General features: G+C 37.1%; 41 protein-coding genes and 1 tRNA gene. 23 read left to right on the plus strand and 19 right to left on the minus strand.

All coding sequences use genetic code 11. From position 1 onward, the window contains the following. Positions 1-189: 189 nt before the first annotated feature. The 3 genes from ACLI50_RS22105 to cobT are packed head-to-tail and all read right to left on the minus strand — an operon-like array spanning position 190 to position 2516. A complete protein-coding gene (locus tag ACLI50_RS22105) occupies positions 190-744 on the minus strand; it encodes a histidine phosphatase family protein (protein WP_411414650.1) in 555 nt (184 codons plus the stop codon). Next, entirely contained in the window at positions 729-1511 is a 783-nt protein-coding gene (locus ACLI50_RS22110; protein WP_411414651.1) for an adenosylcobinamide-GDP ribazoletransferase, read from the minus strand. The genes ACLI50_RS22105 and ACLI50_RS22110 overlap by 16 nt, the downstream gene beginning before the upstream one ends. Then, complete coding sequence (gene cobT, locus ACLI50_RS22115) at positions 1512-2516, minus strand: nicotinate-nucleotide--dimethylbenzimidazole phosphoribosyltransferase (RefSeq protein ID WP_411414652.1); 1005 nt, start codon at positions 2514-2516, stop codon at positions 1512-1514. A 443-nt stretch (positions 2517-2959) separates the two neighbouring features. Between cobT and ACLI50_RS22120 the strand changes: the two genes are divergently transcribed. The 4 genes from ACLI50_RS22120 to ACLI50_RS22135 all read left to right on the plus strand — a co-directional run bounded on the left by ACLI50_RS22120 (position 2960) and on the right by ACLI50_RS22135 (position 7778). Then, a complete protein-coding gene (locus tag ACLI50_RS22120) occupies positions 2960-3712 on the plus strand; it encodes a nucleotidyltransferase domain-containing protein (RefSeq protein WP_280212565.1) in 753 nt (250 codons plus the stop codon). Between the two features lie 85 nt (positions 3713-3797). Further along, positions 3798-5813, plus strand: a complete 2016-nt coding sequence (locus ACLI50_RS22125; protein WP_280212567.1) for an AAA family ATPase — start codon at positions 3798-3800, stop codon at positions 5811-5813. A gap of 2 nt (positions 5814-5815) precedes the next feature. Beyond that, on the plus strand, positions 5816-6712 hold the full coding sequence (locus tag ACLI50_RS22130) for an HNH endonuclease (protein ID WP_280212568.1): 897 nt from the start codon (positions 5816-5818) through the stop codon (positions 6710-6712). Position 6713: 1 nt separating this feature from the next. Further along, entirely contained in the window at positions 6714-7778 is a 1065-nt protein-coding gene (locus tag ACLI50_RS22135) for a nucleotidyltransferase domain-containing protein (protein WP_280212571.1), read from the plus strand. 86 nt (positions 7779-7864) lie between these two features. Here ACLI50_RS22135 and ACLI50_RS22140 read toward each other — a convergent pair whose 3' ends face one another. Next, a complete protein-coding gene (locus tag ACLI50_RS22140) occupies positions 7865-8206 on the minus strand; it encodes a TfoX/Sxy family protein (RefSeq protein WP_280212572.1) in 342 nt (113 codons plus the stop codon). Positions 8207-8540: 334 nt separating this feature from the next. Here ACLI50_RS22140 and ACLI50_RS22145 point away from each other — a divergent pair, with 334 nt between their 5' ends. The 6 genes from ACLI50_RS22145 to ACLI50_RS22170 all read left to right on the plus strand — a co-directional run bounded on the left by ACLI50_RS22145 (position 8541) and on the right by ACLI50_RS22170 (position 16553). Further along, positions 8541-9056, plus strand: a complete 516-nt coding sequence (locus ACLI50_RS22145) for a DUF2975 domain-containing protein (protein WP_280212575.1) — start codon at positions 8541-8543, stop codon at positions 9054-9056. A 1-nt stretch (position 9057) separates the two neighbouring features. After that, positions 9058-9261 (plus strand): helix-turn-helix domain-containing protein, encoded by a 204-nt coding sequence (locus tag ACLI50_RS22150; RefSeq protein ID WP_002980904.1) that lies wholly within the window; start codon positions 9058-9060, stop codon positions 9259-9261. A 206-nt stretch (positions 9262-9467) separates the two neighbouring features. Next, positions 9468-10340: an ABC transporter ATP-binding protein gene (locus ACLI50_RS22155; RefSeq protein WP_411414653.1), complete on the plus strand. Its 873-nt coding sequence runs from the start codon at positions 9468-9470 to the stop codon at positions 10338-10340. 2 nt (positions 10341-10342) lie between these two features. Beyond that, positions 10343-13585 (plus strand): ABC transporter permease/M1 family aminopeptidase, encoded by a 3243-nt coding sequence (locus ACLI50_RS22160; RefSeq protein ID WP_411414654.1) that lies wholly within the window; start codon positions 10343-10345, stop codon positions 13583-13585. A gap of 103 nt (positions 13586-13688) precedes the next feature. After that, on the plus strand, positions 13689-14129 hold the full coding sequence (locus tag ACLI50_RS22165; RefSeq protein ID WP_110009198.1) for a MarR family winged helix-turn-helix transcriptional regulator: 441 nt from the start codon (positions 13689-13691) through the stop codon (positions 14127-14129). 6 nt (positions 14130-14135) lie between these two features. Continuing rightward, positions 14136-16553: a TonB-dependent receptor domain-containing protein gene (locus tag ACLI50_RS22170; RefSeq protein WP_411414655.1), complete on the plus strand. Its 2418-nt coding sequence runs from the start codon at positions 14136-14138 to the stop codon at positions 16551-16553. 316 nt (positions 16554-16869) lie between these two features. Here ACLI50_RS22170 and ACLI50_RS22175 read toward each other — a convergent pair whose 3' ends face one another. Beyond that, entirely contained in the window at positions 16870-19125 is a 2256-nt protein-coding gene (locus ACLI50_RS22175; RefSeq protein ID WP_395972816.1) for a polyribonucleotide nucleotidyltransferase, read from the minus strand. Positions 19126-19564: 439 nt separating this feature from the next. On the opposite strand from ACLI50_RS22175, the gene ACLI50_RS22180 reads away from it, so the two are divergent. Together ACLI50_RS22180 and ACLI50_RS22185 are read left to right on the plus strand one after the other, a co-directional pair. Beyond that, positions 19565-20986 carry a sugar MFS transporter gene (locus tag ACLI50_RS22180; RefSeq protein ID WP_062671350.1) on the plus strand — a complete coding sequence of 474 codons (1422 nt, stop codon included), beginning with the start codon at positions 19565-19567 and terminating at the stop codon, positions 20984-20986. Between the two features lie 126 nt (positions 20987-21112). Beyond that, positions 21113-21472: a DUF4260 domain-containing protein gene (locus ACLI50_RS22185; RefSeq protein WP_343643135.1), complete on the plus strand. Its 360-nt coding sequence runs from the start codon at positions 21113-21115 to the stop codon at positions 21470-21472. A 386-nt stretch (positions 21473-21858) separates the two neighbouring features. Here ACLI50_RS22185 and rpsO read toward each other — a convergent pair whose 3' ends face one another. Beyond that, positions 21859-22128, minus strand: a complete 270-nt coding sequence (gene rpsO / locus ACLI50_RS22190; protein WP_034692246.1) for a 30S ribosomal protein S15 — start codon at positions 22126-22128, stop codon at positions 21859-21861. Between the two features lie 173 nt (positions 22129-22301). On the opposite strand from rpsO, the gene ACLI50_RS22195 reads away from it, so the two are divergent. The 7 genes from ACLI50_RS22195 to ACLI50_RS22225 all read left to right on the plus strand — a co-directional run bounded on the left by ACLI50_RS22195 (position 22302) and on the right by ACLI50_RS22225 (position 26787). Then, entirely contained in the window at positions 22302-22850 is a 549-nt protein-coding gene (locus tag ACLI50_RS22195) for a pyruvate decarboxylase (RefSeq protein ID WP_110009193.1), read from the plus strand. A gap of 357 nt (positions 22851-23207) precedes the next feature. Next, positions 23208-23348 (plus strand): bacteriocin-like protein, encoded by a 141-nt coding sequence (locus ACLI50_RS22200; RefSeq protein ID WP_202839631.1) that lies wholly within the window; start codon positions 23208-23210, stop codon positions 23346-23348. A 32-nt stretch (positions 23349-23380) separates the two neighbouring features. After that, positions 23381-23527, plus strand: coding sequence for a bacteriocin-like protein (locus ACLI50_RS22205; protein ID WP_171006356.1), 147 nt, complete (start codon positions 23381-23383; stop codon positions 23525-23527). Between the two features lie 150 nt (positions 23528-23677). Next, the gene (locus ACLI50_RS22210) at positions 23678-23827 is read left to right on the plus strand and encodes a bacteriocin-like protein (protein ID WP_158521347.1); all 150 of its coding nucleotides are present in this window, start codon (positions 23678-23680) and stop codon (positions 23825-23827) included. Between the two features lie 347 nt (positions 23828-24174). Then, a complete protein-coding gene (gene mgtE / locus ACLI50_RS22215) occupies positions 24175-25497 on the plus strand; it encodes a magnesium transporter (RefSeq protein ID WP_202839636.1) in 1323 nt (440 codons plus the stop codon). A gap of 26 nt (positions 25498-25523) precedes the next feature. Beyond that, positions 25524-26264, plus strand: a complete 741-nt coding sequence (locus ACLI50_RS22220) for an ABC transporter substrate-binding protein (RefSeq protein ID WP_411414656.1) — start codon at positions 25524-25526, stop codon at positions 26262-26264. Between the two features lie 55 nt (positions 26265-26319). Next, positions 26320-26787: a cupin domain-containing protein gene (locus ACLI50_RS22225; RefSeq protein WP_411414657.1), complete on the plus strand. Its 468-nt coding sequence runs from the start codon at positions 26320-26322 to the stop codon at positions 26785-26787. 48 nt (positions 26788-26835) lie between these two features. Here the strand turns inward: ACLI50_RS22225 and ACLI50_RS22230 are convergent, their stop codons facing one another. Both ACLI50_RS22230 and ACLI50_RS22235 read right to left on the minus strand, forming a co-directional pair. Then, the gene (locus ACLI50_RS22230; RefSeq protein ID WP_411414658.1) at positions 26836-27285 is read right to left on the minus strand and encodes a GAF domain-containing protein; all 450 of its coding nucleotides are present in this window, start codon (positions 27283-27285) and stop codon (positions 26836-26838) included. Positions 27286-27297: 12 nt separating this feature from the next. Next, on the minus strand, positions 27298-28725 hold the full coding sequence (locus ACLI50_RS22235; protein WP_079240911.1) for a nicotinate-nucleotide adenylyltransferase: 1428 nt from the start codon (positions 28723-28725) through the stop codon (positions 27298-27300). Between the two features lie 54 nt (positions 28726-28779). On the opposite strand from ACLI50_RS22235, the gene ACLI50_RS22240 reads away from it, so the two are divergent. Both ACLI50_RS22240 and ACLI50_RS22245 read left to right on the plus strand, forming a co-directional pair. Next, positions 28780-29547: an MBL fold metallo-hydrolase gene (locus ACLI50_RS22240; protein ID WP_411414659.1), complete on the plus strand. Its 768-nt coding sequence runs from the start codon at positions 28780-28782 to the stop codon at positions 29545-29547. Positions 29548-29639: 92 nt separating this feature from the next. Further along, positions 29640-29719 (plus strand) — tRNA-Leu (locus tag ACLI50_RS22245). A gap of 71 nt (positions 29720-29790) precedes the next feature. On the opposite strand, the gene ACLI50_RS22250 is transcribed toward ACLI50_RS22245, so the two are convergent. The 6 genes from ACLI50_RS22250 to ACLI50_RS22275 form a co-directional block, all read right to left on the minus strand. Beyond that, positions 29791-30474, minus strand: coding sequence for a hypothetical protein (locus ACLI50_RS22250; protein WP_343643892.1), 684 nt, complete (start codon positions 30472-30474; stop codon positions 29791-29793). A 453-nt stretch (positions 30475-30927) separates the two neighbouring features. Next, complete coding sequence (locus ACLI50_RS22255; RefSeq protein WP_202839653.1) at positions 30928-32505, minus strand: Na+/H+ antiporter; 1578 nt, start codon at positions 32503-32505, stop codon at positions 30928-30930. A gap of 83 nt (positions 32506-32588) precedes the next feature. Beyond that, positions 32589-33122, minus strand: a complete 534-nt coding sequence (locus tag ACLI50_RS22260; protein WP_202839654.1) for a dihydrofolate reductase family protein — start codon at positions 33120-33122, stop codon at positions 32589-32591. A gap of 71 nt (positions 33123-33193) precedes the next feature. Next, the gene (locus tag ACLI50_RS22265) at positions 33194-33928 is read right to left on the minus strand and encodes a helix-turn-helix transcriptional regulator (protein ID WP_202839656.1); all 735 of its coding nucleotides are present in this window, start codon (positions 33926-33928) and stop codon (positions 33194-33196) included. Positions 33929-34273: 345 nt separating this feature from the next. Continuing rightward, positions 34274-35593: an aspartate kinase gene (locus tag ACLI50_RS22270; protein ID WP_202839658.1), complete on the minus strand. Its 1320-nt coding sequence runs from the start codon at positions 35591-35593 to the stop codon at positions 34274-34276. A 222-nt stretch (positions 35594-35815) separates the two neighbouring features. Beyond that, a complete protein-coding gene (locus ACLI50_RS22275) occupies positions 35816-36511 on the minus strand; it encodes a VIT1/CCC1 transporter family protein (protein WP_202839660.1) in 696 nt (231 codons plus the stop codon). Between the two features lie 181 nt (positions 36512-36692). Between ACLI50_RS22275 and lgt the strand changes: the two genes are divergently transcribed. Beyond that, positions 36693-37529, plus strand: coding sequence for a prolipoprotein diacylglyceryl transferase (gene lgt, locus ACLI50_RS22280; RefSeq protein WP_202839662.1), 837 nt, complete (start codon positions 36693-36695; stop codon positions 37527-37529). 79 nt (positions 37530-37608) lie between these two features. Here the strand turns inward: lgt and ACLI50_RS22285 are convergent, their stop codons facing one another. Then, positions 37609-38364, minus strand: coding sequence for an SDR family oxidoreductase (locus ACLI50_RS22285; RefSeq protein ID WP_137905888.1), 756 nt, complete (start codon positions 38362-38364; stop codon positions 37609-37611). Between the two features lie 684 nt (positions 38365-39048). Here ACLI50_RS22285 and ACLI50_RS22290 point away from each other — a divergent pair. Beyond that, the gene (locus ACLI50_RS22290) at positions 39049-39477 is read left to right on the plus strand and encodes a cold shock domain-containing protein (protein ID WP_002981005.1); all 429 of its coding nucleotides are present in this window, start codon (positions 39049-39051) and stop codon (positions 39475-39477) included. Positions 39478-39726: 249 nt separating this feature from the next. Here ACLI50_RS22290 and ACLI50_RS22295 read toward each other — a convergent pair whose 3' ends face one another. From ACLI50_RS22295 to ACLI50_RS22310, 4 genes are read right to left on the minus strand one after another with little or no spacing between them, the layout of a single operon-like run. Then, entirely contained in the window at positions 39727-41178 is a 1452-nt protein-coding gene (locus ACLI50_RS22295) for a TolC family protein (RefSeq protein ID WP_411414660.1), read from the minus strand. Further along, entirely contained in the window at positions 41159-44281 is a 3123-nt protein-coding gene (locus ACLI50_RS22300; protein ID WP_110009173.1) for an efflux RND transporter permease subunit, read from the minus strand. The genes ACLI50_RS22295 and ACLI50_RS22300 overlap by 20 nt, the downstream gene beginning before the upstream one ends. A 28-nt stretch (positions 44282-44309) precedes the next feature. Further along, positions 44310-45398, minus strand: a complete 1089-nt coding sequence (locus tag ACLI50_RS22305; protein ID WP_110009172.1) for an efflux RND transporter periplasmic adaptor subunit — start codon at positions 45396-45398, stop codon at positions 44310-44312. 60 nt (positions 45399-45458) lie between these two features. After that, complete coding sequence (locus ACLI50_RS22310; protein WP_330745564.1) at positions 45459-45710, minus strand: hypothetical protein; 252 nt, start codon at positions 45708-45710, stop codon at positions 45459-45461. Positions 45711-46152 lie beyond the last annotated feature (442 nt).

Consider the following 46152-nt stretch of genomic DNA (forward strand, 5'->3'; position numbering starts at 1 on the left):
CAGATAGATTTTGAAGAAAGTAGGGTAAAAATCAAAGACGTTCACCCTACGCAAGCTAACTCAAGGTCGCTTTTATAAATATAAATGTATAAAAAATATTTGGAAGTTAACACAGAATCTAAAGCCGATTGAAAATTATAATCTTTATCAAACGGACTAAAGTCCGTTCCTATTGAATAAAAACGGTAATTATACATTCATCTTTTTCACTGAAAAAACTCCTTCATTCACATGAATGATCACCTTCCTTCCATAATCAATCTGAACAGCAAACATATTCTCCAGTGGAAACTGAAGTACCGCCTGAAGGATCAGACGAATAACTCCGGCATGCGTAACTATAAGTGCTTTTTCCAGATCTTTTCTTTGAATGAATTCATTCCAGAAGCTGAGAACCCGGGTTTGCATTTCAAGGAGATTTTCACCGCCCGAGGCTTTTACACTCACAAAATCCTGATACCACGGATTGATTTCTTCTTCTGAAATATCCGTCCATTTTTTCATTTCCCAGTTCCCGAAATTCATTTCACGAAGTCTTTCATCTGTTTGATAATCAAATTTAAAATAATCAGCCAAAAGACGACAGCGTTGAGAAGGACTTGAAACAATTACGTCGTAATGCTTGTCTATTTCCAACATTTTAAAATCTTCAGTGAAATCTTTACGTAAAGGCATTTCAGCAAAACCATAACACAGGTTTTCCGGATTTTCTACAGCAGTATGCCGGATTACATGAATTTCCATACGATGATTGTTCCTAAATAAAATAAAACTTCACAAACCTGCTGTACTGAACCCAAGCAATCACCTGTATACCCTCCGATATGCTTTTTAAAATACCAGCCCAGATACATTTTCCCCAGATACGCGAGAGCAAAAGCAAAAATCAAACGCCAGTCCTGAACCAGGGCAAATGCAATTAAAACACTGATAAATCCTACCAGCAACGCCGTCTTATCCAACGGTTTATTGGCTAAAGGTTTTGATTTGCTTACATCAATATCAGTGACATACTGGTGAGTATAGATCATCGTTCCTGCAATAAAACGGCTTACCGTATGCCCTAAAATAACAATGAGTAAAACGCCCACCGGATTATTCATTCCTAAGGTCTGAATACTATAAAATTTTAAAGCAAAAAGCAAAATGATCCCTATTGTACCATATGCTCCTACCCGGCTATCCTTCATGATTGTCAGGATTTTTTCTTTTCCATAACCGCCCCCGAAGCTGTCGCACATATCTGTAAAGCCATCTTCATGAAAAGCTCCGGTCAGCAAAACATTGGAAATCATCATTAAAACAATCCCGATTTCAAGATTAAAAAGCAATGTAGAAAGATAAAGAACCAAAGCGTTGATGAAGCCTACGATCAAGCCTACCCAGGCAAAATATTTCTGAGATTTATTCATAATCTCGCTGGAGTACGGAATGGTAAACGGAACCGGAATTCTCGTGAAAAACATGAGTGCCGTTGCAAAGTAAATCAGTTCATTTTTTATAGCTTTCATTTAGTTTTTATTTGATACATCTGCATCTTCGAAACTTGACATTTCATTCAGAAAATTAACGGCACTTTGAATAATCGGATAAGCCAATGCACAGCCTGTTCCTTCACCAAGGCGCAGATTCAGATTGAGAATGGCCTGTTCTCTCATTAATCCCAACAGCTGAGGATGGGCATTTTCATTGCTTACATGGCAGAAGATACAGTTGTTCAATACTTCAGGATTCTTTTTCCAGACCGTGGCTACAGCAACTGTTGCGATAAAACCATCTACCATGATCAGCATATTGTGGTGATAAGCTTCTTCTATGGCTCCAATCATTTGGGCAATTTCCAATCCCCCAAAGGTCTGGGCTATTTCATCCTCAGACATTTCAGAAGGATATTTTTCTATGGCCTGTGTTAAAATACTGATCTTATTGTCAAGCTGATGATCATTCAGTCCCGTTCCACGTCCGATGCAATTGATAATCGGAATGTCAAAGAGCTTGCTCATCATCAAAGAAGAAGCGGAAGTATTGCCGATTCCCATTTCACCGAACCCAATGATATTGCAGCCTTTTTTAGCAATATCATTCACCACTGCTTTTCCATTTTTAAGCGCCTGATGGTATTCTTCAGGAGTCATGGCAGGTTCTTCCAGAATATTACGGCTGGATTTTCTTACTTTTTTATCAATGAGATTCAGTCCTTCCGGGAAATCAAAGTTCACTCCTGCATCTACAATTTTAATGTTGATACCATTCTGTCTGCAAAAAACATTAATGGCAGCACCTCCGCCAAGGAAGTTCATCACCATCTGATAGGTGACCTCCTGTGGATAGGCACTTACTCCTGCAACAGCAATCCCATGATCGGCCGCAAAAACTACCATATGAGGATTCAATAACTGTGGTGAAGTGGTTTTCTGAACCATTCCGATTTTGTGGGCAATATGTTCAAGATGTCCTAATGCGCCTAACGGTTTTGTTTTAAAATCAATTTTATGCTGTAATTCTGATGATAACATGGATGTTTATAGTTACGTTAAATGGAAAAGTGCAATATTAGTAAAATCCAATGAGTCTTTTCTTTTGTCTTGACACAAAAGAAACAAAAGGTCAAACCTTGAAAATTGAGCTAAAAATAAAATGTGTTCTCTAAAAATTCTAAACTCGTGCGAATTCATTATTACTTTTTTGTATCAACATATTCGTCGCACTCAGACAGGAGAATTTTCTTAACGTTCACACAATTTATTTTTTTAACGCCCAATTTTCAAAAGTCAAAAAATTTTAGCCCACAATATTCACTTACTCACCAACCCGAACCCCGCCACTCACAAACTCTCAAACTCTCCCACACTCAAACCCTAAACTCCATCCCCACGAAACCCGCACCTCGAAACTTAAAAAAGCTACGCGAGTACATTGCGCACTTCATCTTTTACTTTGCATCATCAATACAAAAACAATGACACCAAAAATACTTGAAAAAATAAAAGAAATAGAAGCAGCACGGGGCGTGGAAGTCCTTCTTGCTGTAGAATCAGGCAGTAGAGCCTGGGGTTTTGCGTCTCCTGACAGTGATTATGATATACGTTTTATATACCGTCATGAAAAAGACTGGTATCTTTCTCCCTGGGATAAGGATGAAACGATAGAATTTATGACAGAAGATGATCTGGACGGCTCTGGCTGGGATCTGCGAAAGACGTTTCATCTGTTGTTAAAGTCAAACGCGGCTTTGCTGAGCTGGTTTCATTCTCCTATCGTTTATAAAGCGGATGAAAAGTTTGTAGAACTGTTCAAACCTTTGGCTCCTGCATGCTTTTCTCCGGTTGCGGTTTCTTATCATTATCTGAGCATGAGCAAGAAATATCTGGAAGCCTGCAGACATGATGAAGTAAAATTAAAAAGCTATTTTTATTGTTTACGAACCACATTAACAGGAAAATGGATCATAGAAAAAGGAACGGTTCCTCCTGTACTGTTCAATGACCTGCTTGTTTTGACAGATGATGATACCAGACGTAAAATAGAAGATCTTGTCACCTTAAAAGCAACCAAAGGAGAACCTTACTACCATCCGAACGATTGGGAACTGTTTGATTTTCTGGAGAGAACAGTCGCTGAAAATGAAGAAAAATCGAAAGGTTTACCTGGAGGAAAGGCGGATAAAGGTGAGATGGAGAGGGTTTTTAGGGAGATATTAGAGAAATGTTAGGGATTACGGGAAACCGTAGTTCATTTTTTAGAAACTATATTGAAATATTAATATATTAGAAAAAACTAAATAATTCTATAAAACTATGAGACTTGTAGCAATATACTTAAATGACCATTTTTTGTTTTCTGACACAGTACTAAACCTTGGAGGAAAATACATTTATGATGTTAAATATAAACAAGATAATAAATATGAAATAACCAAAGTTCCAAATACAAATCATATTGAAAATTTTTGGGGTAATAATATATCATTAGTCTCTGCAATTGTAGGAGAAAATGGATCAGGAAAAACTAGCCTTTTTAGAAACTTAAATAAAACATTTTCTCCTTATGACAGACAGGATAAAATCTCTAATTCTATTTTTATTTTTGAAAATTTATCAGAAGACAGCTATTGTTATTTCTCTGAAAAATTTGAAATTGATGAGGCTGCTAAAATTAAGAAGAATGAAATTGAAACAATTTATTATTCTCCGGTTATTGATTATGATTTAATTGATATTAACTCACCAATAAGTATGATACAATATTATAGTGAATCAATTTCAACATTTTATATTCAAAATATTCAAAGACATTTATTTTTCCTAAAAAATACTGATTTACTTGAAAGTCTAAAAAAATCATATGATCACTTTCCTTTCTATGAAAAATTAACAATCAAAGCGAATCAATTGTATAGAGATGATTTTGAAAAAGTTTATATACAATCAACAATTGGAAATAGTTTTTACAGAGTTAGAAATAATTTAATGCAATTAGCAAAAAATAATGGTTTTTGTTTTTCTAATGAAAATGAAGTTGAAGAATATTTTAATAGAAACGACAGCTTACAAGAGGAATTAAGAAATGTTTGGAGTAGATATAAAAATTCAAAAGAATCTTCTCATCTGTTACACGATGGAAAAGATTTTAAAAAAAATTTAGAAATAAATATTTTGTCACTATTAGTTATCAATGATACTTTTACGATAAACAACGATAACGGAAGTTATGACTTTAACAAAATCCTGGACGCAGAAAACTTCAAAGAAAAATTACACCATTTTTTCAATAAATACATCATACAGACAAGCCGTTTTTTTTACCAAATTTTACGAAAAGAGAAAGAAGAATTAGGAATTGAAGATTCTGAAACTCTATTAAGAGAACTAATGGATAATCCTAGCTTAAAAGGAGGTAATTTACCGGGTGGATTTAAAATCGAACCTATTAATAGAATAATAAAAAATCATATCCTTATTTTTAGGAGTATACTTGATTTTTACAATCAAATAAATCAACTTATAAATGAAGAATCTACTACAGAAATTGAAGGTGGACTTGAAATAGATATTACAAAGTTAGATTTAGAATCTTTCAATAAATTTATTAAAACATATGAATTTTTAAAAGATGAATTAACGGATTCATTACCTACTAAGAGTAGAGACATATTAGAAATTAAACCCACAAAAAAACTGTCGACAGGAGAAAAAGCTCTATTAGATTTATATTCTTCTATCTATGATTATTTGAAAAGATTTGGAGATCATCAATATAATGAAAATTGTATCTTTTTATTAGATGAAGCTGATTTAGGATTTCATCCAGAATGGAAAAAAAAATATATTAACGCTCTCATAACTACTTTACCTATTTTAATTAGTTCTGTAAAAGATAAAATTAAAAATTTACAGATTGTTTTTGCAACACATGACCCTTTAACTCTGTCAGATATTCCAAATAGAAATGTTGCTTACTTAAAAAGAGGAATTAAAACAGAAGTTTTATCAGAAAATCAAAAACCTACAAAATCTTTTGGCGCAAACATTACAGATTTATTATCTGATAGTTTCTTTATTAAAGATGGTTTAATGGGAGATTTCGCAAAAGAAAAAATCGAAGAGGTTATTAAATATTTAAATGGTAATACAAGTCTAATAACGGACAATGTTGAAGCAAAAAAAATAATTAACATTATTGACGAACCAATTCTTAAATACAAATTAGAAGATATGTATTTTGAGAAATTTCCTGAAGAATATAACAAAGAAAAGGAGATTGAGGAATTAATAAAAAAAGCACAAGAATTAGGATTAAATATTCAAAAATAATCATGTTAAACATAAATCCAACAAAAGAAGCAATTGATTTCCATAATGAAAAAGTTAGTAAGCTATTCAAGGAAACCATTAAAAAGGGATATATATTACGAGAAAAAACTCAAAAAAATCTTGCCTCAGAATTTCTGTCCTTTTTAGATAGATATAAGGATGAACTGATAAGTGCTAAGCCGGAAAGATTACTTGAAATAAATAAGGAATTCGAAAAGAAGGGGCTATCCAGTCATCAATTAAAGCTAATAAAAAGTTTTTTTATTCAAACTGGTTATAATAATTTCCCAAATAAAGAATTTTTAAATTTATTAGAAATTGATACCTGTGTATATTGTAATCGAAACTATACATTAGATTTTGATAAACTTAATAATGCACGAGCCGAGCTTGATCATTGGTTCCCAAAAGAAGATTATCCGATTCTTGCATTGAGTTTTTATAATCTAATTCCAAGTTGTCATTCATGTAATCACATTAAACATAATAATGCTCCAGATGGAGGTTGGGACAATGCATTACAAAACATTAATCATCCATATTTAGATGATAAAACTTCTATATTTTCTTTTAGCTATTTTTTTAGTTCTATTAATCAACCAAAGGCAATCATAAAATCAACTAGTGAAAAAGCAAAAAAAACCATTGAATTTAATAAAATCGATAAGATTTATGAAACTCAATCTACTAGAGAGCTCAAAGACTTATTAGATTTACGTTATAAATATTCTCAAAATTATTTAGATAATTTGTTAAACAAAACATTCACAGAAGAATTCTCAATGTCTAAAGAAGAGGCATATAGAATGGTTTTCGGCATAGAAGCTAAAGAAGAAAATTACCATAAAAGACCTTTTTCAAAATTTAAAAAAGATATTCTTGATGAATTATTAAAGTAGTATGACCATCCAAGACCTAAAAAACAAAAACCTCCTCCTCTTCGAAGCCATTTCCGGAAGTAGAGCTTTTGGGCTGGCGACGGAGAATTCTGATACGGATATCCGCGGGATATATTATTTGCCGAAGGAAGATTTTTTTGGACTGAACTATATTCCGCAGATTTCCAATGAAACAAATGATATCACCTATTATGAAATCGGGAGGTTTGTAGAACTGCTTCAGAAAAACAATCCTAATATTCTGGAAATTCTGGCAAGTCCTGAGGATTGTATTCTGTATAAACATCCGCTGATGGATCTGCTGAAAACGCAGGATTTCCTATCCAAACTATGCAAAGACACTTTTGCAGGCTATGCCGTTTCCCAGATTAAAAAGGCAAAAGGTCTCAATAAAAAGATTGTCAATCCGATTGATAAAGAAAAAAAATCGATCCTGGATTTCTGTTTTATTTTGGATGGACAAGGTTCTGTCCCATTGAAAAGATGGCTGGATGAGGATGGTCTCTCACAGGAAAATTGCGGATTGATAAACATTGATCATACCAAGGGAATGTTCGCTTTATTTTATGATGAATCGGGAACATTGGGATATAAAGGAGTTATTCAGAATGAAGAAGCGAATCAGGTTTCTGTATCCTCTGTTCCTAAAGAGGAAAAACCGGTTGCTTACCTGTTTTGTAATCTGGATGCGTATTCTGTGTATTGCAAAGATTACAGGGAATACTGGAAATGGGTGGCTGAGCGCAATGAAGAACGTTACAATGTTAATCAGACTCACGGACAGAATTACGACAGCAAGAATATGATGCACACCATACGACTTCTGCAGTCCTGCGAACAGATTTTTAAAACCGGTTCACTAACGATCCGTGTAGAAGACCGTGATGAACTTTTAGATATCAAAAGTGGCAACCAGTCGTATGAAAGTGTAATGCAAAGGGCAGAAGATCTTATTCAATCTATAGAAAATCATTATTCTACCACCACTCTACCCGACTCTCCGGACCTGGAGAAAACCACAAAAATATTAATTCAGATCAGAGAAAAACTGTATAATCATGAATGATAAACGATAAATGATAAATGATGAGTGATGAATAGTGGGATTGGTGAATTCCATCACTCCCACTCTCAAACACTCAAACCCGAAACTCATTTCTTCGCCGCCTTCGCCAATGGATTATAATCAAGACATATTTTAATCCAATACTCAAAATCATCTGCTTTTTTAAAACCTATGGGTTCTACATAGCAATAGCCATTTAACTGTTTCCCTTTCATGATCATTGGAAGAAAGCCTTTCTTTTCCGAAACCTCATCTTCCAGTTCGGGATTGTAGCGGCACATCAGATTATCATGACTGATGTTGATGCACATCTTTCCGTTCACCAGAAAAGACAGTCCGCTGAACATTTTCTTTTCCTCGACCTCTATATTATTTTCCATTGAAAGCCGTTCACGTACACGGTCTGCAAGTTCAATACTGTAAGCCATGATTTCTTTTTTTTTGATGTATCCTTTTTAATAATAATGGCTTCGACAGGTTCAGCCTGACAGCACTTAAAAATTTCGGCTGGTATTCCAGTTGCCACCCTGAGCCTGTCGAAGGGTATTAATAAGAAAACCTTATAATCATTTCTTGAGTATTACTTAAAGGATAAGTTGATCAACTTTTCTCTTATTAAAATTAATAAAAAACTGTGATTAACACCTTATTTTTTTAGCATTATTGATGAATTCAAAATTTAAAAATTAAAATTTTATTTAAATAAATTATTGTTTTACGATAATTAATTATACATTTGCAATAGTAATTACAATTCATATCATGAACCAGACCAAAATTATTGCAAGAATTTTATTCTATATCTGTGCCTTACTTTCGGCCGGATATTTAGTCACTTTTGGGTATTCCCTATTCTGTCTTATGAGCGGATTTGCGGTCACGCCTTATAAAGATGGCCAGTTCCTTCACATCAATTATCCGTTTACAGAACAACCGTTTCTGAATATCGAAAACAATTATCCTTATATGATCTTTTCCTTTATGTTGGTGCTTATCACTTATGGAATCTTTTTCTGGTTATCTGCCAGGGTTTTCAAAGTGTTTTTCCAACAAAAACTGTTTACTCAGGAAAATATCATTCAGCTTAAGAGATTTTACCTGTACAATATTTTCATTCCGCTTCCTCTGGTTATTATCGCGAGTTTCTTTGTGGAAGTAGAAAGTATAATATGGGGACTGGTGTTTATTCACTTTATGCTTGGAATTTTCTGTCTGTTTCTTGCGAATATCTTTAAGCAAGGACTACATTTGCAAAACGAACAAGACCTATTTATTTAAAATGCCAATTATAGTCAACTTAGATGTGATGCTTGCCAAACGAAAAATGCAGAGTAAAGAATTGGCAGAAAAACTGGGTATCACGCCCGTGAACCTTTCTATCCTGAAAACCGGTAAAGCCAAAGGTGTCCGCTTCGATACCCTTGAAGCCATCTGTAAAATCCTGGAATGCCAGCCGGGAGATATTCTTGAATTTAAAGAGTAAACGAGTTGCAGGATGCGAGTTGCGGGGTTTGAGGGTTTGAGAGTTGGAGAGTTGGAGAGTTTGAGGGTGAGAGCGTTTGAGAATGATCTGTAAAACTTCCACTTCTAACCTCTAGCTTCTAGCCTCCTGCCTCTAGCTTCCAGCCATTAACTTCTAAACCAGCTGCCAAAAGGCCGCCTGTCCTTCTATTCCCCAAACACAACGTTATGAATACATTATCCATCAACAACCTTAGCCTCACCTATAAAAATGGATTTCAGGCTATTAAAGACATTTCACTCGACATCAAAAACGGTATGTTCGGGCTTCTTGGTCCCAACGGAGCCGGAAAATCTTCTTTGATGAAAACCATTGTCGGACTTCAGAAACCGACCTCCGGAACAATACTTTTCAACGGAGTGGACATCGCCAAAAACCCTGATTATATTAAACAGAATCTCGGATTTCTCCCACAGGATTTCGGAGTATATCCCAAAGTTTCAGCCTATGATCTGCTAGAACACATTGCCATTCTGAAAGGCATTAATGATAAAAACCAACGTAAAAACCAGATTCTGGGTCTGCTGGAAAAAGTCAACCTTTCTGATTTTGCGAAAAAAGAAGTTCATACCTTTTCTGGCGGAATGAAACAGCGTTTTGGTGTTGCCCAGGCATTACTGGGAGATCCGAAAATCATTATTGTAGATGAACCAACGGCAGGGCTGGATCCTGAGGAACGCAACCGCTTCAATACACTGCTCAATGATATCAGCCAGGATGTTATCGTTATTCTGTCTACGCATCTCGTTGAAGATGTCAGAAACCTTTGCTCAGAAATGGCAGTGATGAATCATGGGCAAATCCTTCGAAAAGGAAATCCGGGCACATTGATTGCTGAGCTGGACAACAGAATCTGGTCAAAACCCATTGACAAAAATGAACTGGAAACCTATTATTCCAGTTATGAAATTATCAGCAGGCAGCTTCTGGAAAGAGAACTCCACATCACTGTATTTTCTGAAGAATCTCCGAAAGATTTCAGCCCTGTAACACCTTTGCTGGAGCACGTTTACTTCCATACACTCACCCAAAAACCTTAATCATGAACGCGATATTCTTATTTGAAGCCGGACGCTCTTCCAAGCACTGGCTCACCTATCTTGTGCCCTTACTTTTAATAGGAATGGGCATCTTTTCTGGCAATCAGTTCAATCTTTCAGTAGGAGAAGGGATTTATTTAAACTCTCCCTACACCATTGGTTTTATGACCGGAATGCTGAGCCTTGCCGTGATTTTTTTCGCTACGGTTTATGCCTTGCAGCTGCTTTTTAAAGACCAGGATTCAAAATTTGACAGTATTCTGTTTTCATTCCCATTGTCAAAACTCACTTACCTGAAAGGAAAATTCTATGCTTATTTTTTACAGACGTTTTTAAGTTTTTCTTTCTTAATGACAGGATTTATAATAGGGCAGATAATGCGGACGGGAAGTGAAATGCAGGAAGGTTTTAACATTGTCCATTATCTATACCCTTTATTCATATTCGGTTTTATCAACAGTTTATTTGTCTGCAGTTTCCTTTTTCTCATTGCATTTATTGTCAGGAAAAAACTGCTGATTGTAGTAGGCGGACTGCTTCTGTATGTTTCTTACATGATTATCCTGTTGTTTTCCAATTCACCCTTTATGGCAGGAAGTCTTCCCCAGTCACTGGAAACGCAACAGTTTTCGGCTTTAATAGATCCTTTTGGATTATCCGCTTATTTTATGGAAGCCCGTGATCTCACAGCTCCTCAGAAAAATATTCAACTGGTACCTTTCTCTGGTTATCTTTTGTTTAACAGAATTTTATTCTCTTTTATATCTGTTGGAATTCTTCTGCTTTCGTATAGATTATTTTCTTTCTCCAATACCTCAGGAAAGAAAGTAAAAACATTAGGAAATACTCTTACATTTTCTGAAACCAATAAAGCAGATTATTCCACAGTGAAGCCAGACTTTGGTTGGAAGAACTCATTTCGATCTGTCTTATCTTTTGCAAAAACAGACCTTACTTATCTGTTTAAAAGTGCTGCTGTTCCTGCCGTTTCCATACTGTTGTTATTTTGTATGGGAATGGAAATGTATGCCGAAATTGAAAAAGGCATCCGCCTTCCGCAGAAATATGCAGGTTCCGGACTTATGGCAGCAACCATTTCGGAAAATTTTCATCTGCTGGGTCTTCTGATTTCTGTTTATTTTCTGAATGATATTTATTGGAGAAGCCAGTCTTCGGGGTTTTATCTGATTGAAAACAGTACTTATTTATCAAAAAACCGGTTAACCGGACATTTTATCTCCATCAGTTTTCTGCTGTTTTTCTTCACCGGAATTGTAATTATTCAGGGCATTATTTTTCAGGCGGCTTATCAGTATTTTCATATTGATTGGAATGCTTATCTCGGTGTTTGTCTTTTCAACACTTTCCCATTGATGCTGTTTTCCGGATTGATTCTTTTGATAAATGACAGAATTCCCAACAAATTCATAGCCCTTGGAGTTTCCATCCTTGCCGTTTTTATAGTATCAGGTCCGCTTTCGGGGAAATTGATACCCTACCCTCTTTTCAGAATATTCTCAGATTTTAAAGGGACTTACAGTGAGTTTAACGGCTATGGAATTTATGAAAAAGCTTTTCTACAAAGACTTTTATTCGGAACGGGGATTATCAGTATTTTATGGATGCTCAACAGCATTATAAAAATTAAAAAAGTTCCTGTACTTGCATCTGGCTTCAGTATCATTCTGCTCATCTCAGGAATCTTTGCCGGGGTATTGTTTATGAAAGGATATATTCCAAAAAATGAAGATCAGGCTATTCTAAGCTCGGCAGCATATGAAAAAAACTATCGAAAGTATGAAAAACTTCCACAACCGGATATCACCGATATTGCTACAGAAATTAAACTGTATCCTTCGAAAAATGCTTATCAGATTGTTGGAAAATATATCCTTAAAAATCAAACCAATCAACCTATCAATAAGGTTCTGATCAATTTTAATAAAGATTTAAAACTGGAATCTGCTGTGATAAAGTGTGGTACTGAAATCTCAAAAATTAATACCCATATTACAGAAGTTTCATTACAAAAACCTCTTCAACCAGGCAAGACTGCTTCTCTTGATTTTACATTATCTTATCAATGGTTTGCGGTCAATGGACACCAGTCTTTCAATGCCATTATTGAAAACGGATCTTTTATGAGAATCAGCAGGTATTATCCAACAATTGGATATCAGAAGGATAATGAAATTCAGGATGAAAAACAACGCAGCCAATTCAGCCTTGGAAAACTTACTGAACTGAAGAAACCGGAAGCCCCTGAAGTTTCAAAAAGGGATTTTATCAATCTTACGATGATGATTTCCACCGAAAAGAAACAAACAGCCATAGGAACAGGAGATCTTGTCAGAAAATGGTCACAGGCCGGGCGCAACTATTTTAAGTATAAAGCAGATCAGATTCCTTTCCGGTTTGCAGTTTCTTCAGCAGAATACAAGGTAAAAAGTATGAATTATAAAGGAATTGACATCAATCTCTTTTATCATCAGAAACACTTTGAAAATGTGAATCACCTTCTTGAAAATGCAAAGCTTACTTTAGATTACTGTCTGCAGAATTTCGGGCCATACCCTTTTAAAAGCATCAATTTTGCGGAGATTTCTTCTTTTACCAGAGGTTTTGCCGCTACAGCCTATCCTTCTGCTGTTTTTATGCCTGAGGATATGGTTTTCCACGCCAATATTCTGGCGGATAAGAAACAGGATGTCATCAATGAGCTGGCAGGTCATGAACTTTCCCATCTCTGGTGGGGCAGCAGCCAGATCGACCCTGATGACAGAGAAGGTTCTGTGATGCTTACTGAAACCCTCGCCATGTATACCGAAATGATGCTCTACAAAAAAATGCATGGCAAAGAAAAAATGATGGAAAGAATCAACGTACATCAGCAGATCTATGACAATGAAAAAGGACTGTCTGAAAATGTACCGATCTACAAAGCAACCGGAGACGTACCTCATATTTCATATTCCAAAGGAGCCGCAGCAATGGTAGAATTGAGTAACTTAATCGGTGAAGATAAAGTGAACCTGGCTTTGAAAAATTTCCTCAATAATAATCAATATCCAAAGAAACCTGGTTCATTGGATCTGATCAATGAGTTTTACAACGTTGCTCCGGATATTTCCACCAGAAAACAAATCGACAGATTATTTAAAACCACAGAAAATATAAGGTTTACTTCAGGGTCAAAAACTGCTCCTGTAAAGGCAAAATCCAAAGAATCCGGTAACAGCTTTTAATTTTTTTTTGAAAAAATTTTTCAGGAATTGTAACAAAGTAAAATGATGATTTACTAATTAATTGATATATCAATAATTGATACATCATTTTAAATCTGAAAATATGGAAAAATTAAATTCAATCATATTCTACAATATAGACAAAGCGATCAGATCTTACAGAAACTATGCTCAGCGCCAGCTGAAAGCATATGGTTACACGATCACTATTGATCAATGGCTTATCATCAAAGCAATTCTGGAAAACCCGGGAATTACCCAGAATGAAATTGGTGATCTGGTTTTTAAGGACAATGCTTCTGTCACGAGAATGATTGATTTAATGGTAAAATCAGAATACATTATCAGAAAAGTTCATCCTGAAGACCGAAGAAAAACCCTGCTGGAAGTGACAGATTCAGGGGTAAAAGTAATTAAAGAGGTTCAGAATATCGTAGAAAAGAACCGAAAAACAGCTTTAAAGGGCATCAGCAACGAAGAACTGGAAGTGATGTATTCAGCTTTACTGAAAATTTCAGAAAACTGTCTCAACCCTAAAAAGTAAAACGCTATGACCAGAATATTCTCACTTATTATTGTCTGTATGCTGATGCTGTTCAGCAGCAGGATCTCTGCCCAGCAGGCAATGCAGAGTTTGACTTTGTCAGGAAACATAAAATCCGACAAAGCAGAGCAGATGGAGATCAATCTCTTTGATGCTGATCAGAAATTGATCAAAACAGAAATTGCTGATAACAGCGGTAAGTTCAATTTTAATGATTTAAAAGAAGGAACTTATCAGGTAAAAATTAATAAAAACGGTACTGAGGTTTATCACTCGGAAAATATTTCATTAACCGAAAATAAGACCCTCAATCCCATTGACCTGAATGTAAAATCGATCGAAGGAGTAACGATCACCAAAACCAAGCCTCTCATTGAAAGACAGGATGGAAAGATGATCATGAACGTTGAAAACAGTATTGCAAGTACCGGAAATTCCGCTTTTGAAGTTCTGGAAAAGGCTCCGGGAGTGAATATTGACAATAACGACAATATCAGTCTTCGCGGAAAAGGAAACCTTCTGATCCAGATCGATGGTAAAAATACTCCCATGACGGGAACTGATCTTGCCAATTATCTAAAGGGAATCCCCTCTTCCACCATTGAAAAGATAGAGTTCATCACCAATCCTTCTTCAAAATATGATGCAGCAGGATCGGCCATCATTAATATTAAACTTAAAAAGGAACAGAGAAAAGGAACTAACGGAACTATTTCAAGCTCTCTGGGATCGGGTAAATATGTAAAAAACAACAACAGTTTCAGCATCAACCACAGGAATAAAAACATTAATATTTTCGGAAATTACAGCTTTGCGTACAGGGAAGCTTACAACGGATTGGTTCTCGACAGAAATTTCTATGAAGCCAATACCTTTAAGAAAGCGTATGTGCAGGATAATTATCTGAAATTCAAATTCAACAGCCATGTGGCCAAAGCGGGAATGGATTATTATCTGAACGACAAGAATGTGCTTGGATTTTCTGTGGGACTTATTTCCAACAAATTCAACATCAACGGAGACAATTCCAACGTCACACTGGGCAGCAGCTACCTTCCTGAAAGTACTTTTACAACAGTCAACAGATCGAATGACCGCTGGACCAATGTTTCATTCAACCTTAATCATAAATATACGATTGATTCGCTGGGTTCTGATATTTCTACCGATTTTGACTATATCAATTACGCCAACTCATCTTTGCAGAGCTTTGATACAAGAACGCATGATATTTCCAGCGGTACAGACAACCTCGACATTATCAAAGGTGATATGGACGGAAAACTGAATATCTACTCTTTAAAATCTGATCTTACAAAAAACTTCAGCAACGACTGGAAGCTGGAAAGCGGAGTAAAAACCAGTTTTGTAAAGACAGATAATGACCTGAAATTCTTCAACGCCAGTTCAGGGGTTCCTGTTCCGGATCTTGGAAAAACCAATCATTTTATTTATGAGGAAAACATCAATGCAGTGTATGGAAATTTGTCCAAAAAATGGGAAAAATTTAAAGCTACAGCAGGTTTAAGAGTTGAAAACACCAATGTAAAAGGAACTCAGATTACCACCCATCAAATCAATAAAAGAAATTATACCCAACTGTTTCCAAGCGCTGTTCTCAGTTATGATCTGACGGATAAAAGCAACATTGAAATCAATCTCAGCAGAAGAATTACAAGACCAAGCTACAACCAGCTGAATCCTTTCAAATTCTATCTTGATCCTACCACAATGAAAGCCGGAAATCCTGATCTGAACCCTCAAATCACGATGAATTATGAATTAACCTACAGTCTGAGTAATAAATACTTTGCCACTTTAAGCTACAGCAGGAATTCTGATAATATCACAGATATCTTAAAACCTGTCATAGAAAACGGGCAGATTGTAACCGTACAGACGATTGAAAACCTGAATTCGGCTTCTTATTTCGGATTAAACCTGATCGCTCCGGTAAAGGTGACCCAATGGTGGGATATGAATAACAGTGCCAATTTCTATTATGGCTCCTACACAGGAAATGTCTCCGGAACCCAGATCAATAATAAAGGGAATTTTACATTCAGCATCAACAGTATTAATTCCTTTAAGCTGGGAAATGGTTTCACTGCTGAACTTACAGGAAATTACAAAGCCAGAGAAATTTATGCTTATCTGAATGTGAGCCCGAACTGGTACCTCAACGTTGGAGCACAGAAGAAGTTTAAAAATAACAGTGTTCTGAAGCTTTCCTTCACTGATGTCTTCTTTACCAGCAATATCAAAGGGCAAACGGTGTATAATGATTATTTAGAAAACTTCGCGGTGAAAAGAGATACCCGTGTCGCGACCCTCTCCTATACTTACAATTTTGGTTCTTCCAAAAACGGACAGCCCAGAAAAACAGGCGGTGCTGAGGATCTGAAGCAGAGAGTGGGAAATTAATTGTAAGAAGTTGGAAAACGCAAAGACGCGAAGAAGGAGAAATAAAATACTGTATTTAAGACGCAAAGATTTTATCTTCGATAAAATTGAGCACCAAATAACTGTACCTGTATTTTAGTCTCTCACGATTGGGCAGGCAAAGCAAATGCAAAAAATAAAACAATATGCTTGCTGAAAATCTTCGATTTTCTTGCGCCCTAATCAATATTAAATTAAAATTACTTTGCGCCTTTGCGTTTTCCAACTTATAACTTATGGTATAAAAAGCAAAAATCCCTCAAATTGAGGGATTTTTTATGTTTAAGAATGAATCTTATTAAGCTTCGTTAGATGGAGTTTGGTTTTCCACGGGTTTTTCGCTTTGTGGCTTTTCACCTTGTGGTTTCTGTCCTTCCGGTCTTCTTTGTCCTTCTGGTCTTTTCTGCCCTTCAGGTCTACCTTGTCCTTCCGGTCTTGGAGGTCTTGGTAAAAGAACTTTACGGGAAAGTTTCATTTTCTTACGGTCATCATAACCCATGAACTTCACTTCTACCTCATCACCTTCTGCATAAGGAACTTTGTCCAGACGAGCCCACTCAATTTCAGAAATGTGAAGAAGTCCTTCTGTTCCTTTAGCAATCGCTACGAATGCACCAAAGTCCATTACTTTCACTACTTTACCTTTGTAAACTTCACCAACAACCGGTACGAAAGTAATTTCATTGATCTTAGCAATAGCAGCATTGATTTTTTCTCTGTCTGTTCCTGCAATTTCGATACGTCCGATTTCTCCCATCTCTTCGATAGCAATAACCGTATCTGTATCTTTCTGTAACTGTTGAATAATTTTTCCACCAGGCCCGATTACAGCTCCAATGAAATCTTTTGGAATCTCCATAACCACCATTTTCGGAGCGTGAGGCTTCACATCTGCTCTTGGCTGGGAAATCGTTTCCGTGATTTTATTAAGGATGTGTAATCTTCCGTCTTTAGCCTGCATCAAAGCTTTCTCCATGATATCCATAGAAAGTCCCTGGATTTTGATATCCATCTGACAAGCTGTGATACCGTCTGCAGTACCTGTTACTTTGAAGTCCATATCTCCAAGGTGATCTTCATCTCCCAAGATATCAGAAAGTACGGTAAATTTACCTGATTTTGTATCGGTGATAAGACCCATTGCAATTCCTGAAACAGGTTTTGTAATCTGAACCCCTGCGTCCATCAATGCCAGTGTACCAGCACAAACTGTTGCCATTGAAGAAGAACCATTAGATTCTAAGATATCGGAAACAATTCTGATTGTATATGGATTTTCTGCCGGAATTACTGCTGTTAAAGCTCTTTGAGCTAAGTTTCCGTGCCCTACTTCTCTTCTTGAAGTACCTCTTAAAGGTCTTGCTTCACCTGTAGAGAATGGAGGGAAGTTATAGTGTAAGAAGAATCTTTCGTCGTGCTGCGTGATTACGCTGTCGATCATGTTGGCATCTTTTACAGAACCCAGAGTTACCGCAGTCAGAGACTGAGTTTCTCCTCTTGTAAAGATTGCAGAACCGTGAGCTCCCGGAAGATAATCAATTTCTGACCAGATTGGACGGATTGTCTGAGGATCACGACCATCAAGACGGATATTGTCTTCAAGGATCATCTGACGCATTGCTTCTTTCTCTACATCATGGTAATATACTTTAACGAATGGAGTTACTCTTGCCAATTCCTCTTCGTCTTTAGCATATTGTGCTAAAAACTCTTCAAGAACCGCTTTGAATTTTTCTCCTCTTTCTTCTTTATTTGATGGAGTTTTTGCTACTTCATATACTTTATCATAGCACTCTTTCCATACTTTTTCACGAATTTCTTCATCGTGATCTTCGTGGCTGTATTCTCTTTTAGGGAAAGATTTTCCTACTTTTTCAGCTAATCTCTCCTGAGCTTCAATCTGTTTTCTGATCTCAGCGTGAGCGAAGTTGATGGCTTCAAGCATTTCCTGCTCAGAGATCTCCTTCATTTCTCCTTCTACCATTACGATGGAGTCTTTAGTAGCTCCCACCATAATGTCGATATCTGATTTTAATAAGTTTTCATAACTTGGGTTAACAGACAATTGTCCGTCAATTCTTACGACTCTTGCTTCAGACATTGGTCCGTTGAAAGGGATATCTGTAATTGCAATAGCTGCAGAAGCTGCCAGACCTGCCAATGCTTCAGGCATTACTTCTTTATCGTAAGAAATCAATGAAATCATCACCTGTACTTCCGCATGGAAATCTTCAGGGAAAAGAGGACGTAATACTCTGTCCACCAATCTCATTGTAAGCACTTCATCATCAGATGGTTTTGCTTCTCTACGGAAGAAATTCCCAGGAATTCTTCCACCTGCGTAGAATTTTTCTCTGTAATCTACCGTTAATGGTAAAAAGTCTACACCAGGATTGGCTTCTTTATTGGCTACAACAGTTGCTAAAAGCATTGTTCCGCCACATTTCACTACTACAGATCCGTCAGCCTGCTTAGCCAGCTTCCCCGTTTCAATAGTGATTTCCCTGCCGTCTGCAAGGGTAATCGTTTCTGTAAACGCTTGAGGTATACTCATAAATTTGCTTCTTTATACTCCGTATTGAGTATGATTAATATTTAAACTCTTTAAATTTTCGTTTGCAAAGGTACTATATAATAATGATATATTAAATTTTTCGATTGCTTTAATAGGTGTTTAAAATACAAAAAATTGGCTATCAATTGATGAAAGTTTGAAAATTTGCATTAGTAATCTGAACTTATTCACTATTTACGAAAATAAAAAAGTGTTTTTTTGAGGATAATGTATTGAAAAATCCCGTCGTTTTTGTATTATTGTCTCAAAAAATGAAAATAACATATTGATCTGAAAAAAAGTATTTATTTCATTTTAAAAATGATTAAAATTATTGCAAACCAATAGGCTGATCCCTATATTTGCCCTACTTCACCAATTACAATGCTGTAGGCTAAAAAAGTTAAGGAACTATCCTTATCCAGATAAATAAATGTTTATGATTAATAAAGAAGTACAATCTCAAAGCAGGAATTATACGGTTCCGTTGATTACCATTACCCTGCTGTTTTTTATGTGGGGATTCATCACCTGTATGAATGACATCCTGATTCCCTATCTGAAGCAACTATTCAATCTTACCTTTTTCGAATCCATGCTGGTACAGTTCTGTTTTTTCGGGGCTTACTTTATCGGATCGCTGATTTATTTTATGATTTCCATCACGAAAGGAGATCCCATCAATAAATTAGGGTATAAAAAGGGAATCCTGTTCGGAATTTTTCTGGCCGCATTCGGCTGCGTTCTGTTTTATCCGGCAGCTACGTTCTCATATTATCCGCTGTTTCTGGGAGCTTTGTTTATTTTAGGATTGGGCTTTACGGTACTTCAGATTACTGCGAATGCCTATGTTTCGCTATTAGGAAGTGAAGAATCTGCTTCCAGCCGGCTGAATATGACTCAGGCATTCAATGCATTCGGAACCACCATTGCACCGGTACTTGGAGGTCACCTGATTTTTGAATTTTTCTCATCTCCGGACGGATCATTCAGTGCGGTAGCGACAAGAATTCCTTACCTTATTTTTGCAGGTATCCTTTTACTGGTTGCTTTATTGATTTCCAGAGTGAAGCTTCCTTCCTTCCAGATGGGTGAAGAAGAAATCGTAAAAGGCTGGGGAGCTCTTGAATTCAGCCACCTGAAATTCGGAGTATTTGCCATGTTCTGCTATGTAGGCGGAGAAGTTGCCGTAGGAAGTTTTATCATCAGTTTCCTGGAGCAGCCACAGATTATGGGCTTTAATGAGATCATCAGTAAAAATTACCTTTCCTTATATTGGGGAGGAGCGATGATTGGCCGTTTTCTGGGAGCCATCTCTTTAAATCAATCCATAAGCCAAAGCAAAAAGGCTCTATATATGCTGGGAGCGGCGGCGGCTGTTTTCCTTGTGATTTTCAGCATTGTCAATCTTACTTTCAGTCAGATCAGCTTTTTCATTGTGTTTATCATCCTTAATTTCATTGCTTTTTTCGTGGGTAAAGCAGCTCCGGCAAGAACATTATCCATTTTTGCAGCAATCAATGTTGCCTTGTTGATTTCTGCAATGGTAAATCATGGTGAGCTGGCGATGTACAGTATTTTAGGAATCGGAATTTTCAATTCTATTATGTTCTCAAATATTTACACACTGGCTATTTCAGGACTGGGTAAATATACCAGCCAGGGATCTTCATTAGTGGTAATGGCTATTCTGGGAGGCGCTATTGTTCCGATATTCCAGGGATATCTTGCCGATCAGTTTGGAGTACAGCATTCATTTATTATTCCTGTATTCTGTTATCTGGTAATTCTGATATTCGGAGCGTACTGTACCAAATATCTGGGTCATGTAGAAAGCACCGAAACAAAGTCCGGGCATTAAAATCAAATTCAAATCAAAATGTATAAGGCGGAATATCTCAAAGGTATTCCGCTTTCTTTTTCCAATCCTAAAATGTAACTTTCATATGAAAAAATTGACTTATTTTAAAGATCAGTACAATAAATTATGAAAATACAGTTAAAGCTTGAATACGCTGCATTTCTCCTGTTAGGAATCTATGCCTTTGCACAGACAGGATATTCCTGGTGGTGGTTCGCCGGACTTTTCCTCGCACCGGATATTTCTATGCTGGGATATACGGTTAATAATAAAGCGGGCGCTTTCTTCTACAATCTCTTCCATCATTTAGGAGTAGCCATTATCGTTTATTTTGCCGGAACAGCCTTGTCTCTGCCCTATTTACAAATGATCGGAGCTGTTATGTTTTCTCACTCTGCGTTTGACAGAATTCTGGGGTACGGTTTAAAGTATCCTGATAGTTTTCAGAATACGCATTTGGGGAAGATTGGGAAGAAGGCTGAATAGTGATGTTGAAAACCACCCCGTCAAAAATTCTTTGAATTTTCGCCACCCCTCCGAGGGAGGGGAATTATAACGTCTTTAGTTGTGACGTTGGTCAGGATTGGAGTTTTAGTTGAGGCTTTTCTTGTTGGTTTAATACGGCTGGATTCCTACGGAATGACACAATTGGCGTATTGGTCTATCCATACAGTTTGCCATTCCGTAGGAATCTAAATACTCTTTTATCATCACATGAAATTCTAAGACTTTAAGAAATTTAAGTTCTTCTCAACCATTTCGTATTTTCTAAAAAAACTTTTGTGGCTTTTGTGGTTAAAAATCCCCTGTTGCGTAAAAACAAAAAAGCAACCTCTTTCGAAGTTGCTTTTTATTTTGAAAATCTTTATAGATTATTTTCTTAAACCTAGTTCAGCAATAATTGCTCTATATCTTGCGATATCTTTGTTTTTAAGGTAATCTAATAAACTTTTTCTCTTACCTACCAATTTCACTAGAGATCTCTCTGTGTTGAAATCGTGACGGTTAGCCTTTAGGTGCTGAGATAAGTGATTGATTCTGAAAGTGAAAAGAGCGATTTGTCCTTCAGCACTTCCTGTGTCTTGTGCAGATTTCCCGTGTTTTGCGAAAATTTCCTGCTTTTTGTCTGTTGTTAAGTACATTCCAATATTGTTTAATGATTATTATGTAACGGGTGCAAAATTACGACTATTTTTTGATTCTGCAAACATTATTGATTTCATATATCAAATTTGATAGAAAAAAATGTTAAAAATTTCTTAATAATTTGTATGCCATCCAACGAAAAGGCAGTAATTTTGCATTCGAATTACAAATGAAAAAAATTATATTCTTTACAGCGGTTACTACTTTTTTATTCATCGGATTTACAACGGTAAAAGCCCAGAAAAATGCCGATGATAAAATAAAAAAAGTTCTTTACTTCAATCCCGAGGTAGAGCCTGATATTGACGAAATAAAAGACCCTACCAATAACGCTTTCTTCGATGCCGTAACCGACAATTTCAGCGGCAGAAAAAATAAAATGCTCCGTGCAGAAGTTCAGGTTCCCTATGACAGCATTGATAAACAGACTATTGTAGATTACTGTCTCAACAATGATGCAGATTTTGCCATTGTTTCCAAAGTGAGGTATTTCAAAGTTGGATTTGGAAAGTATGTTTTCTCCAATCAGGTGGTGGTGAGTATGAAACTTTTTGGTGCTGACGGCAATCTTGTCACCGAAAGCGATCACGATACCTACCGGAAAAACATGCGCCTTCTGGGATCCACAACCAATTCTGTCAAAATAGGTACTGAAGGTGCCATAAAAGGAATCATCAAAAAACTGAGAAAGCTTAAGCCGACGGAAGCGGAACTTTAAGGTTCAATGTTTAAAGTTCCTGGTTTAAGGTTGGAATATACAGCCTTTCATCATCAATGGTCAATTTTGCTTCGCAAGTCAATGGTGAATTTTGTCAGGTAGATTCTTGGGCTTACCGGACATGTTTATCATTTATTATTTATCGCTTATTATTCATCCTTATATTTTCATTTGTATTTTCCCTGCTCTGCATTATAAATATTTTCACATAAATAAAGCACTTGTTATCTCTTACGAACAGGTGCTTTTTATTTAAAATACACTATAAACAACTGATTAACAATTAAATGTTTTCACCAAATAAGGATTTATTAAATATTTTTTACTATTTTAGACCAACATTAAAACCAAAATCTTATGAAAAATCTAAAGAAACTCAGCAGAGAAAAAGCAAAACAAATTAGTGGAGGGTCTATGGAAAGATGCAGCGAAACCAATCCTTGTACTGTCGGATGGTGCTGTTTCGGAATCTGTTCCCCCTTCATCTGTATTGAATAAAAGATAAAACTAAATCATTTAAATCAAATCTCATGAAAAATCTAAAAAAACTCAGCAGACAAGTGCAAAAGGAAATTAAAGGCAGCGGACCTTTCAAAAGATGTACAGAACATTATGAATGTCCGGGCGGGTCATGTTGTCACAACACCTGTGTTATCGATCCATGTCCTCTGGAGTAAATATGATCATTACAGACACCTGCATTCGTAGGTGTTTTTATTTAAGATATCAATAAATTTTTGATTCATACTAAAATATTTTCACCTGCAAATGAATAATATAGAAATATTTACTATTTTAGTCTTACATTAAATCTAAACTATAACGCTATGAAAAATCTAAAAAAACTCAGCAGAGAGGCTGCGAAACAAATTAATGGCGGCATAGGACCGTTCAGATGCAGTATAACAAGACCATGTTCTGTGGGATATTGCTGCAATGGAGAATGTCTTGATCATGACTGTCCGATAGAGCCTTAATCTTAACTATATTTGATCACCATGAAGAATTCAAATCTTAAGAGGCTGAACAGGCTGGAGCAAAAAAATATTAAAGGCAGCGGAATAAAAAAGTGTGGTGACAATTCAGATTGCGGACCATACCAATGCTGTACAAATGCTGTCTGCATCTACATTCCCACCTCAGAATGCGAACCAATGTAAAGAATATTGGAATTTAAAATTTAATTTTTGCACATCCGCTTCGGCGGGTGTTTTTTTTGCTCTTATACTGAAGCCATAAACTTTAATTAATCCTTAATTTTGCCAGTTTATTGCTCAGTCTTAAAAATTTGAATTATTTTTGCATATCCAAAAAATTTCACGTTTTGAATTCTAGAGACGAACTTATCTTCAACCCTGCCGATATTGCCGAAACTCTCAGCGAACTTCCTGCTGATGAGAGGCTGCTCGCGTTTCTGAAGGTTCCGAAAGAATACAAAGCAGAAGTATTTTCACACCTTGATCCTGATTTCCAGGAAGAAACCATCAGAAGTATCGGAAGCGATGAAGTTTCTGAAATTCTGAATGCCATGACTCCGGATGACAGAACGGCTCTTTTCGAGGATTTCCCGGATGAGCTGATCAAGTATTCCATCAACCATCTTAATCCGCAGGAAAGAAGGATTGCCTTAAAGCTTCTTGGCTACAATTCGGATTCGATTGCCCGTCTGATGACCCCTTATTATATCCAGATCCGTAAGGAATGGACGGTAAAAAGATGTCTTCAGCAGATCAAAAAGGTAGGAAAAAGAGTGGAAACCATGAACTACCTGTATGTGGTAGACGAAAGAAACCGCCTGATTGATGACCTTGCCATCGGAACTTTACTGCTGGAAGAGGAAGACACTCTGGTTTCTGATATCACAGACAACCATTTTGTAGCCATTACAACGACAACTTCCAAAGAGGATGCCGTAACCTACTTCGAAAAGTATGACCGTGGTGCTCTTCCTATTATTACAGAAGCAGGTGTTCTGGTAGGAATTGTGACTATTGATGACATCCTCGATCAGATTGAACAGCAGAATACGGAAGATATCCAGAAATTTGGGGGATTGGAAGCATTGGATCTTCCCTACACCCAGACTTCATGGACTGAGATGATCAAGAAAAGAGCCACCTGGCTGATCATTCTGTTTGTTTCGGAAATGCTGACTGCCTCTGCAATGGGATATTTTGACAAGGAAATAGAAAAAGCCGTTGTTCTTGCTCTATTTGTACCACTGATTATTTCCAGTGGAGGAAACTCAGGATCCCAGGCAGCCACCCTGATTATCCGTGCTATGGCTCTTCAGGAAATCAATCTGAAGGATTGGTGGTATGTCATGAAAAAGGAAATTATCTCCGGATTATGTCTTGGAGCCATCTTGGGAATTATTGGGTTTATACGAATCATGCTCTGGCAGCAAATTGGTCTTTTTGATTACGGCCAGTATTGGGTATATGTAGGATTAAGTGTTTCAGTCTCCCTGATTGCCATTGTTTTGTGGGGAACATTATCAGGTTCTATGATCCCGTTTGTCTTAAAAAAATTAAATCTTGACCCCGCCACTTCTTCTGCTCCATTTGTAGCAACGCTGGTGGATGTTACAGGACTTATTATCTATTTTACCGTAGCCGGACTTTTCTTAACCGGAAAACTTTTGTAATTTTAGGCATCATCTAACATGCCAATATGAAAATCGTTTCACTTGTACCTTCTATTACTGAGGCTTTATTTGACCTTGGACTGACTGAAAATGAAGTGGTAGGAAGAACAAAATTCTGTATCCATCCTCAGGATAAAATAAAAAATGTACCCATAATCGGCGGAACTAAGAATATTAATATTGAAAAAATTAAAGCATTAAAGCCGGATCTTATTATTGCCAATAAGGAAGAGAATGTAAAAGATCAGGTGGAAGCCCTGATGGATGAGCACAAGGTAATGGTCACCAATATTGATACCATTGAGGATAATTACTACCTGCTTAAAAACCTCGGAAAACTTTTTGGAAAGGAAGACAGAGCGCAGCTTTTCAATCTTAAAATTTATGATGTTCTGAATCAGGCAAAACTGGAATCTCCTGTAAAAGCAGCTTATCTTATCTGGAAAAATCCTTATATGACCATTGGTTCTGACACTTTCATCCACAGGATTTTATCTGAAATTGGTTTTGAAAATATTTTTAAAGATAAAACCCGTTATCCCCAGATCACTACTGAAGATCTGGCAGAAGCCGATGTCATTATGCTTTCATCTGAACCTTTTCCGTTTAAAGAAAAACATATTGAAGAACTGCAGGTTTTCTACCCGGATAAAAAGATTATGATTGTAGATGGTGAAGCTTTTTCCTGGTATGGAACCCATATTGCGAAATGTGAAAATTATTTCAAAGAATTGCTGGCCGAGATTCACCTCATGCAGCAAAGCTAATTTTTCACCGTCAACTTTAAACCCAAAACTTTAAACTTTAAACATTGAACTTTATATGTCCGGTACAGCTTTATTATCTGAAGGAGCAGAATTTGATCACGTAATACAGGAAGTTTCAAAATATATTCACTTGTATGTAATGGCGTTTGAAAAAGAGGAAAGAACCATTATACGACTGGAAAAACGTGAAAACATGTATGGAGGAAACGGAACTGTGTATATGATACAAATGTTCGATCAGAAAGAATTAGCCAACAATCGTCTGGCTGCCTATATGGTTTTATTGAATAAAGGGGATGAATCCGGATTTCATACTCACAATCTGAGAAATGAACAGGAGCTGTACGTTGTGGTGCACGGAACCGGAGAATATCGTGAAAGAACCGGAACAGATGGACCAATACGCAGGAAAGTGCTGCAGAAAGGCGATATTACAGCGATCAGTTCTATAGGCTATCATTCTATTGAAAACACGGGAGATGAGCCTTTAATTATGTTTGTGATCACCACCAACAATCCATAAAAAACTCCGGCAGATGAGCCGGAGTTTATATTTATAGTCAGTTTCTAATTATAAAATCTTAGAAACTTCATTACAAAGCCATTCTAATAATTCGCGGTCTTCCTGCGTGAAAGGATCGATTGTATGAGAATCAATATCGATCTGACCAATATTTTTTCCATCCTTAAAAATAGGAACTACAATTTCTGCTTTCGTATCAATGGAACAGCTCAAATAATTGCTTTCCTCATGCACATCAGGAACAACAAATGTTTCATTGGAAATGGCAACCTGACCGCAGATTCCTTTACCGTAAGGAATAATGGTATGGTCGGTAGGCGCTCCTACATAAGGACCTAAAATCAATTCATCCTTATCTCCGTTTTTGAAATAGAAACCTGTCCAGTTGAAGTAAGGAATCTCCTGATCCAACAGGTGGCATACTTTTTCAAGTTTTTCTTCTGTATTATGCTTAGGACTTTCAAGAATTGAGGAAAGTCTTTTCTTTAATTCTGACATTGTATATATATTTTAAGAGAATTGTTTTAGGGAAAGCTCTTCTTTATATCCGAACATTCCACGCTCTTTAATCATTTCTGCTACGCCTTCCGGTACCTGAGTTTCCCAGCCTTTCACACAACATGCAATTTTTCTTAATATCTCTCTGGAATAAATTTCCAAAAACTCAGGATTATAATTGGTAATATCTACGATACGGTTGTTGTGTTTGAAGTATTTGTATAGTTCTTTCAGGTTTTCTTCTACTTTCAGGTTGGAAGAATCCAACAGCTGATGAGTTTCCGGATCTTTGTAAGGATACAGATATACTCTCATTCCATTTCTGAAAAACTTACCGAATGCTTCAAGAATTCCTCCTGAAAGGTTTTTATAATATTTCTCGTCGAATACCATCAGCATATTATTTACTCCCATAGCTACTCCGATGTCTCCACTTGTATATGATGCGAAGTAATCAATCAATCTGTAATATTCGGAGAAGTTTGAAATAATAACGGTGTAACCTAGTTTTCCAAGAATATCTACTCTGTCCAGGAAATCCCTTTCGTCGATATCTCCGTCTGCTCTCAGATTGGAAATGGTGATTTCAATAAGAACTTCTGTTTCTTCATGAGTACAGGTAGCATCTTTGAAGAACATATCCATCCCGTTTTTAAGCATGTCAATGTTCACTTTCGTTACCGGTCTGAAACTTCCTCTTACCGCGAAAATATTTTTCTTGTACAATACATCTGCCGGAAGCATATTACTCCCCTGAGAATTGAAGATTACCGCATCGGTCATTCCATTTTTTACCAATTGAAGGGACATCAGTCTGTTATCAACATAGGCAAAAGCAGGTCCGCTGAAGTCGATCATATCAATTTCCAGATTATCTTTAGCAATATCATCGTAAAGAGACTCTACTAAAGTTCTTGGATTGTCGAAATAATGAAAGGCTCCAAAAATAAGGTTTACGCCCAGGTTTCCTAAAGTTTCCTGCTGAAGAGTAGCATCATTTTCTTTGAATTTTACGTGGATAACAATCTCATTGTAATCTTCATTTTCTTTAGTCTGAAAACGGATTCCCACCCAGCCGTGGCCTTTTACAGTTTTGTCAAAATTGATGGTTGTTACCGTATTGGCATAAGAAAAGAATTTTCTATCCGGATTATTATCTCTTGAAATTCTCTCTTCAATCAAAGCTACTTCATATCGAAGCATTTTGCGAAGCCTGTTCTGGGTAACGTACCTGTTTTTTACTTCTTTTCCGTAGATGGCATCACTAAAATCTTTGTCATAAGCAGACATTGCCTTAGCAATCGTACCGGAAGCTCCCCCTGCTCTAAAAAAGTGGCGAACAGTCTCCTGCCCTGCTCCAATTTCTGCGAAAGTACCATAAATAGTAGGATCTAGATTAATTGTTAATGCTTTTTGTTTAGGAGTTAGTTTCTGATACATTAGGACATGAAATTTTTTGTAAATTTACCAAAATTAAACCAACCTCAAAACAAAATGAAGTTGAAATTTTTAGGAACCGGTACTTCTCAAGGTGTACCCGTTATAGGCTGTACATGTGAAGTGTGTACTTCAGAAAATCCCAAAGACAAACGTTTACGTTCTTCCGTGATGGTTACCACAGACGAAAATAAAAAAATACTGATCGACTGCGGACCGGATTTCAGGCAGCAAATGCTTACCAACCATGAACATACTGTAGACATTGCTCTGATTACCCATGAACATAATGACCACGTGATCGGGCTGGATGATATGCGGCCCCTGATATTTAAAAGTGGAAAAGATGTTCCGTTGTACTGCTATTCAAGGGTGGCTCATGAGATAAAAAACAGATTTCCTTATGCTTTTGCGGATGTAAGATATCCCGGCGCACCCGCTTTTGAGCTACACGAAATAGAAAATAAGCCTTTTGAGGTATTGGACACAGAAATCACTCCTGTGGAGGTGATTCACTATAAAATTACCGTTTTCGGATATAAGTTTAAAAAGCTTGCCTATATTACGGATGCCGGGTTTATTTCTGAAACGGAGAAGGAAAAATTGAAAGATCTGGATGTTCTGATCTTAAACTGTATTAGAAAATTTGATCCCCATCCTGCCCATTTTATCCTTCCGGATGTGATTAAATTATTTGAAGAACTAAAACCTAAAAAATTATTTTTAACCCACATCAGCCATCATCTTGGACTGCATGATATTGAAGATAAGGAGCTTCCGGCCGGAATACACCTTGCCTACGATGGTTTGGAACTTAATTTTTAAAAAAATTCTTCAAAAAGCTTTTGAACATTGAAAAAAGTTCCTATATTTGCACACCAATTTGAAACAAACATCACGTTTGAAATCAACATCAGGCCCAGGTGGCGGAATTGGTAGACGCGCTGGTCTCAAACACCAGTTCTTAGGAGTACCGGTTCGATCCCGGTCCTGGGTACAAAAAACCTCTGAAATCATTTGATTTTCAGAGGTTTTTGATTTAAAAATTATACTCATTGAAATATTGCATTAGATACCATAATACACAATAGTAACTGATCCCTGAGTTATTCTAAAAACCCTGGTATAACTTGCTGTAACTGTAACAACATCTCCAACATTAAAAAACTGAGTTCCTGCCAGGTTATGTCCTATATATTGCGTTCCATCCATATGTCCCGAAACATTAACTGAAAATGAAGAACCGTTTTTAAAAATCGATGTGGTAGCACTCCCCCCTGAGGGGTTGTTCATGGAGGTATCATATTTTACAAACACTGAAAAATTATAATATCCTGCTTTATTTATGGTAAAAGAACCATTATTATAGGTCATATTGGCTACATTATTTTTATTGATCGTAAAAGCAACTGTATAATCAGTATTTGCTGCCTGATTAGCAGATGTATTAGCTAAACCTATCGTAGAAATAGCAGGTATATTCAGGTTGCTTGCATCTGTCAAAAAGCCGTTGGAATCCGTGCCTAATACTCCAATATTTTTGTATTTTTCAAGCCGTACTCCACCGTCATCTTCCACTCGCATTAATTCTTTATTTGTATTGTCATTAACCTCAAGGGCTTTGGTTGCACTAGAATTACCTTTGCTGACAACATCAAGCGCTGCACTAGGAGAAGAGGTATTAATACCAGTTTGTGAATATGCTTTTATAAAAGCAAATAGGATAGCTAATAATAAAAATTTTTTTTTCATAAAAATCGGATTTTAAATAATTCCGGTCAAAAGTATGTCCAAACCAGTCTTCAGTTCAAAATCACAAGTACATCAAAAATACATCATCATAATAACAGGTTGAAAATCAAAAGAGAAAAAATATAAAAAAGAAAAAAAATTCTACATATCCGATCTAAAGCTTAATGTTAACAACGATTCCACCTCACAAAAATGCACCCCCGTTATAAGAAGCTTTTACCTACTTTTGAATTATCTAACCTTTATTTTCAGTATAATCTGATTATTTTGAAATTGCCGGCAGAAAAATTCAGTCTCTAAAAATAACTGATTAAGAAAAACAATGTAGTGTGAGGATCATTTATCTGAACTATGTCTGTGAAAGGAGACTCAATAAAAATTATAAAAAAGAGTCCGTTACCAACTCATGAAAACGGACTCTTAATAATCAGAATTAATTGTGACTGAATACTATCAGCCTTTCATATTCAATCTTTCCTCCTGCAAGTCCAATAGTCTCAGATGTTTTCTGATGATATTTTCATCCAGTAACAGTTCCTCACGGTTTTTATGGATAAGCCAGCTTCTTTGGGTGTCGAGAATGTCAATATAAATATGTCTGTATTCTTCGTAATTTAAAATAATTTCAGAACTGCTCAACTGGTTTTCATATTTCTGTAACTGATCTTTCAATGCGGGAAAACTGTCTATTTTATCAGCATAATCGCTCCGGATTTTATCAAGCGCTACTTTTGCCAGACTGTTCTGAATGTCGTAATCGATTTCTTTTGCACTTCTTACGAAATCGCGGTCTACCGGCGGAAATTTTTTAAGTAGAAAAGGAAGCGTAAGTCCTTGCAAAAGCAGCGTTACCAGAATCACAATAAATGTAATAAATAGGATCATATTTCTTTGTGGAAACGGAGATCCATCATCTAAAGTCATAGGAATGGAAAGTGCTGCCGCCAGGGAAACTACTCCCCGCATGCCGGTCCACCCAATAATCAGGGGAGTTTGCCAGCCTGGTGACTGTGGATCCGCAACGGTAATAAAATTTCTCATAATCAAGGTGGTTATCAACGCTCCATATCCTGCTAAAATCCGGACAATAATCAGGACCATAGTGACTGCAATTCCATAGCCAATCGCAGTGTAAATATCTGTGTCGCCTAAACCTGAAACAATTTCCGGTAAATCTAACCCAATAAGCATAAAAACAATCCCGTTTAACAGAAAGCAAAGACTTTCCCAAACTGTTACCGTACGTATCCGGGACGCACTGCTGAGAAAATCATGGCTCCGATAGGAAAGAAACAGTCCTCCGGTTACTACTGCCAGGACTCCTGATGCATGCAGTTGTTCTGCAGCCAGATACATAGAAAACGGAGCAATAAAAGTCAGCAGAATATCTATATTTGAATCGGTAGGTAACATTTTATGGATTTTCAGAAAGACGTACGCTATTACAAGTCCGATCCCCATACCTCCGAAGCACATCCATACAAAACTTCCGGCTGCTTCATGCCAGACAAACTGTCCGGTTGCAGCAGCAATCATAGCAAACCTGAAAATAATCAGAGAAGAAGCATCATTCAGCAAACTTTCCCCTTCCAGAATGGAAGAAAGCCTTTTCGGAACCTTTACAAATTTCAGAATTGCCCCGGCACTCACGGCATCAGGTGGAGAAACAATCCCGCCCAATAAAAAACCAAGAGCCAGAGAAAACCCGGGAATAAAATAATTGGCAAAAGCTGCTACAGACAATGCAGTAAAGAAAACCACAACAAAAGCAAAGCTGAAAATAATCCTGCGCCATCTCCAAAGTTCTTTCCATGAGGTTGACCACGCAGCTTCGTATAGCAAAGGAGGTAAAAAAATGATAAATAGTAATTCAGGCTCTATTTTAACAGGCGGCACTCCGGGAATAAAACTGATGACAAGTCCGGCCAATACCAGCAAAACCGGATATGCTACTTTAATCTTATTAGCCAGCATGATCAGCATGGTAATTAAGAAAACCAGGAACAGATAAAATTCAAAGTTTTTAAGCATAGGAAAAATTTAGATACTTAAATATATATTAAATTTTTAAAAACCATACCCATTTTACTTATCACAGTTTTATCGGAAAACTATTACTTTTTTCTATTATAATGCAGCTGTATCAATCCGGTTTCAAATGTTTTTGCAGTAATATATTCAAGTGCCTGCTCGGGGCGGCCATCTTTAAAAAGCTTTGTTCCGCCGCCTAATAAGACAGGAATCACAGAAATAATAAATTCGTCTATCAGATCATGCTTCAATAATTCATTGATTATTTCAGCACCACCATCACAATATATATTTTTTCCTTCCCTGGATTTTAAATGGTTAACCAATTCTGTTATATCTCCTGTATAGAAAGTCGTTCTGCCCTCTTTCGGCCTTGTTATTCCTGTGATTACGTAAACATCCCGCTGGCCGTTGTCATAATGAGACGGGTCAATTTCTTTCATCACATAATCATAGGTTTTCCTACCTACAATTACAGTGTCAATTCCGGCAGTAAAGTCCGCATAGCCGTAATCCTCACCTTCTTTTTCAACGATTTTCAGAAAGCTCAGGTCGTCATTGGGCTGGGCTATATAGCCATCTAAGCTCATAGCAATAAAAAGTGATAGTTTTCGCATTGATTTTAGTTTTAATATAGCAGCAAATTTATTTCTACACAACGATCTGCACTTTGTAAAAATGCGACAAATTAAAGAAATGAAGGTGCAAGTCCCGTATTTCGTTTGATTTCATTGGTAAGATGCGAATGATCATAATAGCCGCATTCAAACGCAATTTCCAATAAGCTCCGGTTTTGATCTGAATCTTTAATCAAACTCATAGCATACTGAAACCGGATAATATTTGAATATTCCCTGGGTGATAATCCGATTAGCTTTTTAAAATTCCGTTCCAGCTGCCTTACAGTCGTACAATGTATTTTGGCCAGCTCGTTAATACTTATCTTTCCGTTTACTGAATGTATATGATTAAGCACTTCCTGTAGCCGGATGTTTTTGTTTTTTAATCTATTGGAAAAGAACTGGTTAAAATAATAGAAAGGGTTGTCAGATGTTTTCTCAACACTAAAGGAATGGACTTTATCAAATTCAACAGTGGCATTTGTCAATTCATTTTGTGAGGCATAGCTGTAAAAATTTGAAAAAGTGGCAGGTTTCAGACACACGCCTGCTAAATGGGTTTCGCTATCAATACAACTATCTTTAAAAGTATTCATGGCACCCACTACATAAGTCTTTCCATGTTCCATGGTGAATAAGCCATTATCCGTTACACATTGATCTCCCAAATTGATGAGTATACCTGCGCAGCCATCCGGGAAAACCCTTTCCCATTGTCTTTCTATGAGATTTTCTTTCAATTCCCAATAGAAATGGATAAAAGGTTCTAATTCTTTACAAGGTTTTGCTTTTTTGTACTGCATGGCTTATACAATTCGCTCTTTAGGTTATCTGTAAGTATTAGTTAATATTTTTAATAGTACATATTCTGATGTATTTTAAATATACAAAAATATCCCTTTACAGATGATTTCTATACCCAATCTTATTCTCAACAAGGAATTATGTATTTAATGTAATGGTGACTTCGTTACATAAATAAATCCCAGCCTGTAGTCTGGGATTCATTGTTCATAAAACGTTCATACAAAATAACCATGAAATGTATTTTGGTCTCTTCAGATTGCACACTTACCTGCTATTTTAACTCTGATGATGATCAGATTTAAGAAATAGTATAATCATCTTATTGAGAATTGTAATTATTTTTAAAACAATCTGTTATGAAGGGATCTCAAGGCTTCGATCTTGTAAGCAGATGAAACAAGCAGTGAAATATTATTTTCACTTCCACCATAGGAAATCATTCTGATCGGAATATGTTTTACCGCCTCGGAAACAATAGTGGCATATCCGTTGTTGTTTTTTCTGAAATCTCCTACGATACAAACGATAGACTGTTCGTTATCAATCTCAACGGCTGAAAAAGATTCCAGTTCTTTCACAATTTCAGAAAGATAATCGGTTTGGTCTATGGTAAGTGAAACAGCTACTTCAGAAGTAGTAATCATATCAATAGGGGTTTTATAGCGTTCAAAAACTTCAAAAACCTTTCTTAAAAATCCGTAAGCCATCAACATTCGGGAAGACTGAATACGGATTGCCGTAATATTATCCTTTGCTGCTATAGCCACAATCTGATTTTGATTGGTAGTTTCTCCGGAGATCAAAGTTCCGGACGCACTTAAATTCATCGTATCCAGCAATCTTACGGGAACATTATATTTTCTTGCCGGAAAAACACTTTGCGGATGAAGAATTTTAGCTCCAAAATAGGATAATTCGGCAGCTTCGTCAAAACTAAGTCTGGCAATAGATTTTGTATTTTGAACATATCTCGGATCATTATTATGGAATCCGTCAATATCTGTCCAGATCTGGATTTCTTCAACCTGCAGTGCCGCTCCTAATAAAGAGGCTGTATAATCTGAACCTCCTCTTTGTAAATTGTCAATTTCACCCTCAGCATTTCTGCAGATGTACCCTTGGGTGATAAATAAGGTTTCCTCCGGGAATTCTGCAATTTTACGTTCTGCATGTTCTCTGATGTAATCGATATTCGGTTCTTTATCTTCATCAATCAGCATGAAATCAAGCGCTGACAATAATACTGACGGAACTTCAATTTCTTTTAAGTGTAAATGGAAAAGCGTTGTTGAAATAATTTCTCCCTGAGCCAGAATAACACGCTCTGCACTGGAGTTAAAGTTTTTATTTTTAAACTGATAAAACAGATCAAATATTTTGTCAATGAATAGTAATGCTTCTGAAATACCTTCTTCAGTTTTAAATAGCTCATTGACAAATTTTTTGTATTTGTCGTACAGTACATCAATATGTTGGTAAGCGGCTTCAATATCTTTGTTCTCATACAGCTCTGATAATTTTACCAAATCGTTTGTAGTTCCGGAAACAGCTGATAAAACAACAAGGTGTTTATCTGCTGCCTGAGATCTGATGATCGGTAATAACTGTTCGATTCTCTCCGGACTTCCTACTGAAGTTCCTCCAAATTTTAATACTTTCATAATAGATATAAATTGTTAAATATTTTCCAAAAAAAAAGAGCTTGTCGTGATGACAAGCTCCTGATATATTTTAGTTTCTAACCAAAGGAAAATGACTCACGACGTTCGACGTAAGTTCTGTTTCTTTGCTTTTTTAAGGTTAGATAAAATCATTTTCTTTTTTTGCTGGGCAAATATACGGATTTTTATTAATCTCACAACAAAAATCATTTTATCCGGCATTTATGCAACATTAACCCCGAAAATATGCCCTACCAATGCTGTAATTCCCATCGCAACGGTTCCCCAGAAACAGATTCTTAATACCGCTATCTTAATGCAGGAACCTCCGGCTCTGGCAGAAATTGCCCCCAAAAGCATTAAAAAGATGATTGAAAAACCATATTGGAAATACACCATTTGTTTGAGTGGCGCCAAAAGAGAAACGGTAAAAGGCAGTAAAGCTCCCACAGCAAATGAACCGAATGAAGCCATTGCTGCCAGCAATGGCTTGGCCTGTGTTATTTCATTAATTCCCAGTTCGTCACGGGCATGTGCTCCAAGCGCATCGTGTTCTGTAAGTTCAATAGCTACCTGCATTGCCGTTTCCTGGGTACAGCCTCTTTTTTCATACACTTTGGCCAGTTCTCTAAGCTCTATTTCCGGCATCTCTTCAAGTTCCCGCTTCTCGCGTAGCAAATCTGCTCTTTCTGTATCTTCCTGAGAGCTTACAGAAACATATTCACCGGCAGCCATAGACATTGCCCCGGCAATCATACCTGCTAATGCAGCAAGGATAATGATATGACGTTCCGGTTCTGCCGCCGCAACTCCAATGACAATACTTGTGGTGGATAACAATCCGTCATTTGCTCCCAATACAGCTGCCCTAAGCCAGCCTACCCTGTTTACATAATGTTTTTCCAGCTGATGATGCATAAATTTTCTTTTTGGTGGCAGGCTAAAGTTACCCAATATTTCGTCAAGAATCATTTTAAATTATATTCATTCTTACAGGGAAGGCTCCCCAATACAGCATTAATACACTATAAATCAAAACATAACATTACAAAACAGCATCATTCTGTTCAGAAAATCCTATTTTCTTATCTTTGCAGCAATGAATTTATTATATATCAACTGGAATATTAATCCCGAAATCGTCAATATCTTAGGACTTCCCATAAAATATTACGGATTATTATTTCTTACGGGACTTGTTTTATCACTTAATATTTTAAAAAGAATTTATAAAAAAGAAGGCCTTAGTTCACAAGCCCATGAGGCTTTATTCTCCTACGCCCTGATCGGAATTCTGGTGGGTGCAAGACTGGGGCACTGCTTTTTTTACGATTTTGATTATTATTCACAACATCCGCTTGAAATATTTTTACCTATTCAAAAAGGACCGGATGGGGTTTATCATTTCACCGGATTTGCCGGTCTTGCCAGCCATGGCGGCGGTATTGGTCTGGTGATTATGCTTCTCATTTATGCAAGAAAATATTCTATCCCATTCATGACCGTTCTGGACGCCATAGCGATTGTACTTCCGCTGGGTGGTACTTTCATCAGGCTGGCCAATCTCATGAATTCTGAAATTATAGGAATTCCTACTGATGTTCCATGGGCTTTTATCTTCCGTCAGGTTGATGATCTTCCGAGACATCCGGCCCAGCTTTACGAGGCCATCTCTTATTTTATCATTTTCCTCTCTGTTTATTTTATCTACAGGAAGAATATCTTTAAAATCGGAAAAGGGTTTTATTTCGGAATAAGCATTCTGCTGATCTTTATTATGAGAATCCTGATTGAATTTATCAAGGTGGATCAGGTAGAATTCGAACATGGAATGAGCTTAAATATGGGACAGCTTCTGAGTATTCCGTTTGTTCTTCTCGGATTATTCTTTATGATCAAAAGTATACTGGAGAAAGGAAAGGTTAAAACCACTTAATTTCCTTATTCTTTTACCATAAAAGAACTCACTGAAAGTTGTTTTCAGTGAGTTCTTTTTTTTAATGGATTTACAAATACTATCTTGTTGTATATCCGCCGTTGGCAAATATGGTCTGCCCCGTAATCCACCAGCCTTCTGTTACCAGGAATTCCACCAGCGGAGCAATATCCTTAATATCGGTAAGCCCTCCCAATGCGGATGCAGACTTATGATAAGCGACAGCATCGTCAGTTTCCTGTCCGTAGAAGAAAGGAGTATCCATCGGACCAGGTGCTACTGCCGTTACAGAGATACCTCTTGCCCCAAATTCTTTGGAAGCCGCTCTTGTAAAATGCTCTACCGGTGCTTTTGCTCCTGCATACGTGGAATACAATCCGGTGTACGCTGCCAGCAATGAAGTAACAATCGTACAGATTTTTCCGTGATCGTTTAGTTTTTTACCCGCTTCCTGTAAAAAGAAATACGCAGATTTCGAGTTTACATTGAACATGGTGTCATATTCAGCTTCCGTCGTTTCAGAAAATGGCTTTTTCAATACCATCCCAACAGTATTGATGGCAATATTCACTCCTCCGAAACGGGAAATAGTTTCATCGAAAAACTTCGTGATATTGTCTACTTTGGTAAGGTCTCCCTGAAATAAGAATGCTTCCGCTCCTAATGCCTGTACCTCAGCCAATGTTTTTTCACTTTCAGCTCTTGAGCTTTCGCTGTTGTAGTGGATAGCCAGCTTTGCTCCTTTTGAGGCAAAATCTCTGCTTAATAATCCTCCTAAGTTTTTACCTCCTCCGGCAATTAAAACCACTTTTCCCTGTACATTTTGTGTTGACATGTTTTTATATTTAAATGTTAATAAAACAAAGGTCAATAATAAAAATGGCCTCAACATGGTGAAATTTTCGGGAATTTTTATTTATTCATTTAAACCGAATAAAAAATGTTTATTATTTTATGTAAACAATAGTTTTTAATAGAATGCTATTTACCAACCAGATACACTTCGGAACACGTCATTTCAGTTAAACACTCCTATATAATTCCCAAACCAACCTCCATTTTAGGCATAACATTTGATACCTTCCTCCCGTATCACGCACCACCACTTCATTTTTAATATATTTTTTTATAATCCTCAGACTTCTGAGGATTTTTTTATAGTATTATTACAATTTTATGTACTGCTTCACACAGAACACAAGCATTAATTAAAACCATTTCTGATAATCAATCATTTAAAACCTGATTATTCATTTTATTGTTGTATATTTGCATATTAATAAACCAAGTCATTACTTTGTTTTCTGTAACGACCCGAATATTTTTTATTCAGTCTTTGCCTTTTGAGCAGCCATCTTTTTAACTTTTATTCTTCTATTAAAGAACAATACTTGTCGGAATTTTAAAGCTCTGTATGATTGGAAATATCCAAGACAGGAAACATCGGCAGGCTTTATAGGTCTGATACAGACCAGATTGAACCAATTAATTTATAGAAACTAAATACTAAAAATAATTTATGGCAGATTCTTTTTCTAAAAAGGAAAATTTCAAGAAAAAAATTCAAAAGCAAAAAGAAAAGGCGCTAAGACGCGAAGAACGTAAAACGAACAACAACAAAGGGAAGGACATGGAGGATGTATTCATGTACGTGGATGAATTCGGAAGATTAACATCTACTCCCCCTGAACAAAGACAGGAAGTAAATCTTGATGATATTCAGTTGGGTGCAGCACCTATTATTGAAGAAGATCCAAGAAAAACAGGAATTGTTACTTTCCTGAGCGAAAAAGGATATGGTTTCATTACGGAAGATAATTCCAAAGAAAACATCTTCTTCCACAATAACAACTGTGCAGAGCCGGTGAAAAAAGGAAACAAAGTATCTTTCGAAAAAGAGAAATCTCCTAAAGGATTTTCTGCTGTTGAAATTCAGCTTGTTAAATAATATGTACTAAAAGTGATTTTGTTCTGACAACAGATTCATTTTAAACCATACACAAAGAGACTGCCCGTTAGGACAGTCTCTTTTTTTAGGGACATATAAAAAAAGTTAACTTAACTTATAAAAAGTTAGATTGTAACGCAATATGCCGGAATTATTTCAATGATCATTACGGGAATCCGTAACCTTTGATTACATTATAAAAGAAGCTGCCTGAAAAGACAGCTTCCTTCATCGTAAAAAAAGTAAAAATTAATCCAGTTTCCCTCCCAGTGCTTTAAACAGCAGGACGTTATTTCTGGTATTCTGATGCTGGAACTGTAGTAAATCCAGTTCAGCAGTTAATTTGCTCTTCTGTGAATTGATCAGTTCAAAATAGTTGGCGTATCCGGTAAGGTACAGATCATTGGAAACCTCAACACCACGGTCTAGAAAGCCTACTTCTTCTGATTTCAGTTTCAGAACACGTTCATAGATCTTGGTCTGTTTCAAAATCGACTGCAGTTCATTAAAAGCTGTTGTGATACTTTTCTGATAGTTTAAAAAGGCAATTTCCTGCTCTTTGCTCGCTACCTTAAATTCATATTTCAGCTGCCCTTTATTGAAAACAGGAACCATTAATCCTCCCAACAACTGTCCGGCCAGTGAACTTGGTTTAAACAGGGTTTCAACGGAAAAAGAATTCAGTCCGAAACCGGCCCCCAGATCAATCTTGGGATAAAAAGCAGCTCTTGCAGCCTTTGCATCAGCCTGAGAAGCTTCTAAAACATAATAATTGGCAGCTACATCCGGTCTTGAATGGATCACATTTTCTACATTAATGGTTTTATTTAATACTTCCATATTGGTAGGCATCAGTATTTTACCGCGCTTCACCTCTCCGCCATAGCTTCCCGTTAATGTTGTAATCGCCTGCTCTACTGTAACAATTTCCACTTTGATATGTTCAATCTCTGCCAGCCAGTTGTTATTCTGGGCTTTAAACTGCTGTACTGCCAATTCCGTAGCTTTTCCCACTTCACGCTGGGCCAGAACAATTTCAAAGGCTCTTTGCTGAAGTTTATAGTTTTTCTGATAAATCGCAAGACGGTTATCTAAAGCAATCAGCTGATAATAGAGATTCGCAATATCTGTGAAAAGCTCTACCTGCAATAATCTCAATCCTTCCGTTGAAGCGAGATATTTCTTCTGCGCAGCAATCTTCTTATTTTTCAGCTTTCCCCAGGCATCAATTTCCCAGCTGCTTCTTGCTCCCAGCCAATAGTTAGGAGTAAAATCCCTGTTAATTTTCTGGTCTTCCGTAATATTAGGCGAAAGATTGGTATCATAGTTTCCCACACCTTCCATTGTATATTTTCCATAATGATTACCGGAAACCTCTGCTCCCACTTCAAGGGATGGCAGCAGATCCATCTTTGATCTCTGAAGGAAGCTGTTGGCAATTTCCACTCTTTGCCGGGCAATCTGGAAGTCCGGATTTGCCTGAACTACTTTATCAAAAAGCTCAAGCAGCTGCGGATCCGTAAAGTAAGCTTTCAGGTTGATCTGCCGGAACTCATCAGGGTTTTTATTTTGATCTGCTTTAATAATCTCTTCTGGTAATTGCTGAGCCTTTTTCAGCTCCGTTACTTTGGGAACAGCACACGAAACAAGGCTCAGTGATGCTATTCCGTACAATATATTTCTATGATTTAATCTTTTCATTTTTCTTCTTATTTTCAAGTTTTGCAAAGAATATATACAGTCCCGGAATCACCACCAGTCCGAAGATGGTTCCAATCAGCATTCCTCCTGCTGCTGCCGTACCAATGGAACGGTTACCAATGGCTCCGGCTCCTGATGCAATACACAAAGGAATAAGCCCTGCTACGAATGCAAAAGAGGTCATCAGAATCGGTCTCAGACGCTGTCTTGCCCCTTCAATAGCTGCAGGAATGATATCAAATCCCTGTTTATTTCTTGCCACGGCAAATTCTACAATCAGAATGGCATTTTTGGCCAGAAGTCCGATCAGCATGACCAATGCCACCTGGGCGTAAATATTATTATCAAGGCCCATTATTACCAAAGCGATATAGGAACCGAAAATTCCTGTTGGAAGGCTTAATAATACAGGCATTGGAAGAAGGAAACTTTCATACTGTGCCGCTAATAAAAGGTACACGAATAAAAGACAAATCGCGAAGATATAAACGGTCTGGTTTCCTGATAGGATTTCTTCTCTTGTCATTCCTGACCATTCAATATCGAATCCCCTTGGTAAAGATTCTTTGGCTACACGTTCCACAGCAGCAATAGCATCCCCGGAGCTGTAACCGTCTGCGGGTTCTCCATTGATCATGGCTGACATATACATGTTGTACCTTGTAAGCACTTCAGGACCGTATACTCTTTCGATAGTAATGAAAGTGGAAAAAGGAACCATTTCGCCTTTATCATTTTTTAAATATAAATTCAGAATACTTTCAGGGGTATCCCTGTGTTCCGGACTTGCCTGCACCATCACTTTATACATCTGGCTGAAACGGATAAAGTTCGTAGCGTAGTAAGATCCCAGCATCGTCTGCAGCGTAGACATCGCATTGTCTACAGATACTCCTTTCTTCGCTGCCATATCATAATCCACATTGATCATGTACTGCGGGAAAGTAGCATCAAAACTGGTAAAACTGTTCTGCAGTTCGGGCGCTTCATTGAGTTTTTTAACAAAATCCTTGGTGATCTTATCTGTATTTTCAATCGTTCCTCCGGTTCTGTCCAGCAAACGTAATTCAAAACCACTGGTATTCCCGAATCCGGGAACGGTTGGCGGCGCAAAGATCTCAATCTGGGCATCTGCAATACCTTTTGTTTTATCAGAGAGTTCTGCAATGAGATCATTTACTGAAATACTTCTTTCTTTCCAGTCTTTCAGGTTGATCATCGCCATTCCGTAAGAAGAGCCTGCAATTTCAGTTACGATACTGTACCCTGCAAGTGTGGTCACGTTTTCTACTCCTTTGATCTTCTTGGCAATCACTGTTACTTCATCCAGTACTTTTTCAGTTCTTTCTACCGTTGCGCCCTGCGGAGTGGTAACACTTACGTACACCATTCCCTGGTCTTCCATTGGGATAAATCCGGTTGGCAGGAATTTGCTGGTCACGAAAGTAAGTCCGATAAATAAAAACAGCAGTCCGAAAGTTACTGTAGTTCTTGTGGCAAATTTTGATAAAATACCTACATAACCATTCGTCAGTCTTTCAAAACCGGTATTGAAACTCTGGAAAGCCCTGTCGATAATCGTTTTCTTTTTATTGTGATCATGAGGTTTTAAAATAATCGCACAAAGTGCCGGAGTAAGTGTCAATGCATTCACCCCTGAAATGACAATACTGATGGCCAGCGTTAATGAAAACTGACGGTAAAATACTCCTACAGGACCATCCAGGAAAGCCACAGGAATAAATACCGCAGACATAACGATCGTAATCGCTACTACTGCTCCTGCAATTTCTTTGGTGGCACTGATGGTGGCATCCATCGCATTCATTCCTTCTTCCATTTTAACGTGGACGGCTTCAACGACGACAATAGCATTATCGACGACAATTCCGATGGCCAGAACCAACGCAAACAATGTTAAAAGGTTCACTGAGAAATCCAGCATATTCATGAAGGCAAAAGTTCCTACCAAGGCTACCGGTACTGCCAGTACAGGAATCAATGTGGAACGCCAGTCCTGAAGGAAGATAAATACTACAATTCCAACCAGAATAAAGGCCTCAATAAGCGTTGTCAGTACCGCACTGATGGAAGCATCAAGAAATCGGGAAACATCATAAGCCATGTTATATTCCATTCCCGGCGGAAAAGAAGTGACTTTTAATTCTTCCATTTTTGCCTTTACACTTTCAATCACTTCAGATGCGTTGGAACCCGGGCGCTGCTTCATCATAATGGATGCAGAAGGTCTTCCGTCTGTTTTGGAAACCATTCCGTAGTTCATGGCTCCAAACTCCACTTTAGCAATATCTTTAAGCTTTAAAATGGTTCCGTCCACATCAGATCTGATGGGAACTTCTTCATATTGTTTAGGCTCAAAAAACTTTCCTTTGTATTTGATAACATACTGAAGCTGGCTTGAGGTTTTACCAGAGGTTTCCCCTACTTTTCCAGGTGCAGCGGAAATATTCTGTTTTTGCAGGGAAGTGATTACCTCATCTGCAGAAATATTGTACGCTGCCATTTTCTGAGGATCCAGCCATACTCTCATCGAATATTCTTTCTGACCCATAATCTCAGCACGGCCTACTCCATCAATACGTTTCAGCTCCTGAAGGACGTTGATATCTGTAAAGTTATAAATGAACTGTTCATCCTGGCTCGGATCTGTACTGGTGATATTAAGGTACATCAGCATACTGTTCACCTCTTTTTCAGTAGTTACCCCGGCTCTGATTACTTCTTCAGGAAGTTCATCAAGAATAGTCGTTACTCTGTTTTGAACGTTTACTGCAGCCACATCAGGATCTGTTCCTACTTCAAAGAACACCTGAATAAGGGTAAGCCCGTCATTGGAAGTCACCGTAGACATATATGTCATCCCCGGCACCCCGTTGATGGCACGCTCCAGAGGAAGGGCTACCGCATTGGCAGACACTTCGGCGTTCGCTCCTGTATATTTTGCTGTAACGGTTACTGAAGGAGGTACAATATCGGGAAACTGGGTGATCGGCATTTTCAATAACGCCATAATTCCCAGCAATACAAATAATATGGAAATAACCAACGAAAGAACCTTCCGTCTTATAAACATTTCTACCATAGTCGATTGATTTAAAGATTATGAAAGGTTAATACTTCTTTTTGATTTTGATGATATCTCCATCTTTTAAAGACTGAGTTCCTTCATAAATGATTAAATCTCCTTTTTTAAGACCACTTTCCACCATATAAGAATCTCTCAGGGTAGTTCCGATCTTAATATTGGTCATTTTCACTTTATTCTGTTTATCTACTACAAAAACATAGGTCTTATCCTGAATGGAGAAGGTCGATTTTTGTGGAATAAGGATCGCATTATCCTGCTGTTCGGAAATGATAAGCTTCCCGGAAGTACCGTGTTTGATCAAACGGTCCGGATTCGGGAAAAGCACTTTATATCGAATAGAACCTGTAGTTCTGTCGATTTCCCCTTCGGCTGTTTTCAAAGCTCCGTTGAACTGGTAATTGACTCCATTAGGCAACGTCAATTCAATTTTTTGATGGTTTCCGATTTTATCGTTAGCTAAAAGTTCAAAGTATAAGTTTTCAGGAATGGAGAAATAAGCGTACACTTCGTTCAGTTGTGAAAGTGTGGTTAATAAAGTTCCGTTTTCCACTAAACTTCCGTCTTTATGAGGAATAACGTCAATCACTCCATCAAAAGGTGCTGTAATTCTTGTAAAACTTATTTTCTGAAGAACGGTTCTTTTTTCTGCATCGGCAAAGGCATGTTTTGCCTTTGCTGAAGACAGTTTTGCCTTTACCATTTCCAGCTCGTTATTGGCTACAAATTTCTTGGCATGAAGACTCTGAATCTGCTTCAGCTCTACTTCTGCAATACGAACGTCTGCTTCAGTCTGTTTTAATGCTGCATTGGCTTTCAGAAGTTCCATTTGCAGCTCAGCATCATTAATTTTGAATAAAGCCTGTCCCTGCTGAACAAACTGTCCCTCGTTGACATAGATATGCTGGATAATACCTCCGATTCTGGAACGCATTTCAACATTTTTTTTAGCCTGGATATCGGTGACAAACTGGTTGCTCACCAATGTATCTTTTTCCTTGATTTCCAGTACGGGAACTTCTTTATCTTTTTGATTGTTTTTTTTCTTGTCTTTACTGCATGACACAGCGAATAATGTTGCAAGAATGCAAATTATTACAGTTTTAAAATACATTTTTAAATGTTTAAGTTATAAGATTTCCGTTAAAATGATTTGGCATTCAGAAACTTAAACCTAATACAGCTGGAGGAGATGGAGAAAGGATTTAACGCCACAAATAGTGGAAACCGCAATCTCAGGAAGGGAAATTTTTGGAATAACTTTTAATATTCCTGAAAAGTCTGCAATGGCAGAATCATTTTTTTTAACTGAATGTTTTACAATTTTTGAAGCAGCAGGCAGCGCATGCGTATTCATATCTGCTTCCTCGTAAACATCCAGAACATGAATGTTGGTTACAGGAGGAACATGAGGGATATTTCTCAATGATTTTTCCGCCCAATTCGAATTGAAAAGGGAAAAAACCAGTATGATATAGAATAAGAAAAATGACCTCAGACCTGCCATGTCAATCAGAATACTTTAGTTTTTCAGTAAAAACGATAGTTATGCAAAAATAGGGATTTCTACTGGAAAATCCGGCCATGAAATTGTTAAAAAAACTTAAACAATTAGTGAATAATTCTGCTCATTCGTATTTGAATTCCTGCGGAATGACAATACAACGCAAAGTCTATTCATGCAGTCTGTTATTGCGTAGGAATCCAACTTTTAAAATTCTGAATGAAAAATGGGATTAGGTTTTGGCTCCTATGTTTGCAAAAGAATAAATTTACATACAAAGCAAAAGGGGTGAGAGAACAGTTTTGGCTAAATAACTCAGGAAGTATATTGTGCTTTAGAAATATCCTCACTTCTTTATTCCTTT

The organism is Chryseobacterium cupriresistens, assembly GCF_046614675.1.
In the GTDB taxonomy this organism is placed as follows: domain Bacteria; phylum Bacteroidota; class Bacteroidia; order Flavobacteriales; family Weeksellaceae; genus Chryseobacterium; species Chryseobacterium cupriresistens.

Coding starts and splice junctions, on each gene's coding strand:
- ACLI50_RS22240 (WP_411414659.1), top strand. CDS start 28,780: ATGAAGTTGAAATTTTTAGGAACCGGTACTTCTCAAGGTGTACCCGTT.
- ACLI50_RS22145 (WP_280212575.1), top strand. CDS start 8,541: ATGAACCAGACCAAAATTATTGCAAGAATTTTATTCTATATCTGTGCC.
- ACLI50_RS22130 (WP_280212568.1), top strand. CDS start 5,816: ATGTTAAACATAAATCCAACAAAAGAAGCAATTGATTTCCATAATGAA.
- ACLI50_RS22110 (WP_411414651.1), bottom strand. CDS start 1,511: ATGAAAGCTATAAAAAATGAACTGATTTACTTTGCAACGGCACTCATG.
- ACLI50_RS22300 (WP_110009173.1), bottom strand. CDS start 44,281: ATGGTAGAAATGTTTATAAGACGGAAGGTTCTTTCGTTGGTTATTTCC.
- ACLI50_RS22260 (WP_202839654.1), bottom strand. CDS start 33,122: ATGCGAAAACTATCACTTTTTATTGCTATGAGCTTAGATGGCTATATA.
- ACLI50_RS22120 (WP_280212565.1), top strand. CDS start 2,960: ATGACACCAAAAATACTTGAAAAAATAAAAGAAATAGAAGCAGCACGG.
- ACLI50_RS22270 (WP_202839658.1), bottom strand. CDS start 35,593: ATGAAAGTATTAAAATTTGGAGGAACTTCAGTAGGAAGTCCGGAGAGA.
- ACLI50_RS22290 (WP_002981005.1), top strand. CDS start 39,049: ATGGCAGATTCTTTTTCTAAAAAGGAAAATTTCAAGAAAAAAATTCAA.
- ACLI50_RS22195 (WP_110009193.1), top strand. CDS start 22,302: ATGAAAAAAATTATATTCTTTACAGCGGTTACTACTTTTTTATTCATC.
- rpsO (WP_034692246.1), bottom strand. CDS start 22,128: ATGTACTTAACAACAGACAAAAAGCAGGAAATTTTCGCAAAACACGGG.
- ACLI50_RS22295 (WP_411414660.1), bottom strand. CDS start 41,178: ATGAAAAGATTAAATCATAGAAATATATTGTACGGAATAGCATCACTG.
- ACLI50_RS22140 (WP_280212572.1), bottom strand. CDS start 8,206: ATGGCTTACAGTATTGAACTTGCAGACCGTGTACGTGAACGGCTTTCA.
- ACLI50_RS22285 (WP_137905888.1), bottom strand. CDS start 38,364: ATGTCAACACAAAATGTACAGGGAAAAGTGGTTTTAATTGCCGGAGGA.
- ACLI50_RS22230 (WP_411414658.1), bottom strand. CDS start 27,285: ATGTCAGAATTAAAGAAAAGACTTTCCTCAATTCTTGAAAGTCCTAAG.
- ACLI50_RS22175 (WP_395972816.1), bottom strand. CDS start 19,125: ATGAGTATACCTCAAGCGTTTACAGAAACGATTACCCTTGCAGACGGC.
- ACLI50_RS22170 (WP_411414655.1), top strand. CDS start 14,136: ATGACCAGAATATTCTCACTTATTATTGTCTGTATGCTGATGCTGTTC.
- ACLI50_RS22265 (WP_202839656.1), bottom strand. CDS start 33,928: ATGCAGTACAAAAAAGCAAAACCTTGTAAAGAATTAGAACCTTTTATC.
- ACLI50_RS22225 (WP_411414657.1), top strand. CDS start 26,320: ATGTCCGGTACAGCTTTATTATCTGAAGGAGCAGAATTTGATCACGTA.
- ACLI50_RS22165 (WP_110009198.1), top strand. CDS start 13,689: ATGGAAAAATTAAATTCAATCATATTCTACAATATAGACAAAGCGATC.
- ACLI50_RS22255 (WP_202839653.1), bottom strand. CDS start 32,505: ATGCTTAAAAACTTTGAATTTTATCTGTTCCTGGTTTTCTTAATTACC.
- ACLI50_RS22160 (WP_411414654.1), top strand. CDS start 10,343: ATGAACGCGATATTCTTATTTGAAGCCGGACGCTCTTCCAAGCACTGG.
- ACLI50_RS22275 (WP_202839660.1), bottom strand. CDS start 36,511: ATGCATCATCAGCTGGAAAAACATTATGTAAACAGGGTAGGCTGGCTT.
- ACLI50_RS22205 (WP_171006356.1), top strand. CDS start 23,381: ATGAAAAATCTAAAAAAACTCAGCAGACAAGTGCAAAAGGAAATTAAA.
- ACLI50_RS22180 (WP_062671350.1), top strand. CDS start 19,565: ATGATTAATAAAGAAGTACAATCTCAAAGCAGGAATTATACGGTTCCG.
- ACLI50_RS22135 (WP_280212571.1), top strand. CDS start 6,714: ATGACCATCCAAGACCTAAAAAACAAAAACCTCCTCCTCTTCGAAGCC.
- ACLI50_RS22250 (WP_343643892.1), bottom strand. CDS start 30,474: ATGAAAAAAAAATTTTTATTATTAGCTATCCTATTTGCTTTTATAAAA.
- ACLI50_RS22200 (WP_202839631.1), top strand. CDS start 23,208: ATGAAAAATCTAAAGAAACTCAGCAGAGAAAAAGCAAAACAAATTAGT.
- cobT (WP_411414652.1), bottom strand. CDS start 2,516: ATGTTATCATCAGAATTACAGCATAAAATTGATTTTAAAACAAAACCG.
- lgt (WP_202839662.1), top strand. CDS start 36,693: ATGAATTTATTATATATCAACTGGAATATTAATCCCGAAATCGTCAAT.
- ACLI50_RS22105 (WP_411414650.1), bottom strand. CDS start 744: ATGGAAATTCATGTAATCCGGCATACTGCTGTAGAAAATCCGGAAAAC.
- ACLI50_RS22305 (WP_110009172.1), bottom strand. CDS start 45,398: ATGTATTTTAAAACTGTAATAATTTGCATTCTTGCAACATTATTCGCT.
- ACLI50_RS22210 (WP_158521347.1), top strand. CDS start 23,678: ATGAAAAATCTAAAAAAACTCAGCAGAGAGGCTGCGAAACAAATTAAT.
- ACLI50_RS22155 (WP_411414653.1), top strand. CDS start 9,468: ATGAATACATTATCCATCAACAACCTTAGCCTCACCTATAAAAATGGA.
- ACLI50_RS22150 (WP_002980904.1), top strand. CDS start 9,058: ATGCCAATTATAGTCAACTTAGATGTGATGCTTGCCAAACGAAAAATG.
- ACLI50_RS22235 (WP_079240911.1), bottom strand. CDS start 28,725: ATGTATCAGAAACTAACTCCTAAACAAAAAGCATTAACAATTAATCTA.
- ACLI50_RS22185 (WP_343643135.1), top strand. CDS start 21,113: ATGAAAATACAGTTAAAGCTTGAATACGCTGCATTTCTCCTGTTAGGA.
- ACLI50_RS22125 (WP_280212567.1), top strand. CDS start 3,798: ATGAGACTTGTAGCAATATACTTAAATGACCATTTTTTGTTTTCTGAC.
- ACLI50_RS22220 (WP_411414656.1), top strand. CDS start 25,524: ATGAAAATCGTTTCACTTGTACCTTCTATTACTGAGGCTTTATTTGAC.